The sequence below is a fragment of the Sinorhizobium sp. FG01 genome (assembly GCF_002531875.1).
GTDB lineage: Bacteria > Pseudomonadota > Alphaproteobacteria > Rhizobiales > Rhizobiaceae > Sinorhizobium > Sinorhizobium fredii_C.
Map to the genome: position 1 here is coordinate 1 of NZ_NWTB01000013.1, position 55185 is coordinate 55185.

Sequence of the window (55185 nt, forward strand, 5' to 3'; positions counted from 1 at the left end):
GGTCGGCGCCCATGGCGAGCGCGGTGCGCAGCGTCTCCTCGGCCTTGGCCGGGCCGATCGAGACGACGACGACTTCGCAAGCCTTGCCGGCCTCCTTGAGCCGCAGCGCCTCTTCGACCGAGATTTCGTCGAACGGGTTCATCGACATCTTCACATTGGCAAGCTCGACGCCCGAACCGTCCGCCTTCACCCGGATCTTGACGTTGAAGTCGACGACCCGCTTCACTGGGACCAGGATCTTCATGAAATACCTCTCTCCTTGGTGGTTATCCAAGCCGGCCATGTTCCGGCACATCCTTGACCTGTCTGAGATTCGCCCGCCGGTCGTCATGGTGGGTGGGCTCGCATTTGCCCGCGGGCATGAAGCGATTGGCAAAGCCTCGCAGTGCCAATGGCCGTCCGGTCGTCGGGTCTTCGATCAAGGCAGAGTGTTCCCCAGAGAACGCGAGGCGAGTGCCTCTTCGATCAGATGTTGAATGCTCTGTTTGGCGGCCGGTACATAGCGCTCGTAGTAGTGGGCATTGAAAGGCCCGACCCCATGTTCGGCGCTGAAGCTTCCCCCGTGAGCCGCGACGAGGTCGTAGACCGCTGTTCTGAGCCTTTCGACCCGTTCAGCGTCATACGGCACGCCGTCCGGCCAGATCATATTGAAATGGACACCACCGTCTCCCAGATGTCCGAAGTCAGCGATCAGCACGAAGTCAGCCAGACGCTTGACCTCCGCACAGGCCTCGTCGCGAAACTCAACGAAACGGTCGCGTGGAACGGACACATCGAGTGCGATGACCTTTCCTTTGAGCTTCAGGCTGTCCGAAATGTGGTGGCGGATTGACCAGAGATTTGCCGCATCTTGCGTGAAGGCATTCTCGATTTCGCCCGCTTCGAACGCTCGCTCAAGCTCCCGCTCAAGTGCTTCGTCGACGGCGAGGCTCGCCCCACCCTTGTTCCAGGTGCTCACTTCCACAAGCAAGGAATACAGCGGCAATTGCTCATTCAGAAACGGGTTGCGCAACTGAGGGACGCCATCCAGGACGGCGGCGAGGGCAGTTTTTGATATACCCTCGAATGAGGTCAGTTGCGGACCGAACTGTTCTTCCAGCTCAAGAAGGATATCGAGTGCACCCGCAGGCGAACTGGGCACGATCAGCGCAGTCGCCGTGTTTTGTGGAAGCGGGTGCACCTCCAGAACCGCCCGGGTCACGATACCGTACTGACCACTCGTGCCGATGAACAACTGCTTCGCATCGAGGCCGGTGTTGTCCTTCCGCACCTCATTCATGAAGTTCAGAATAGTCCCGTCGTACAGAACCACTTCCAGGCCGAGCACGTTGCGCCGGACATCGCCATAACGGATGAAGCGCGTCCCGCCCGTGTTAGTGGCTATCATGCCGCCGATTGTCGGGTCCGCGCCAAGGTCGATCGGAAACCAGAGACCGTAGCTTTCCAGAAAGTCGTTCAGCTTGGACAGGGATACGCCTGCAGAGACCTCAATTGAGCGGTTGATATGGTTCACTTTCAGGGTGGATGCCGCTCTTTCGAACGAAAGGATAGCCTGCCGACCGCTTTCGTCCGGCGTAGAGGCGCCCACGAGCCCTGTGTTTGCTCCCTGCGGCACAACAATGACGTGATGCTGCGCGCATATTTTCAGGGCGGCGGCTACTTCTGCAGTCGACGAGGGCCGCATGACGAAAGCGGCCCTCCCAGCCCCATATCGCGCTCCCGTCTCGTAGCGAGCGAGATCTTCTCGCTTCGTGTAGAGGCCGTTCTTACCCAGAACCACGGAAAGAGCAGAAATGCATCCGTCGAGATCAGGAAGGGGTGCTGGGCGCGCGTTCATTGGGCGGCGACTACCGGGTTGACAAGCGTGCCGACGCCGGTGACCTCAACCTCCACGGTATCGCCCGGCTTCATATAGAGTGGCGGGTCTCGCCGGTCTCCAACGCCGCCCGGAGTACCCGTGACTATAACGTCGCCAACCGACAGCTCGGTGAATGTCGAGATGTAGGCGATCAGTTCGGGGATCGAGAAGATCAGAAGGTCGAGGCCCGATTGCTGAACAACTTCGCCATTCAGACGCGTTGTCAGGATGAGCGTGTTCGGATCGGTGATCTCATCAACCACGAGCCATGGCCCGAAGCCGGCGCTCGCGACGAAGTTCTTGCCTGGAGTGAACTGGCTTGTGTGTTTCTGCCAGTCGCGGACTGAACCATCGTTATAGCAAGAGTATCCAATGACGTGCGACATTGCCTGGTCGGCGGGAATATGGCGTCCGCCTTTGCCGATCACGATGGCCATCTCGCCTTCATAGTCGAATCGAGACGATTCTCTTGGGCATACCAGCGCCTGACGATGCCCCACCTGCGTGTCGGGCCAACGAATGAAGAGCGTCGGGAAGGCTGTTTCGGGGCGCATGGTCTCGATGCGGTGCTCAAGATAGTTGAGGCCCACGCAAATGATTTTGCCCGGGTCAGTAATCGGCGGAAGCAGCTCGGCATCCGATACCTTTGCGGCCGGCACATCCCTGTACTTGATCGCCGCCGGCTCGGCCAAAGCCGACTTCACATCGGCGTGGCTCGCGATCTCGTGAATATGGTCGCCAAGCACGACGCCGGGTTGAGCGCTGCCATTATGGCGAAAAGTTACGAGACGCATCGTTCCCTCCAAACTGCTGTCGCTCTGGTCGCAGCCAAAGCCTTTCAGATCTCGCCACTTGTTGTATATGTGGGACACCGTCTCGTCAAGCAGGACAGACACGACTGTTTGTAGCTCTTCTGCGAATGGCCGATTTTGATTATACGGGACGACGTCCCTATTGACGGGACCCTGTCCCTGCTGATAGACCGGTAGCAACAGTGGTTCTTGTTAGAAGAGGTATTCATGGACAAGCTCATCATCACCGTGACCTGTGACAGCGACTCGGCATTTCCGGGCAACCCGCACAACCCGACCCCAAAGGGGATGGACACGGTTGTGAAGGAGTACCTGGGCGGCATCGATGCCGGAGCGGCCATCAGCCACATTCATGGACCAAGGAAGCTCGATGACGCCCCGCAGGCTGACGGCTCGCGCCTCTCCAGCCTTGAAATCCCGGGATGGGGGAGGATGCAGGACATGATCCTGTCCCAGCGCGACACCATCATTCAGTTCGGCATCGCCGGTGGCCGCTTCAACCAGCGCAAGGACCTGATCAGAACCTACGCACCGGACATGCTGTCTGTCGCGTTTGTCGCTCACGACGAGTGCTTCGACTACGATCCGAGCCGCGTGCCGAAGGAAATATACGGAATCCATTCACGCACCGAGCTTGAAGAATACTGCACCTTGTGCAACGAGCTCGGCATCAAGATCGAGGTCGAGGCATTCCACACGGGAGGTTTCTGGAACGCGCAACGCATGATAGACAAGGGCATTCTCCCGCAGCCCGTCTGGATCACCTGCTTCTTCGGCTGGAAGGGCGGGGCCTGGACGCCACCGACTGCCGACGCGGTCCTCTACATGAAGAGCCACCTGCCGAAGGGGGCGAATTGGAATGCAAGCACGATGGATCCTGCCGAGCACTGGAAAGTCCTTACTGCGGTGATCGCAGCCGGTGGACATGTGCGTGTCGGAATGGAAGATAACCCCTTCGTCAAACCCGGCGAGTATGCTCGTACCAATGCGGAACTCGTCGACAAAATAGTTAGGATATCTCGTGAACTCGGGCGCGAGATTGCGTCTCCGGACGAGGCGCGTGAGATCATTGGCATAAGGAAAAAGGCGGCGAACACTGATGGCGGAATCAAAAGATACGGCAATTCCTGAAGAAGCTCCGACGCAATCCATCGGCCTCGTAAACCTCGTCGTGGAGACGCTGTACGCTCTGGCCGCCCGGCCAGAGGGATCGAGTATCCGTGCTATTGCCCAGGAAACCGGCAACAGCCGGAGCTCCACTCATCGCATACTCCAATATCTTGCCCGAAGCGGATATGCGGAACAGACCGAAAATGGAGGCTACGTGGTCGGCTCCAGGCTTGTTTCGCTGTCCGCTCGCGTATTTGGTGTCGTCCCGGTCCTCCAGATCGCCCGATCCATCATGCGCAAGCTGGTCGATCAGGTCGGCGAAACCTGCTACTTGGCAACCTATCTCCCTGACGACGACTTCTGCACCTACATACATCGCGTCGAAAGCGATAACCTCGTCAGACACGTCCAGCCACTTGGCGTAAGACTGCCGCTCCACGCCGGCGCCGTCGGGAAAGCCATCCTCGCGTCCCTGCCCACTTTCGATTTCACGCTGCTCGATCTGGTTCCCTACACCGCGCACACTCTGACAACAGAGAGTGCATTGAAGGAGAGCCTGGAACTGGTGCGGGAGAAAGGCTACGCCATCAGCGTTGAGGAACGCGTGCTGGGAGTGGCGGGCGTTGCGAGCGTCGTCAAATCTGGAGAAAGCGTCGTCGGGGCGCTGACTGTGTCGGTGCCGCTTTCGCGGGTCGCGCCGACCAGCCTCGATCAGATTGGGGAACTGGTCAGGGCCCACGCTGAGGAACTATCTTCCGCCCTTACCGGGATCGGCGTCACACGCATCTAGAGCAATTCCACGAAAAGTGTGTAACGGTTTTTCGTCCGGAATTGCGTAAATTCAGAGAGTTGGATCATTTCACCGTTTCAATGAAACGATGAAATGATCTAGGCCCATCCGTGGATGATGAAAGCCCGGCGCGAGCGCCGGGCTTTCATTCGTCAGCGCGGAAGGATCTTCGCGTCCTGCATTCTCGTCAGCCAATAGAGGATGGCGTCCTCCGTATCGTAACAATCTGCGAAGCCTGCCTGCCGGAGCTTGATGGGGCTCATCAGGCGATCAAACAGCCGCTCTTTCCCGTAGCCCCATGTCAGGTCAGCAGTCTGCCATGACGATCCGACAATATCGCTCATCTTCAGTGGCTGCAGCCCGTGTTTTGCGACGATCGCGTCCCAGCATTCACCCAGCAGGGGCATCTCATCGCTGAGCTTCATCGGCTCGTCTCCGGCAACGGGCATGTTGAAATGCGCAGCGATCGAAGGCCACAGGTCCCGCCAATTCACTGCGTCGCCGTTGACGACGTTGTAGGTCTCGCCCGCAGCCTTTTCGTGGGCGAAGCAGAATTCAGCCGCACGGGCGATCAACCGGCTGTCGGCGCAAGCGGTGACATATTGTCCGCCACCGGGGAAGCTGAGGGGCCTTCCCAGTTCGCGCATTACGCTCGCATAAACGCCGAGCGCAGCGATAATGTTGATCGGGCTCGCCAGGGCATCGCCTAGGATGAGTTGCGGCCGAAGGATCGAGTAGCTCCAGCCGGCATCGGCCGAGCGGCTCTTCAGGTAGTCTTCCTGCTGCCAATAGAAGATGTGGTGGTCCATGCGCGGCCACCGTTCCTTGGCGGGGACGGGGACCCTTCCGAGATGAGATCCGTAAGCCTTGCCGCCTTGCAAAATAGCCAGATGTTTGAATTTCGGGTTCTCCGCGACATTTTCCACGACGTTTTGAAGCATCGTGAGATTGATGCCCGCCTGAGACATGCTCTTCCAGCCCTCCAGCAGATCCTCTTGCTCGTAGAGCGCGGCATACAGGACGTGGGTAACGGCTGGAGCTTCGGCGAAAGCCGCTTTGCAGGTATCGCTGTCCGTGAGGTCGACGGAGATATGATGGACTGGCTTGCCCCGGCGCGGGGGGCGCCGAGACAATGTTAGAACTTCCCATCCGGGTGAGCCCGAAAAGTGTTCCGTTGCCGCGGCGCCCACCAAGCCGGTCGCGCCAACGATCGCTATCCTGTTTGTCGTCGTCATTCGTTCTCCTCCCAGGGCAACGCGGCAGCTCTCAGAACCCTGAGCCCGTCTCTTCCTCGACGATCTTCACCAGGTCACGGAAACGCTCGGGAACGATGTTCGGATGGCCGACAACCACAACCGACTGGAACAGGACTTCGAGCACTTCGCGCGGCGACGCGCCCTGCTTGATTGCGGTTCTCATGTGGTGGCGCGTCTGAACGATCTCGCCAATGGCGAGGGTATTGCCGACCATGCAGAGCAGTCTGGTTTTGTGGTCGAGGATCTGGCGTCCATACATGTCGCTGTAGCCGAAGTCGTAGAATGCTTCCGCAAATCCTTCATCGAGGCCGCCGATGAAAGTGGCATTGTTCAGCGTGTGGCGCGGGCGCAGGACGAGGGCGATGCTGATGCCCGGCCAACCGTATTTGGCCATCAGTTCATCCGCACGCGGGTCGGCGGAATCCTCTGGGTGCCAGGTTGCGCGTTCGGCTTCCAAGCTGCGCTCGCTTTCGCGCTGGCCGGTACGCAGGCCACGTGCCGCGACCTCCTCGAACAGACCACGTGCCTTGAGCTCTTCCGTGAACATCGCGAGCGGCTCATCGACGATCGACTCACCACCATAGATCGAGCATTGGAGGATGACTTCCAACACTTCACGCAGATCGAGCTTTTGTTCGCAGGCTGCGATGATCGTCTCGCGAAGGCGCGAATGGCGGCGGCTCATCGTAAACTGTCCCGTCATGACGAGCAGTCGGGTGCGAACGTCCAGAGTGGGACGGCCGAACAAGCGAGCAGAATAACGGAGCGACGCCTCGGCGAAAGCTGCATCGGTCTGCCGCCGGCTCTCAAAACGCGTCCGAATACCGGGCTGCAGGCGTTCGACGATCGACAGCATTTCCTCGATGGAGCCTTCGCCGTCGAAGTTGAGAGTGTTGATGGGCATGATTTGATCCTTGTTCTGATAGTCGCATCGGCATCGATGACGGTTTCAAGAGAAATTATTGCGGGGCCTTCGGGGCGCTACTGACGGTGTCGGCCTACTTGATCGCGACCGCGTTGCAGGGCGATCCGACGCCGCCCACAAGGGTGATGGGCTTGGAGACGACCATGCACTCATAGACCTCGTCGGTTGCGCAGTCCTTCGCGAGCTCGTCGAGCTTCCACATCTCTCCCAGGCATATGCCGAGCAGCGCGATCAGATCGGGATGCATCATTCCGCGGACGTTTCTGTCAAAGGGAGACGTCGCCACCGTGGGCATGACCTCGACGGCCACAGTATCGCTGGCGACTACGGAGAAATGGTTGTCCCAGAGCCAAGCCAGCATCTCCTCGCTCTGGGCAAGTCCGCAGAAGGTCCGCTCCCCTATGAGATGCTGCTGTGTCTTGATGTCCAGTGCAACGAAGTGCGCCGCCCATCCAGTATGCAGCAAAAGCATGTCGGCCGTTCTGAGCGTGATTCCTTGCGACTTCACTGCGCCTTTTACGTCATCCAAGGTTATGGGGTCGCCTTGCATGAGGTCTATCGGGCGTCCGACGGCTTGCCGATAGCGCGCGACATCAACCAGAACGCCGCGTCCGACCATGCCGCGGCGCCCGATATGCTGGACGCCAAGGTCGGGGGTCCCTGAGCCGACGAGATACTCGTCGACATTATTATAGAAGCCGTGGACGCTGTGCTTATGGTGGCGGAGGCCGTCGATATGGGAGCCTGCCTGAGGGAAGAAGTCATTGACGTAGTCGTCATGCACTTGCCCGTCGAGCCGACAAACCTCGCAGTGGACGAGGGTTTTTCTGTAGGGCGAGACCGGGGGCGTGAAGGCGTTGAGGTCGTAGTCGAGGCCGAATGAGGCGCCTCTTCGAACCAAAGCCGCCGCCTGGACAGCGGCGTCTTCGGTGAGAAGGTTGACCGTTCCTATCTGGTCATCCGTGCCGAACAGGCCCCAGGCAGAACCCGCGGGTGCATCGCTCCGGGCCTTTAGCTCCGCGTAGGACGGCAAGCTTTCATTTTTCGAAGAGTCCCGACTCATTGATCCTCCTTCCCGCCAGAGATGGCCGTGTTGCGTACAAACCTTTTTAGCGGCTGCTGACGATCACCGTATATAGTCAGTATTGTCCCGCCTGTAAAGACGGCGTCCCGCAAATGCGACGACCAATTTTGCATGCGGCGGGACACTGTCTTGACAAACGGGACAAATAGGCTCAAATGGAGGCAGTTGTTTGGTTGGGAGGAGAGATCAAATGAAACCTGCAAATACGTTGAAAGCCATTTCTGCAGCCGTTGCCTTCGTGTCGCTGCTAGCGCACGGAGCGCACGCTCAAAGTCCCGCTGAACCGCTAAAGGTGATCTTCGCCGGAGCGGTGAACAACGTTCCAATGATGGTCGCTGCCGAAAACGGCTACTGGCGGGAACTGGGACTAGATGTATCCGTCCAGGTGCTGGATAGCGGCTCGCAGATTGCCCGCGCGCTCGTCAGCGGTGCGGCCGACATCGGAGCAGGGGCGGCGACCTCAACGGTCATTCTGTCGCGAGCAGCTGGAAACAGTCTCACATTGGTCGCCCCCTACCACAACAACCCGATGGTGGTGAACGGCGTCCAGCGAGTGGCCGTCATCGCCCGAAACGAGGCAGGCGTGACCGACAAGAACCCGGGCGATATCGTTGGAAAGACTGTCGGTGTCACAGCCGGAAGCACGGGCGAATCGTATCTGCGAAGCTACCTGTCCTCGATCGGCAAAACCCTCGAGGATATCAAGATGGTGAATCTGTCTCCGCCGGACATGTCCGTGGCATTGCGTCAGGGCACCGTTGACGTGGCCGTGCCGTGGGAGCCTTATGTCAGCGAGATCATCAGGACACAGGGCAATGATGTGAGCGTCGTCAGTCGCGGCGGTCCGTTCGGTGCCAGCGTTGTCGGGATCATGGTGACTGACGACTATCTGCAGAAGCACCGCGATATCATTGAAAAGTATGTTCTCGGTGCCTGGAAGGGTGTGAAATTTACGCGCGAGCATCCGGCAGAAGCTGCCGAACTCGCCCAGCGTTACATCCAAGGCGTGGACCCGCAGGATGCTGCATCCGCGATTGAGTTCATGAAGTCGGAGTTCGATCCTCGAATCTCGGTCTGCACGGAGGCGGCGATCCTCCAGGAGCAGAAGGCGCAGATCGCTGCAGGAAACATGAAAGTCGCCGAACCATTCCCATACGATCAGATCGTGCAAAAGGCGTTCATCGACGACCTCCTGCAGAAGCATCCTGACCTTACGAGTGGTCTCGCTCCATTGCCTCAATCCGTGGAGCAGTGCGGTGGTGGCACCAACTAAAATGGATACGCGACGTAAGCAGGAGCCGTCACAAATGATACAGCTGAACGAGCGAAAACCGATTCTGCAAGCAATCAACTTGCGCCACGAGTATGAAGCTCGCGGAGAGAAGATCGTAGCATTGCAGGACGTCAATCTCACGATCAATGCCGGTGATTTCGTGACGGTCGTTGGCCCTAGCGGCTGCGGTAAATCCACCCTGGCCAAGATCTTCGCCGGTCTTGATACTCCAACATCCGGGGAAGCTCTCTATGCGGACAAACCCATCAAGGGTGCCTCCAGCGAACGTGGCATGGTGTTCCAGGAATTGGCCGTGCTGCCGTGGCGAACCGTGGTCGGGAATATCGGCCACGGTCTCGAGATCGCCGGGATGCCAAAGGCGGAGCGGGAGCAGCGAGTAGCTGAACTCGTTCAGCTGATCGGCCTACAGGGCTTCGAGAAGAAGTACCCCGGCGAGCTCTCTGGTGGTATGCGGCAGCGAGTAGCGGTTGCCCGAACATGGGCAACCAGGCCGCCCGTGATTCTCATGGACGAACCCTTTGCTGCGGTAGATGCCATCACTCGGTTGACGCTGCAGGAGGAACTCATCCGTCTGGCACGTACGACGAAGCAGACGGTCGTCTTCATCACCCACAGCGTAGAGGAAGCCGTATTCCTTGGCGACTACATCGTCGCCATGTCCTCGCGCCCTGGCCGCGTTCTGGAAATCGTGCCGGTACCCGATATGGGAATCAATCGCACATGGGAGCAGATGATCCGCGACCCGCGCATCGAAGCTATCGTCTCGCGTGTTTTCGAGCTTGTTCGTGGCCGAGCCGTCGCCCCTTCAACGGAGCGCCATCATGCATGAATCTTCCTCGCTCTTGCACCTGCCGGCCTGGCTGGTGCAGGCCAGCTCAATCATCGGCCTGTTTCTGGTGTGGGCGGCGGTTTCGCACTTCGTCGCTGAGCCAACGATCTTGCCGTCGCCCGCAGCGTCGTTCCAGGCAATGGCCAACCTGATTGTCCGCGGCACCCTGACTGCCGCTGTTCAGGAAAGCCTTGTAACGCTGGTGATCGGCTGCGCCATCTGCATCGTCTGTGTCGTACCATTCGCGCTGTTGATTGCGCAGAGTCGGCAGTTGGCCATGATCCTCCAGCCGATGGTCCGGTTCATCAGCTGCGTTCCCGCTATTGCCCTGATCCCCCTGTTCATCGTCTGGTTCGGCTTCAGCACGAAGGCCGTCTACGCGACCCTTTTCTATACATCGGCGATACCGTTGCTTTATTCGGTTATCACCGGCGTGCAGAAGATTCCCCGTGTATATGCCGACGGTTTGCGGCCGCTTGGAGCAGGGAAGTTCCGCATCGTCCGCGACGTGTATCTTCCTGGCGCAATGCCAGGCATCGAGGTCGGCATTCGGCTGGCGCTCTCCTACGGCTGGCGTGCGGTGATCGCAGGTGAACTCATCATCGGAAGCAGCGGCCTGGGAAGAGTGCTCGCGCAGGCGCGCTCCGCCAACCAGGTAGACCAGATCATTGCGGTCATGATCGCTATCGCTGTGCTCTTCCTCATCATCGACAGACTCATTCTGTTTCCGTGGAACCAGCTGATCTCCAGTCGTTGGTCCAGTTTTTGAACGGTACCGCCATGACAACGCTTCGATTAACGTCTCCTTTTGTCGCATCGAGGGGCATCCCCGTCTCTTTGGTCGCGATTCTGCTTTTGGCCCTCATCTGGTGGGCGCTGACAAATGTATTTGCCGTTCCCGAGTACATCTTCCCGAGCCTCAGTTCCGTCGCTTCGGCGCTGTGGGAAGCCCTGTTGAGCGGTCGTCTCCTGGACGATACCAGGATCAGTATCATCCGGCTGTTGCTCGGTGCGGTCGTCGGGATCATCTCGGGTATTGCGCTGGGTTTCCTCGTGGGGCTGAGCAGAACCGCGCGTATCGCCGTCGAGCCTTTGATCAACGCCTTTTCCGGGATTGCAGGGATCGCATGGATTCCGCTGGCGCTGGCGTGGTTCGGTACGGGACTGGCGATGTCGACCTTCGTCATCTGGAACGGCATGTTCTTCGTCGTCTTTGCGAACACCATCCTCGGCGTTTCGAGGGTGCCGCCGACTTATGCTCAAGCAATTTTCACGCTGGGTGGAGATCGCCGGGAGGTGTTGCGGTCGGTCATACTGCCGGGGGCGCTTCCGGATATCCTGACCGGTGTCCGGGTGGGATTGGCGTTTGCCTGGCGCAGCCTGATCGCCGCTGAGTTGATGGGCTCTCCGATGGGGCTCGGACAATGGGTCAACGAGGCCGCCACCTACCAGCGGACTGACCGTATCCTGGCCGGATGCCTTACGATTGCGGTTCTTGGCGTGCTCCTGGAGACCCTGATGGTATCTTGGATTGCTCGTCGGACGGTCGTGCGATGGGGAACCGTCGCCGTTGCCGAGGAAAGGAAAGCACGATGACGTCTCGCGCAGCAGTGACCCGTATTGCAATCGGCTTCGCGCTTTTGGCGCTCGTCTACGTCGCCCCCTGGTTGATCGGCTACGTCTCAGCCGGATCACGCATGATGAACTGCCCAGGGCAGGAGACCGCACCGGTGGACGTCGTGGTCTCCCTGGACTTCCGCCCCGGACCCACGGAGCTTGAGGCTCTCCAACAATATGGTCGATACGGTGGTGGCGGCGGCGAGGCTACGAACGTAATCCTCCTCCGCACAACTCCCGAAAATCGAGCGCGTCTTGCGAGACTCTACTGGATCGAGGCAGTTAAACCTCTGAAGGGCTGTTCTTGAGGGAGGCACGCTCGCGGTCAAGGCCAGAAGAGGTGGGGGCTACCCATGGCAGTGTCGGACTCGTGCAGAGTCAACCCGTCCATCGGCATCAGGATCAAGGTCGGCTAAGGGCTCAATCGTCCCGTTCGTAGTGTCCCGCGGCAAGGGCCGCAACGGGTCGACAGCGGTCGTGAGCGCGGCGATGCAACGGCGGCTGCTCCTGGGGGCGAAGCAGAAATTCTCGCCGTAAAGCCACCCCGAGGCTTGGAAATTTACAAGTCTCCGTGGCTTCAGGCCCCGCCAAGCGCGGGCCTTTTTGCGTTCGCCTCCCCGCGCAACCCCCGCTGAAGGAGGAATTTTGTTTTGTCGGCCAGCGACTTGAACGCGCCCGCTGAACGCATGCGGACGTACTCCGCCGATTGCTGATCCCGCAATTCCCGTGAAACTTCACGCCAGGCTTCCTGCGCGGCCAGGATGGCTGCGAGGCGGCCATGGATGGTCAGCTCCGCCGATTTGCCGTCGGCGGATGGTGCGATGACCACTTTCTGAACCAGCTGGCGGGCGATCGATATCCAGCTCTCGTCGAATGCATCCTCTCGCGTCGACAGCATGGTTCTGACCGCCGGGATCGCGCTTCTGAGCAGGCCGCCATTGAGCGGCGGCGTCGCGACAGGCCCTGAAGTCGCCGGAAGGATATCCAATTGCCTGGCCAGCGTCAGGCGCTGCTGTTCCAGTTCATCGAGCATGTGGTCCAGGGCCGGGATGGCAGCCTGCCCGGTCATCAGACGTTCGGCGATCTTCTCGCCGATTGCTTTCTGCTTCGTCTCAATCGTGCTGATCTCGGTTCGCAGCCGTTCTGATTCCGCCGTCGCTCGTTGCTGACCGCGTGCAACCGCGGCCTTGTGTCGCGGTTGATCCGGTCGAGATTGTCAGCTCCGCGGAGATTGTCGGGCACGGCCGACACGACCCGTTCCTCGAGTTCGAAGCGGCTGATGGTCTTGCTATTCGTACAGACATTCCCGCCGAGGTGGTCGATCGGCAGCTTCTTCTGTCGATCGGTACAACCATATCGGTCCCTGGCCAGCTCAGCAGGTATTGCGGCCAGGGGCACGCTAAATCGGGCAGGTTATTAAGGCAAGTACGCTGGGGACCAGATCGCCCTGGCCCATCGCTATTGCTTTGTGTCCATGCTGACGAAGTCAATCCGGTTCATGCCCCTAAGGCGCGGGCCATGCTCCCACGCAGGCCGCTGTCGCCGCACTGCGCGTGCCGGCAGGCCCGCCCGTTTCGCTATCAAGGACCGACCAGCTACTGTTTTCGTTCTATTGGATTGTGCAACGCGGCGTTTCCGATCACTCTAGGCCGTCGCTTTCCGGCCTGCCTTTCGCTCGTCTGCGTTCGTCCAGCAGATTAAGCAAGTCAGTTAGATCGTCCGCATCGAAATAGTCGAGACCGGTCTGCGATATGCCTCGCCATCGAGCAGGCCAGCCGGTGAAGCGATCAATCACGCTCCACAAGCCGTTGCTGTCATCATGCAATTCGTATCGCTGGGTCATGCTGGCATTTTAGCGCGCCCTTAGACGCCGCGCTATCGCGCCACTAGAGTATCTGTGTGGCGGTTCGTTTAGCCGAATGTGACAACGCGAGGAATATCGGCTTCGTGGTCTTGCGGGCATGCCTCGGCCCGCTGCGCGGACCGGCTTGATCGCCTGGTGGCACGTGAGCTGTGGTGACAGTTGTTCCGACGTACCCGGCAATGTCACGCCGAGTATGTCGGTGCGGCGCAAAGGCGTGTTGATATTCTTGACCCGCGCGGTGTGCCCTGCGAGGGCAGCCCGGCTGGTGCTGTTCGACAGGTGCACGATCACGGCTAGCTTGGGGTATTGAGAATACGCAGCGCTCGCGCTGCATTTTTAGGGTTGAGCCCTTCCATCTTCCATGAGCCGATCTCTGCAGTCTCTCCGGTGAAGAGGTGATAGATCGTATACGTTCCGTCGCCATCGAAACGGCGGCCATACTCATCGCGCTGTCCGGATCGGTTCGGCGCGCGCCCTTCGGATTCCCATGTGCTGAGGGCGAGCGCGTGTTCTTCGTGTTTGCTTTTCATCTGCAGCTCTCCTCCCCGCAGTCGCCTGCGCGACGACTGAACGCTGATCAGTTATCCGATGTTCAGCCCGTCAATCGGCTCCAGACTATCTTCGTTGCTCACGCGCTCTTGGCCGAGTTCATTATTGCGCATGCGATACTGAGGCGAATTGTCTCTCAGAGGGAGTTTGGCGGTGATCTGATAGGTTTCCGCCGCACGAGGGGAAATATTTGCGCGATCCTTAAGCCGCACTGACAGACCGATCGGGAATAGATGATGGCGCATGGGTGTTGCCTATGGTGAAAGTGACGGGAAGATCGCGGCTTCGTTGCGATCGACTGCCGTCAGGCGTTCAAGCTCCTCAGGATCGATCGCTATCAGCCGCATTCGGTATTTGTTCTCGGCCGTGGCTGGTAGCTTGATAAAGGTCGCCACACGGCGATAGGCGAGCCAGGAGATGCCTTCGATCAATTCCTCGTCCTCATCGACCTCGTAGTCGCCAGCCGGGACCATTTCACCGAGGTCTGGCAACCAGAACGGTTGGTCAAAATGGACCGTTCGATGCGTCGTCCGGGCAAACATGCTGCCCTCCTGTTCCGTGGCTTCGTCGTCGTGAGATTAAACCGCCCGTTTGGCGCACTTGAGCGCGCACCGCTCCGCTCTGTACTGCCGCATTGGAGCAAGGCCGAAATTGGCGGCCCGGACTGTGGATATGCGGAGCGGTGACCTTGGTTTCGTGCCTCTGATGAAGCAAAAAAGGCAAGTAAGAAGCTCTATCCATTAATTGTGGCATTACCGTGTATTTTTGAGATGAAAGCAGTTTCCGCAGAAAATAAAATTCGAATTCTCTAAATACAGGCGTGCCAGACGCGGCGCTATTTTGCGTATGGATGCCAAAATTTTCTACGAACACCGGCTGAAACGTATTTGTTAATGAGGAGCTAAATTAGTTGTTTACTTTACCTATTTTATGGCGCACCGTAAAAAATCTGGATTGCCATTGGCTCCTGGTCCGAGCACGGGCCTGCAACGATCCCGATAATCAACCTGATTAAAGGGAATGAAATCATGACATTCGATCAAATCCTCGAGCGGACAAAGCCCTACGTGATCGGTCTGTTCGTCGGACTTTTCGCGGCGCCGATCATCGGCTTCAATGCTGGATGGATTACCACCACCACTGCCAGCACCCAAGCGGTCGAGGAGGCCAGAGTGGCTGCCCTTGCGGGCATCTGTTCAAGTGCGGCAGGGCGAATGGCATCTGCCAGCAGCACCGACCTCGCAACACTGAAGGGCTACGACAATCGTGCGAAGCGCGACGAACTCGTAGCAACCATTATGACCGATATCCAAGTTCCCGCGGACATCCTCGGCAGGGTCAGCACGAGTTGCAGTCGCACTTTATCTTGAAGCGCAGCGGACGCGGCGCTTTGGGTATTCCGACAAACGAAACTTAGGAAATGGCAATGAAAAATCTCATTCCCGCCCGCTTCTATACCTACGATTTCACGCGCCTGTTCGTATCGCTTGCCTTTACTCTGGCGATTGCCGTGATTGTCTATTCCGTCCTGTTCGGAGGCATCCTGTAGTCTTCTGATCATGCGCGCATCCGCACTACGAAGCTCCAAAAGTCTGGACGGACTTTGGGAGTGCCGCGCTGTCGAATGAACCTGGTAAGTTACCCCGACATTAGCTCCTTCAGGCGAGTAAAATGGACCTGACATTGGGAAGAGTTGGTCGGCATTTTATCCATGACACAGGCTCAGGGTTTCGCCTTCGCCATTCTGATCGGCCTAATGGTCGCTTTCATATGGGGACGGCTCCGTTACGACCTCATTGCGGTTCTCGCGTTGCTTGCCGCAGTTTTCACCGGCATCGTGCCGCATAAGGCAGCGTTCTCCGGCTTCGGGGATGACATTGTCATCATTGTTGCCAGCGCGCTCGTCGTCAGTGCCGCCATCGAGCGCAGTGGTGTCATAGAGGCGTTTCTCCATCGGGTGGCCCCGAGCGTCACCTCTGTACAGGGCCAGGTTGTTATTCTCGTGACGACCGTCTCGGTTCTGTCCGTCTTCATCAAGAACATCGGCGCGCTGGCGATGATGATCCCAGTCGCGTTCCAGATGGCGCGCCGGTCGAAAGCTTCCCCTTCGTCTTTTCTCATGCCGATGGCGTTCGGTTCCCTGCTTGGCGGGCTCACGACCCTCGTTGGGACATCACCGAATGTCGTCGTGTCCCGAATGCGCGAGGAGCTGACGGGCCGCCCCTTCAACATGTTCGATTTCACCCCTGTCGGCATAGGTCTCGCCGCGGCCGGAGTAGTCTTTCTGGCGTTTGGCTATCGGCTGCTCCCCGGGGAGCGTGAGGCGGTCCCGTCAATGGAGAAGGCGCTGAACATCAAGGACTACATGACCGAGGCTCGCATCACTGCCTCTTCCTCCGTCGTCGGCAAGTCGATCAGTCACCTGTCAGCCTTGTTGGACGACGAGGTCCTGGTCACAGGCCTTATTCGCAATCAGGTCGAACGTATGATTCCACTGCCGGATATTGTCCTTCGTCAGGACGATATCGTTCTGTTGGAAGGAGACCCTCAGGCGCTGGAGCGAGCCATCAGGCGCACGCGTCTGGAACTGGAGGGGCACGACCGTCCGACGGAAGCGAAGGGAGTAGATGAGGAGATTGCGGGAATTGAGGTGGTGATCGGCCCGAAATCGGCCTTGATCGGGCAAACCGCCAAGCGCTTGGCGCTGCATGATCGCTTCAACATCAATCTGCTCGCAGTGAGCCGAAGCAGCCAGCGCTTCACCGAGCGATTGCGCGACATCGCATTAAGACCAGGCGACGTTCTCGTTTTGAAGGGCGATCTCGTACTTCTCCCCACAAAACTGGTGGAACTCGGTCTTCTTCCCTTGGCCGAGCGTGAAATTCGCTTGGGAAATCCGCGAAAGGGCCTGGTTCCGGTGCTGGTGCTGGCTGGTGCCATGGTGCTAACCGCTCTGGGTCTGTTGCCTGTCGCAACGGCTTTCTTTACGGCTGCGGTCCTGACGGTACTTCTCGGGTCACTTTCGCTCCGGGAAGCTTACGAAGCCATCGACTGGCCGATCCTGATCATGCTCGGCGCTCTCGTTCCGGTCAGCGAGTCAATCCGGACGACCGGTGGTGCCGACCTAATCGCCGGCGGCCTCGCTCAACTTGCTAGCACTTTGTCCCTCTACGGCGCGCTTGCAATGATCATGGTGGTCGCAATGGCCGCAACGCCGTTTTTGAACAATGCAGCCACCGTTCTCGTCGTTGCCCCGATTGCTGTTACCCTTGCTCAGCGCCTTGGCTACAATCCGGACGCCTTTCTGATGGCAGTCGCGGTGGGTGCGGCCTGCGATTTTCTCACGCCTGTCGGACACCAGTGCAACACCTTGGTGCTGGGTCCGGGCGGTTATCGCTTCGGCGACTATTGGAGGTTGGGGCTGCCGCTCTCGTTCATTGTGCTCGTGCTGGGTGTGCCTTTGGTCCTGTGGTTTTGGCCGCCAGTTTAGGGCAAAGCACCGCTGCACCGCGCCTGTTGCGCGATTGAGGGCTGGCCGGTGCCGATCCAGACTAGCGATGTGGATCGGCATTTTACTGCGGCCCTGCTGGTCCTGATCATGACACCCTGCGACCGGTTGGAACGCAGGGTGGGGAGGCTCTACGCTATGGCGGCCGACGGAGCGATCTGGACTATCGCCTGCCAGGAGACGTCAGCCAGGTCAACGCCAGAAGACCGAGGGTTGCCGAGATGACGGAAGCGCCGAGAACACCAAGTTTGACGGAGTTCAGAAGCTGGGGCTCGAAAGCAAGTTCGGCAATGAACAGAGCCATGGTGAAGCCGATCCCGGTCAGCAAGCTACCGGCTGCCAATAGGCTCCAGGGTAGCTCGTCTGGACGAGTCGCGAGGCGCAGTTTCACGGCGAGGAAACTCAAGAGCACAATGCCAGCGGGCTTGCCGACCACGAAGGCGGCGAAAATTGCGATCGTGAGGGGAATGTCGAAGTTTGCGTCTCCTATCGGAACGCCCGCGTTAGAGAGGGCAAAAAACGGCATGATCACGAAGGCGACCCAGGGATGGAGAGCCATCTCGAGACGCTCGATCGGCGACAGTGCTTCGCGCGTCGCGACGCCTGCCCGATGAAGGTCGCTGCGTGCCGCCGTGTCGCGGCTCGAATGATCGCCGGGCGGATGGGCGCTCACCCGGTCGAGTATCGCATGGAGGCGGGCGTCGCTCACCCAACTCCGCGCCGGCGTCATCAATCCAAGAACAACTCCGGTGAGCGTCGCGTGAACGCCCGATGCGTCGAATGCCAGCCAGATGCCACCACCTATTGCGAAATAGACCGGAATGCTGCGGATGCCCAGACGCGCGATAGCTGCGACGACGGCAAGTCCGAGGCCGGCGGTACCAAGTGCGGCCCAATTCAAGGCGTCGCCATAGCCGATCGCCACGACCAGGATGGCGCCGACATCGTCGAAGATCGCGAGAGAGAGCAGGAAGAGCCGCAAGCTCCCTGGTATGCGCGAACCGAGCACGGCAAGGCACCCGATGACGAAGGCCGTATCGGTGGACATCACGGTGGTCCAGCCGCTCGCACCCGGCCCGCCGCCGACAAGCAGCGAGAACAGACCGGCCGGCACCGCCATCCCGCCGAAAGCAGCGGCGACTGGGAGAGCGGCCATACGCGGGTTGCGTAACTCCCCCAGCACCAGCTCGCGCTTTAGCTCAAGGGCGATGACGAAGAAAAAGAGCGTCATCAGACCGTCGTTGATCCAGTGCTTCAGCGAACGGGAGATCTGAATGTCGCCAACTCTGATGCCCGCAGGCATCTCCCACAAGGCGAGAAATGACGTCGACCACGCGGTGTTCGCAAGGCTGAGCGCCAAGAGCGTGCTGAGCAAGAGGACAATGCCCGCCGTAGCCTCGATGCGGAGGAATTGCATGAACGGCTTGGTAAGCCGATCTGCCGGTTCCTGGGGAAGCCGTGAGAGACTGTCGTTCATGCCGGGAATGGCTCCTGCGTTTCGATCCTGGCTGGCCCATGTTCCATGCCGCTATTGCAAGGCCGACACCTCATAAGTCCACACCCGGAACGACTTCAAGACGTGCGGCCCGAACGAGTTGATGAGGGGGACATCGGCCGCGTCACGGCCGCGCGCAACCACGATCCTGCCGACACGCGGCGTATTGTTGCGCGGATCAAACGTGTGCCATCCATCGTCCAGGAAGACCTCGATCCAGGCACTGAAATCCATCGGGTCGACGACCTGGACGCCGATATCGCCGAGATGACCGTTGATATAGCGTGCAGGAATGTTGAGGCAGCGGCAAAGTGTGACCGCAAGATGTGCGAAGTCGCGGCAGACACCAACGCGCTCATGAAAGACTTCGAAGGCCGTCCGCGTCGACCGGGCCTGCGTGTAGTCGAAGCGAATATGGTCATGCACGAAATCGCAGATAGCTTGCACACGCCCCCAACCGGGCGCGACCGCGCCGAACCTGTCCCAAGCGCTCTGGCTGAGACGGTCGGTCTCGCAATAGCGGCTGCCCATGAGATAGGCGAGGCAATCGTCCGGCAACTCCGGCACCGGGAGTTCCTGGGCGGCTGGCAGCACTTTGTCCGGTTTGCCGTCGTCCGAGATCGTGGCATCGCCCCATATCGTCAGGTCACCCGCCGGTGCGACAAGCCGCCGGCAGCGGTTGCCGAAGAGATCGCGATAGGTCGACGTCGGCACATCGGGAGCAGTGAATGTTGTTTCAGGAACCCGGATATCGGCCGCGCGATCCTCGTGGACCGACAGCAGGCATACCAACGCGGTCGGTTGCTGGAAGTTCAACGTGATCTCATAACCATAGCGGATCAGCATCTCGATCCATCCTTGCGGAAATCGGCGGCGGTCAGCGTGTAGGAATCAGGGCGGCCACTGAAATAGGCCGTGCGTGCGACATCGTAGATGGACAGCCGCAACGCATCAAAAGCAGAAAGGAGCTTCGATTCCGAGATTTCCGACCTGCCCAATTCAGCATCCGATATCACGAGCGCATCGGCCTCGACGAAAAACCGCACCTCGAACATACCGTCATGGCCGATGAATCGAACGGCGTTTCGCTTTTCATCGAGGCTGCGACTCGGATTCGGAAACAGAAGCGTCATCCTCAGCGTGCCTCTGTTCCACGCAAAGCTGCCGCGCGGGGGCGCGATAGGCTGAGCCGCTTTATCCGGCGCTCTATATTGCGAAGGTTGCCGTTGACAGGCGCCGGTGCGCCTGCGGACACGTGATAGATCGCCAAGGGGCGATGGGCTTCGATGCGGCGGCCGTATTGGTCATCCATTAGCTCGGGTGCTGAAGTCCCACCTTCATTTTCCCAGATGCTGATCGCAAGTGCATGCCCGGTTTCAATTTCAGTGCGGTGGGCGTTCATGGTGTTGGCCTTTCATCAAGACTTTCGATCGTGTCGAGCCTGCTTGAATGGATCGTGCTCCCATCACCGTCGGTGATGGTCATGACGTCCGGACGCTGCGGCATGTCGAGCGTCCTCAAAAGCTCCAGCGCAATCTCTATCGCCTCGTCGAGATCGGCAGCTTCCGCGGATTCGCGGCCGACGATCGCGTGCGCGTCGTCCACGTCCCGGATACGGTAGAACGCAATCACGATATTCATCGCCATCCTCTTGGTTCTACAGAAGCGTCATAACAGTCATTTTTTTTGCCCGTGTCCTGGGACGGACTGCCGTTCGCAGCGGGCTTGATCTGTTTGCCGAATGTCTTTTCGATGAGAGTAGGGCCTTCGTCGGCAGACGATATGCGCACCGGCTCGAGTCTGTCCTGCGTCGTCACCCGTTCATGATGTTCGTCGTCATTTCGAATGCGATATTGCGGCGACCGCCGCTCGGCGGGAGCGTACCGGTGATGTGATAGACCGGCACAGCCGATCTCCGATACCCGCCCTTCACCCGAACGGCTTGACCGACGTTCAAAGGATGTGTTTCTGCGTCGCGGAGGATCGGACGGCCATTGCGTTGCAGAATGTTTGTAGCGGTCACGATTGTTTGTAGTCCTTTTGGAGTGCGGCTTCGAGATCAGCCGGATGATCTACATCATGTATGCAATGCGGGCACGCCCCGCAGGCATATGCATGAATGCGCATAGACGTTGCCAGACACCGGGGAGGCGTCTGCTTGGTGCGGCTGGTCCTGGCGGCGCTCTGCGGGAACAGAGGCGGTCCCGAAGCCGACACGACCGTGGTCGGTGCTCGAATTCCGGTGCCAGAGTCGAACGAAGCGACACTACGGGTCCGTCGGCGTAGGCGTTCGTATTAAGTTTCGTGGTGAATGGCGGGGCCTTTGACGCCGCGCCGTTTTGGCTGGTCCAGCCAAATTAACGACTTTCTTATATGTGGGCCTCAAATCGGATTTAAACAAGGTGCTCGGCTTCGTTGTTTTCGGCTGATATAAGGGGAGGTCTCAATTATAAATTCGCCCTCAATTCGCGGTTTTGACTGCGAGAATGCCTCCCGTTCGCCGCCCAACTGATCCAACCTATGTCTGAAGGTCGGCAAGATCACAGATCGCGGCCAGTTCGCGAGCAACCAGGAACATCGAGACGCAGGCAGCGTTTAGATTGAGAGCCTTGATGGACTGGGAGGTGATGATGAGAAAGCACTCCCGCGAGATATCGCCTGAGGTGCGCGCGGCCATAAGCGCGTTTCTGAGCGTGTGTCAGAAGGAAGCCCGGCCGCTTGCGACTTCTGAGGCCCTCGGCGCACTGCGGCGTATTTTTCCTGATCTGGATATTTCAGATCCAGACCTGATGGATGCCATCATCAGCGAAGCATTCGTTGCGGGTTTCGACGTAGACAGCCCGGATCCTGCTTCCGTGGCGCGAATGAGGGATTCGCTGGAAGAATGGGATAATGAAGGCGGCGCAGTCGGCAAACCGGCGCGCAGCGAAACTCGCGGCGGGAGTGGCAATGACTCGGGGGGCACAAGGCGGCGGGCAAAAAGCGACCAAGGACCGGAATGAGTTGCTCTAACACGCCCGGGAGCGGCTCAGCAGGCTAACAATCGGCCCTTCCCCGAATTTTATTCAGGTGTTTTACGCAAGTGGATGCTGTGCTGTTGCCGCTGCCTATACGGATCCAAACGTTCCCTTCCGATTTCAAGTGCCGGCCGGACTGCGGCCCAGAGGAGGAGGAGCAGCCCAGAGCATTTCAGAATACCTCCAGATAGCTGAGCAACGAAACTACGCCGACGACTACAACGACGACGTGAGCCATCTGCTTCATTGTTGAGTCAATCGGAAGTTTTTGCACGAGGTACAGCACCAGGAAGGCAAGGCCTGTGATCAGGATGCTTATGATGATGCTGCTTATTATGGTCATACCCAGGCCCTTTGAGCGGAGTGCCTTTCGGCAGTGACGGGTAAATGCGTCTGAGTTCTACAACGGGAGGCATGTCACGCCGAAATGCATCCTACCGCTCGGCGATTGAGCTCGCGGCCATTGGCCCACTTCCATCGGGCGAACGGGCGTATTTAAGCTTGACGAACTGTTTGCGGTCCCCGGCAATCAGCATGTAGAGCCTCGAAGTCCAGGTTCCTTCCGGTTCTTCGGATAGTTTCTCCGCATTGGTACTGTCTGAAAATTCGTTCAGAAATGGCTCAATAGGCACCTTCATGAAGGCGACGGTGCAGGTCTCGACGGGCCTTCCGTCCCGTCGAGCCTTGGTGACGCCGATTACAACCGGTTCCGGAAGGGCCCGATCAGTGGCTATCCATCCACTTGAGGAATCAAGGTGCTCGAGAGGCGCGAGACGCTCGAAGTCGCCTTCTGGCAAAGGTTTCCATCCCTCTGCCGCGGCGGCGGATGCGATCGCGTCGAAGCTTGAACTTTGTGCAAGGCACGTCCGCTGGAATACTTCGACTGCCTCTGAAACGTCACCGGCAGGGAGCGCGATCGAACTCGGAGAAACAGCGGCCAGAAACGCTATGGGGTACCGCCAGCGCATCATAAGCTCCATTCGGTGTGGATCGAACTGCTGAGCTAAGAGGTTTGTTCCAACGGATGCCGTAGGCTGACCTGAAGAATAGATGAATCCGCTCCCCCGACAATCACGAGAAGCGTTAGCCGAGCTTCAGGGCACATAAATTGGTCGCCAGTAGGCAACAGAATACGAGGCCATGAAACCTCCCGCGGTTGTCAGGCAATTCTCCTATCGCTCTCGCCGACCGTGAAGCGAAGAATCTTGTAAGCGAACTCGGCGCCTGTCTAATCAGCGGACGCATTTTATTTTTTGATCTTCAGGAACATAACGCCTCAGGGCCGGTTACGCGATTGGGAACCAGGAAAGGCCTTACCGCGTCCCAAGCGATCAAATCTCCGTCCTGGTTGTCGATGACGAGTTTCTCCTCCGATACGATCTTGCGATGTTTCTGCGTGAGCAAGACTTTGAAGTTTATGAGGCTTCAACCGCGGATGAAGCCATCGACTTGCTCACCGGGCATCCAGGCCTCCGTGCGGTGTTGACCGATGTTTGTATGCCTGGATCGATGGACGGACTGGAACTGGCGGCGCGTGTTCATGACCGCTGGCCACCGATCAAGATTTTCGTCGTTTCGGGTCGCCGTAAGGTGACGCCGGAGGAACTGCCCGAAGGAAGTCGGTTCATCATGAAACCTCTCCTCCTTGCCCGCGTTGTGGCCCAGATCCGGACAGCCGTTCAGCCGAGGTGAAGGACTCCATCACACAACAAAAAAGCCGGGCTCACCCGATCTTGCTTGCAGCCATTGCCAGCCTTCCCTAACGTCCAGCCGAGCACCAGCAGATGGCCATGGGTCGCCTGTCGGGAAACTTTCACGAGCAGCGCTGTCCACTTCGGGGCCAACACCGGTAATTCCAAGGGCCGTGAATGAATGACCTCAAAGGGTCGATCTGTCCTGTTCAGATTACGTCGCCTTGGGGACAGCCGAAGCTCGGCTGCCCCGGCCCCGCTTGCGATCATTCTCTTTTCTGCCCAAGCAGCTTGCCTGGACCGCCATTGCAGCTCCATGGGACATTCGAGCTGAATTGTCTCAGCCGGCCCGGCGGTCGAATGAGCGGCTTTATATGGTCCTATTGTTCTCGATATCTAATATTCGTGTCGATATGTTTTCGGCGATGTCGCGGTCGTGGGTGACCAAAAGGACAGCGAGGCCGGTTTCCCTGACGATGTCCTGCAGGCACGTGATCACCTCTTTCTGGCTGACGGGATCGAGCCGTGACGTCGCCTCGTCCGCGAACAGAAATGCCGGGTCCAGCAGCAGGGCGCGCAGCAACGCAAAGCGCTGTAGCTCCCCGCCCGAGACCTCTTTGGGCAGACGATCGAGCAAATTCTTAGGCAGGCGCACGCGGTCCAGCAACCCCTCGACGGCTGTCCAATCCTTGGCATGGAGGCGCGCCAGATCGGTGAGCCCCTTGCGAATCGTCTGATGGGGCGCGAACGCGGCCGGTGGATCCTGATAGAGCTTCTGAAAGCGGAGCCGCGACACCCCCGACTTGCGCTCGACCACTCCGGCCTCAGGCCGGATCAGGCCAAGAAGGATATTGCCGACCGTCGTTTTGCCGCAGCCGCTCGGCCCGAAGATCGAGACGATCTCGCCGGCGGCGACCGTAATGTCCAGATCGGAAAACAGGGTCCTGCTACCATAACGCTTTGCCAGTCCGCGTCCGGCAAGGACGACCTCACCGGAAGCCGTTGACGCCTTCCGTTCCCACCCTGCCGGCTCGGCGGCGAGAAGCGCTCTCGTATAGGCGTGCTCGGGCGCTTGGAGCAGCTTTTCCGTGGGAGCGTATTCGACCAGCCGGCCATCGAGCATGACTCCGATCATGCCGCCGATTGCCCTCGCGACGGCGACGTCATGGGTGATGGTCAGCAGCAAGCGTCCCGCTTCGACCTCTCGTTTCAGGCGGGCCGTCACCGAGTCCCGCAGCGCCGTGTCGAGGCCCTTCGTCGGCTCGTCCGCGATCAGAAGCTCGCTGTCGGCGGCGTGCGCCATCGCGATCGCTGCCCGCTGTCCCATGCCGCCCGACATCTGGAAGGGGTAAAGCGCTTCCGCATTGGCGAGGGAAACCCCGGCGAGGTTCTCCCTTGCAAGCGCATCGCTTTGGGTGACATCCTTATCTTTGACGAAGCGGTGTATTTCTGCCACCTGCGGCAGGACGCGCATGGTCGGATCCAGCGCCAGCCACGGCTCCTGCGGCAGCAGGCAAATGTTCCGGCCCCAGCGGCGGCGTCGTTGGGCGGGCGTCTCCGCAAGAAGGTCCGTCCCGTTGAAGACCGCGCGCCCCGTCGCACGCAGCCCTGGCGGCAAATTGCCCATGATCGCCTGCGCCACGAGCGACTTGCCCGATCCGCTCTCGCCAAGGAGCGTTAGCGCTCGCCCCCGTCCGAGCGCAAGGGAGACATCGGATACGATCCGGCCAGCCGGGGAATCGATCGACAGGGCGGCGATCGAAAGATCCGGGGTTGCTTGAATGTTCATCGATGATCTCCCTGCGCGAGAGATTGAAGGCCAAGCACCAGCAGGAAGATCAGCGCTGCCGGCAGCAGCACATGCACAGGCGCCTCGGCGTAATACGGCAAGAGCTCCACGATCATGCTGCCGAGTTCAGGCGTGGGAGGCTGCAGGCCAACGCTGATGGCGCTTAATGTCGACACCGCGATGATGGCCGTCGCCATGGCAAAGGCCGAAAGCGTACCGATCATCGGTGCGATCACCGGCAGAACGAGATTGACGAGGATGTAGCGCGAGCCGAAGCCGAGCATGCGCGCCGCCTCAATATGCGGCTGCGCGAGGACGGTCTTCGTCGTCGCCTTTGTCACACGGTAGAACTCGACCCAAAGGGTGAGCGACATGCCCAGGAACAGCGGACCATAATTGCCGGGCGCGAAGGCTAGCAGCAGCAGCACCAGCATCAGACCGGGTAGTGCCAGCACAATTGTGGCCGTCAGTTCCAGAAACCGCTCCGTCCAGCCGCCTTTCCACGCGGCGGCAAGACCGAACAGAACGCCAGGGACCGCGGCCGCGAGCATGGTCAGGAAAGCGAGGCCGAAGGAAAGACGGGCGCCGTGGGCGAGGCGCGCGAGGAGGCTGCGGCCGTAATGATCGGCTCCAAGCAAGAAGTCGCCGCCGATCGGGGCGAGGCTGGCGCTAAAATCCTGCGCTGCAGGATCGGCAGGAATGAGGGCCGGTCCGATGATCGCAAAGCCACCGACCAAGCTTAGAATGCCGGCGCCGAACATGCGCCCCGTGGTCAGTCGCCCTTTCGGCCGAGCAAAGGACAGATCGCCGATCGTACTCATGCCGTTCTCCTCACGCGCGGATCGAGCCAATGCGTCAGAAGGTCGACAATGGCGGCGATGACGACGAACATCAGTCCCATCACCAGCGCCGTCCCCTGGACCATGGGAATGTCCCGTTCGACGACCGCGTGGACCAAGGCGTGGCCGATGCCCGGATAGGCAAAGAGCGATTCCACGACGACAACCCCTTCGACCAGGTAGACGGCCTGCAGTCCGATATAAGAGACGATGGGGATCGCGGCGTTCCGAAGTCCATGCCGGCGGACGACAACCGATTCCTGCAGTCCCTTGTATCGGGCGAAGGCGAAGTATGGTGCTTTTACGACCGCAGCGACCGAATTGCGCGTGATCCGGCTCGACATGGCGGCGAGCCCAAGAGCGAGCGTCAGTGCCGGCAGCAGGATCTCACGTGGCGAGCCAAAACCGGCTGGCGGCAACCAGCCGAGCTGCTTCGAAAAGATCAGCATCAGAACGAGGCCGAGCACAAACGGCGGAATGGCGCGGAAGATCACCGCACCTGCGAGGCCCAGACGGTCAATGGCGCTCCCCGGCTTCAACCCCGCGAAAGCCCCGACGACGGGTCCGATGAGAACCGACAGCGCCAGCGCCGATGCGGCAAGCCACACGGAAGCGCCGAGCTGCACCTGCAGCTCATGGACCACCGGCGAACCCGTAACGAGCGAATGTCCGAGGTCAAGGCGCAGAAGGTCGCCTAACCACTCGAGGAACTGGGCCGCCATCGGGCGGTCGAGGCCCAGCTCCAGCCTGACTTTTTCTGCCGCTTCGGCAATCCGCGCATCCGGCCCGTAGCGGCCGGCAGCAATGCGCATGGCGGCATCGCCCGGCAGCACCCGCATGAGGACGAAGCACAGAGCCCCAACCACGACGGCCACCAGCACCGCCTGGACGAGGCGCGGAAGAAGGAAGTTTCGCATCGCGCTCTCCCCGTTACTCCGCCCAACGGATGGCGGACAGGCCATAGTTCACTTCAAGCGGATCAACCGTGACGCCGGTGATCCTCTTGTTCGAGACAATGGCGAGCTCCGACCAGGTGATGGGGATGCTTGGCAGCTCTTGCTGCAGAATCTCCAGGGCCCGGCTCTGAAGCGGAGCGCGGGCCGCCGCATCGCTCGTCGCCGCTAGTTGTTCGACGACGCTCTGGATTTCCTTGTTGTCCCATCCCATCGAACCCCAGTCGCTGCCACCGGCACCATAATCCTGGAGCAGTGTGCCAACGGGGTCCGGCACGATGGAGTAGAGCCGGGAGATCAGTCCCATCTCCAATGTTCCATCCTGATGGCGCGCGGGAATTTCCGAGCTGTTACCCACGGATACCTTCACCTCTATTCCTACTTGTCGAAGCTGGGCCTGGAGTGCCGTGGCGATGGGCGGCAGTTCGGGCCAACTGGAATAGGTCAGCAGCGTCACGCTGAACCGCTTGCCATCCTTTTGCAGAACACCGTCGCTTCCGGCTTTCCAGCCCGCCGCGGCCAAGAGTTCCTTCGCCCGGTCGACGTCCCGCACGAGCGGCGGGATGTCGCGGGAATTCCAGCCCTTCATCGCAGGCGGGAAAAGCTGGGTTGCAGCAAGGTCGGCGTTGCGTAGGATCACCTTGGTGATTCCAACGCGGTCGATCGCTGCGCTGATCGCCTGCCGCTCCTCGACCTGGTCGAAGAAAGGCGATGCCGCGTTGACCTTGAGAACGCGCGTGCGGGGAATGGTGGCAATCTGCACATCGAGTTTCAGATTGGCTTTCAATCGATCAACCGAAACCGGCAGCATGGAAAACACCAGATCGGCTTCACCGCTTTCCGCCATCAGCGCTCGGGTCTCGCCTTGCCCCACTGCGAGATAGCTGACTTCCTCGATCGCGGGCTTGCCGCCCCACCACCCGCCGGAGGCCTGCAATTCCAGGCGTGCCGGAGCGGTAAGGCTCTTCACCTTGTAGGGTCCGGACCCGACGATCTGCGTGACTTTGCCGGCCGCATCGTATGAAGAGGGTGCCAGCACGATGGTGCTGAAATGCACGAGATAGGCGGGCAGGGCAGAGAATGGTTTCGTCAGCCGGATCACCACGTCACGCCCCTCACTGGTGATCTCGGCGAGCGGCGCTTGTGAGAGCACGCCGACACCCGCAAGAGCTCGCGTCAGGCTGGCGGCGGCCGTTTCCGCCGTCACGGGCGTGCCGTCATGAAAACGCGCGTTCTCGCGGAGCGTAAAGCGCCATGTCAGACCGTCGCCGCTGACGCTCCACCGATCCGCAAGCGCGGGCACGATCTTGCCATTGTGGTTGGCGGTCACAAGAGTTTCGGCGACTTGCAATCGGCTGAAGACATAGCCGGTCTGGGCCGGATCAATGCCGGTAATCTCCCATGGGCCGGCAACCTTGAGCACCTCGGCATGGGCCGGGTTGAGCGTCGCGGCGACGCCGAGTGCAACCGTAGTGAGCAGCACGAACAGTGTGCGCATTCAGACCTCCAAACATTTTTTCCGTGACGAAGATGGATGCAGAGTGCATGTGTCTCGCCCTCGATAGGTTACGTTATTACATTCGTCAAATGGAAAGTTACGTAATAACATTATAGATGCGTCACGAACGCGACACGCATAAGCCGGGAGGCAGCGGTGACTTCTCGCCGCGCTCCACGGCTCGGCAAAGAAGTCTGCGTGCCAGTACAGGACCTTCCATGTGTGATCGGCGGGCGACCGCTCTGGGTGTGCGCCGTGCCAAGGCGGCGCTTTCCAGTGGGTGCAAGTGCACCCGGCAACCGCTCCAGCCGGGAATCAATCGGAGCAGGCATGGAGGAGACGACATGTCTGAAGCCTTCGATTAGCGGGTCACGAAATTGGTGACCGCGCGAGTGTGCAGGCCGCAACGCGAGTGAACGCCGAGCAACCCTCGAAAAGGTCGATGTGCAGGCCGACCCGTCAACCCTTGCGGGGAAGGCTGATATGGATGGGTGAGTTTGAGCGACGTTTGAGCCCATCTGCTGCACCGGGGTAGTTGCGGCAGCATGTACACAAGGAAAGCGCACGCAACACGGGAAGCCCCAGGACGTGGTCAGGGATGACCAACCGGACGCCCGCGAGGGACAGGCCGGGCGGCCTGGGGTGGCGGAGAGGCTCGTAGTACCGGAGAAGCCGGGTAATGCCGGTGGAGGGAAGGGGCCTCAGTTCAAGACGAGCGCAACAAGTGGAGAGGGACCGGAGATTGGGAAACCTATCAACTCCGACAAGTGTTCAGAAACTGCAGACGGCGTTACACGCGAAAGCGAAGGCAGAAGCCGGCTACCGCTTCTACGCCCTGTACGACAAGATCAGCCGCGAGGATGTTCTGGCCCATGCCTATGCTCAGTGCCGCTCGAACAAGGGCGCACCGGGGGTAGACGGTCGCGACTTTGCGGACGTCGAAGCGTAAGGGCTAGAGCGGTGGCTTGGTGAACTGGCGCTTGCGCTCAGAAAGGAGACCTACCGACCGGAACCAATCAGACGCGTGTTCATACCGAAGGCCAACGGCAAACTCAGGCCGCTGGGCATCTCGACCGTGCGAGATCGGGTCTGCATGACGGCAGCGATGCTGGTGCTGGAACCGATCTTTGAGGCCGACCTTCCACCGGAACTCTATGCCTACCGTGTCGGGCGCAACGCCCAGCAGGCGGTGACCAAGGTGGAGGAGACGCTGTTCCGTGGTCATCCTGAAGTCGTCGACGCCGACCTCGCGGACTACTTCGGGAGCGTTCCGCATTCAGAACTGATGAAGTCGCTGGCGCGCCGGATCGTTGATCGGCGGGTGCTGCACTTGATCAAGATGTGTCTGGAATGTCCCGTCGAAGAAACCGATGATCGAGGCCGGAAGACGCGAACGACGGAGGCGCGGGATAAGCGGCGCGGCATTCCGCAGGGCTCACCCGTCTCACCCTTGCTGGCGAACCTCTAAATGCGTCGGTTCGTGCTGGGATGGAAGAAGCTCGGCTTGAGCAAAGCTTAGGCACGCGGCTCGTCACCTACGCCGACGACCTCGTGATCCTGTGCAGGAGGGGCAATGCGGAAGCGGCGCTCCAGTGCCTGCGCATGACCATGGACAAGCTGAAGCTGACGGTGAACGAGGACAAGACACGCATCTGCAAGGTGCCGGAGGGCGACTTCGACTTTCTGGGCTTCACGTTCGGACGGATGTACTCTCCGATAACCGGCCACGCTCGCCTGGGCTACCGGCCATCGAAGAAAAGCATCAGGCGCGCGGTCGAGACTGTCCACGCGCTGACCGACCGAAAGGGTACATGGCAAGAGACCACACTGCTGATAGCAAAGTTGAACCGCACGCTGCGCGGCTGGCGAACTACTTCTCGGTAGGGACCACCAGCAAGGCGTATCGGCTGCTCGACAGCTATACCGCAGTGCGGTTGCTCCGGTGGCTGCGCTCCAAGCATAAGACCAGACGGAAGAGAGGTGGGTCCTATCCAGACTCGCACCTTTACCAGCACTATGGGCTGGTACGTCTGACCCGACTTGGACGGGGCGTGCCGTGGGTGAAGGCGTGAGATCTTGTCCGAGAGCCGGATGCGGGAGACCTGCATGTCCGGTTCGATGAGCGGGGTGTGGAAACGGCAGTCACGGTCGAGCCACCAAGGCACCGCCAGACGAAAGGGGCGGACAGATAGGCTCGACCTACAGCCACCCGCGCCACACCTCGACTCTACCGATCTTTTGCCTTCAACAGGGCTCACGGGTTGGCACTTCGATGAGAAGTGCCGCCCTTGAGTACTAGAGTTCCACTTGCTCAGAAATTGCTAAGGCGTCGTCCACCTCTATTCCGAGGTATTGCACGGTGCTCTCCAGCTTCTTATGGCCGAGCAAGAGCTGGACGGCGCGCAAGTTGCCTGTCTTCTTGTAAATGTGCGCCGCCTTCGTCCGTCTCATCGAATGCGTGCCGTAACGTTCGGGATCAAGCCCGGTGCTCGACACCCAGCGCTCGACGATCCTGCCATATTGCCGCGTCGACAGGTGCGGCTTTGCTTGCACGCGGCTGGGAAACAGATAATCCCGTTCACCGAGCCTGCGACTTCCAATCCATGCAGCGATAGCCTCCCGCGTTTGATCGGTCAGTTCGAACTGCACTGGTCGGCCTGTTTTCCGTTGGATGATGATCGCGCGGTCGCGAACCCTTCCGGAAATCGCAACATCGGCAACTGAAATTGCGACGAGATCACAAGCTCGCAATTTGCTGTCGATCGCGAGATTGAACAGCGCAGGTTGCGTACCGCACCGGACATTTGGAGGCGGGTTCGGATGGCCCAGACCTCCTTCGGCTTCAACGGAGGCTTCTGACCAATAATGCGGCCCGAGTTCCAGCTAGACATAGCTTTTCTCCCCTCCACTGCCGCAGCGCTTACCCGTCAAGCCGCCCAATGATAATCCTCGTGGAAGTGACCTTTCGGGTGGTGAGCGGAAGTTCACTCGGGGGCGATGAACGTCTGCAGTCGCCCCAGAAGCGACCGCCAACGCATCGTGAACTTCATGCTTTTGCAGAGATGGCACTCAACTCTTCCAGGTCGAGATCCCGTTCAAGTTCCTGAAGCGTTTCATCGTCTATCTCGCCAGCGCGATGAAGGCGAATCAGTTCCCTCCGGCCGGTCGCGACAGCTTCCAGTACGACGTCGAAGTGGGCATGCAACGCGGGTCGGTAATGCTCAGTCCGCACGGCGTAGTCGACGATCGTCGTCGCGCGACGCTGGTATCGTTCCAGCAGTTGAGGGTGGATGAGGTTTCCTTCGGCGTCATATGCCAAGCTCTGGATGGTGGCAAGCTGGACTTGGGCCATCGCTGCTTCTGCCTGGCTCATTGTCAGAGGCGCCTTTTCGGAGTCCGGCTCAGCGAGTTGCGCCCAGGCGATCACGCGTCCGAGCGTCGTGCCCTGCACGAGCACCGTTCCAAATATCACGGCGAATGCCGTCACAAGGATGAAGTCGCGGCCGGGAAAATCTTCCGGCAAGCTGAGCGCGAGAGCGAGCGTGACCACGCCCCGTACGCCCGCCCAGCTCAGCACGGTTGCGCCGCCGGCGCCGAGAGGTTGCGTTCGAGCGAGACCAAGGGCATTGAGCAGCTTGATCACAAGCTCGGATCCGAAAACCCACGCGAAGCGCGCGATGACAAGCGTGGTGAGCACAGCGATGACCGGCAGTCCCATCGTCGCGACCACCGTGCCGAATCCACCGCTTCGCTCGACGACGTCCCGCAGCGATAGACCGATCAATACGAAGACCGCAGCTTCCATCAGGAATACGAAGACAGTCCAGAACGACGTCCCCCGCATGCGCGTAGCGGCCGACAGAACCGTGTGCTGATGCCAAGTCGCGATCAGACCCGTGGTGACGGTGGCGATGACGCCGGAGACATGCAGCATCTCTCCCAGGAGGTAGGAGATCCAGGCGAGCAATGTCGTTGCGGCGATGATAAGGTATTCGTCGCCCAGTCGCCTGACGAGCTTCACCCATGCCGTTCCGACGAGGGCGCCCACCGTGGCGCCGCCGACCGCCAGAAGAAGGAAGTTGCCCAACGCCGCTGGGGGGCTGAAGATCCCCGTTGCGGCGGCGGCGACGGCAAAACGGAAGAGCACGAGGCCGCTCGCGTCGTTCAGGAGACTCTCTCCTTCGAGCAGGATCTGGAGCCGCCGGGGCAGCTTCACACCCTCCAGGACGGCTCGTGCGGAAACTGCGTCGGGGGGTGACACGATCGCGCCGAGCGCCGCGCAGGCGGCCCAAGGAAGCGAGGGGAAGAGTAGATGAGTGACCACGGCCACGACGGCGCATGTGAAGAAGACGGCGCCGACGGCAAGCGACGCGATACCCATCATATGGTGTCGGATGCGGCCAACCGCGATTGACCAGGCGCCGTCGAGGAGGAGCGGCGGCAGGAAGATGACGAGCACGAGTTCAGGATCGATGGTGATCGCCGGCAGGCCCGGCAGGAACGCCAGGATCGCCCCACCCGCGAGCAATGCGACCGACGGTGGAAGGCCAAGCCTGTGGGCCGCATAATTGAGCGCTATGATCGCGAGGAACATCGCGATCCCGAGTTCGAAGAGGTGTGTTCCGTCCATGCGTCTCCCCGACATGGCGTAAATTGTGAAGCGCATCAAAGGACGGGTTCCGCCGAAACGCAACTATCGAAGCTCAAGGCGAGGATCGAAAAATTTCGATCTGGACCTTCGCGTTCTGGAGGTCGCGGGTCTGAAAGCCTTCAGACAAATGCCGGAGAGTCGGCTCCAAGTTCTCAAGCGCATCGGCAACGACGATCGAGGGCATTGAGACAGGGGATCAATTGGCGGTGGTGAATGCCGAAGGATTTCATGAGGGGGCAGGGATACATCTTCTCACGGCCGCTACCTGCGTCGGAAGGCTCCAAATTGATTGACGGACCGCTCGAAAGGGGCGGCGCACCACGCGTTTACGAACGTTTTGTGAACAGCCCGGAGAAATAGCAGCAGCATTTAGCCCTACACGTCTCAAGGCGTGTGTGGCACAATTTTGGTACTACCGCGCATTGATTGGCAACGGCGGGAACGCGTTCGCTGAGACGATCGTTAGTTGCAGGCCTAGGAGCGGGCCGAACTGAAGACCCGCAAGCATCAGACAACCGGCGAGGGAAGCGTAATGAATACCTCACGCGTCGCACTTATAGCCGATGACGATGAATTCTTCCGCATCGCGTTGGCGTTCATCTTGAAGAGCAAATTGCATTTCACGGGAATCATCGAAACCGGGTCGCTTGATGAAGCGATTGAAAGGCTCGCCGAGCACGAAGACATTTCGCTCGCCTTGTTCGACTTGGCGATGCCGGGCATGCAAAGTGCGGCGAGCCTTGCGGCCGTCCGTGACATCCATCCCGATCTGAAGGTCGCCGTCGTATCGGCGTCGTCGCGACGGTCGGACATCCTGTCTGCCCTGACTGCCGGCATAAACGGCTATGTGCCAAAGGGCCTCGGGGCGAGCGAACTGGCCGAAGCAATCGGCTCGATCCTCAACGGCGCTGTTTACGTCCCGCCCTCCATAGCGGGCCGTCCCGCCCCTCCCGAGGAAATAGAGTTGCCTCAGGTCACCCGCGGAAACCAGGACGAACGAAGTCATCGTACAATCGAGTTCCTGACGCCGAGGCAGCGCGAGGTCCTCCTGCTTCTCGTCGAGGGATTTTCGAACAAGGAGATCGCTCGCAAGCTGAAACTCGGCGAGGGTACGGTGAAGATCCACATGGCGGCACTCTTCCGCAGTTTGCGGGTGAGGAACCGTCAGGAGGCCGCTGCCGCAGGGGCGCGCCTCTTACCCATGACCGGGAGCCCGCATTAGGACGGCCGGATAGGCCGCCTTCTAGGCCATCCGGCCGAATAGCCCAAAAGCACGCGAGGACGTACTGACGACGGCAGAGCCACGAAGCTAGGGACGAAAATGCGCCAGCCGGTTTCCACAGCCAGCTCATCAAATAGCCCTCTTTGCGCCGCCGCGATTGAGGCAGGAGGCGTTCGGTGACCCGACACGCGCTTCCGGCCAATCTCGCCGGGGAGGTCGCCTGCAGGGTCGGCCTCAGCGTTCCCGCATCGCGGCAAGGCACCGTAGCCTCGGCGATCGCCCGGATCATGGCGCGGCGCGGCATCGACGACAGCAGCCTGCTTCTTCGCCGGCTTGGGCTGGATCAGGACTTGACCGACGACGTCATCGCAGCGGTCACCGTCGGTGAAACGCACTTCTTTCGCGGCCCCGAGCAGTTTCAGCTGATACGGCAGGAAATTCTTCCGGAACTAACGCGGCGGCCCGACGGCGCGCCTGCCCGGATCTGGAGTGTCGGCTGTGCAACGGGGGAGGAGCCTTACTCCCTTGCCATTCTCTGCGACGAGGAAGGTCTCTTGGAAGAAGTTCGCATATGTGCAGTCGACATTTCGCGACGGGCGCTCGGAACGGCCAGGGCCGCCGAGTATGGCGAATGGTCGTTGAGGAACACGGATCGCAGGCTGAAGGAGCGATACTTCACCGCATGTGACGATCGCTTTCGACTGAGCGAACGACTGCGCCCGCAGGTCGATTTCGCTGTCCTCAATCTTGGCGAAGCCGATCTTCCGGCGCCGGAACGGGGATTGGCGGACTTTCGCTTGATCCTTTGCCGCAATGTTCTCGTCTACCTCGACGCGAGTAAAGTGCCTCGGATTGCACGGCAGCTATTCGCCTGCCTTGCGGATCGAGGCTGGCTGTTGACCGCCCCGACCGATCCGCCCTTGTGGAAGTACGCCCCGTTCGAGACGTGCATCACGCCGGCAGGCGTTGTCTACCGGCGCATGATGGCTCGTGGGGACGCTCGCAAGAGCCCGATCTCAGGCGTCGTTTCCGCTCGAGGCAAGCCCAAGAATCCCGTCACCCGCATGGCGGCGGCTCAAGCATGCGACACGGCTGCGCCAAAAGCACCTGGCGACAAGCTCTCCAGGGCCATCGCCCAAATCCGAGCGCGTTACGGCGTGGGTGAAACCCGCGAAGCCGCGTGCCTCGCTGCGCAGGCGGTTGAAAGTCATCCGTTGTCACCGGAACTGCATTTCCTGCAGGGGCTCTCGCAGATGGCCGACGGTGAGATCGATGCGGCTGCGGCAGCCCTGCGACGAGTCGTCTACCTGGACAGCACTCTGGCCGCCGCGCAGTTCTTCCTCGGGGTCTGTCTCCGGCAGAGCGACCCTGAAGCGTCGTTGCGTGCCCTCGAAAACGTGCTGCAGTTTTGCCTCTCCCGTCCGCCACAGGAGCGCATCTCTCTGATGGCAGACGCGACGGCTGGAGATCTGGTGGAGCGTGCAAGGCGGGAGATGGGCAAGATCCGCCAAGCGCGGGGGAGCGAAAGCCGATGACAATGCTTTCCCGGCCCGCCGCTCGTCCGGTCGACTGGATCGCCGTCAGAAGACGGATCGAGGCAGCGATAGAACAGACCGAAGCGCTTTTGGAATCGGCACAGAAAGCGGCTCAATACGAGCAATCACGACAAGCGGCCGGCGATGCATTCGCGGGCAGCAGAGATGAGCAGACAGTCGGACTTGTGACCTTCATGCTATCGGATCGGCGGTTTGCCTTGGAGATCCGCTATGTTTGCGAGATCGTTTCGAAGGCACGCGTCAGTCCGCTTCCCGGGATGCCCCCGCACGCCTGTGGCGTCTATGATTTGCGCGGCGAACTGCTGCCCGTCTTTGACCTTAGCAGATTGTTCGATCTCCCGCGATCGGCCGGCAGCGCCGGCGAATGGGCAATTGTATGCGGGCGAACGCATTCCGAATTCCTGATCCTGTCCGATTCTGTTCCGGAGATAGTGGCGCTCCCACCGGAGGAATTCGCTGCGGCGAAGCCCGGTAAAAGTGGCGGATCCTTCGATTGCGCAAGAACGGAAGGCGTCATTGTCTTTCTGGACGGCCACCTTCTGTTGAACGATCGCCGTCTCTTTCTCGAGGACGAGCAGATCATCGCCACCGATGAGACGGAAAGGACCGAATTCCATGAGCCTGCGATTGACGAATAGTCTCTATGGCACCTTGGGCCTGGCCATGCTGCTGTTCGTGGCCGCTTCGGCGCTGCTCGTCGGGTCGAGCTCAGTTGCCCTGCAACAGGTGCGAGCCGATCTTGCCGCGACATCATCGCTGGGCAAGCAGCGCCTTGCCTATCAGTTGATGTACGCAACCACGCGCCTGGAAAGAGCGGAAGGCGCCGTGCGGATCGCCGCTGCCGATGAGCTGCGCGGCCTGATGGATCGCAATGAGCGACTGCTTGCCAGTCTGGCCGATGGCGACGAAAGACTCGGGCTTGAAGCAACGACGGATCCTGCCGCTCTCGCGCAGCTCGAGCAAGCCCGCCAACAATGGCGGGAGCAGGTGAGGCCCGCGCTCGAAAGCGCGATGGTCAACGCGCCGCTCGGTCCCGCTGCGCTGGATGAACTTGATCCAGGGATTAGAGACTTCGCTGCTCGCATGGACGAATTGATCAATCGGATCGAGCAGGCAGGAGTGGTCCGGCTCCAGCGCTCTCAATTGCTGCAACTGGGCTTTGCGGTCCTCGCCGTTCTTATGCTTCTCCACGTGCTGCGGGTCGCGCGTCGCCTCGTCCGCCGCACGCGCGCGCTCGTAGGCCAGGCGGAAAGGGTCAGCGCCGGTGACCTGACGCAGAAGGCGGCCGTAGAAGGCAGCGACGAACTCGCGGCCCTCGGCTTCTCCTTCAATGCAATGACCGCGAGGCTTGCCGGGATGATTGACAGTGAACGGAGCAGCAGGGAGCGGCTCGAAGAGCTGCTCGCCACGATCTCGGACACGGCGCAACATCTTTCGTCGTCTGCCGCCGAAATCCTTGCCGGGACTACGCAACAGGTCGAAGGCATGCGTGAACAATCATCGGCGGTAGCTCAGACGGTGACGAGCGTCGACGAGGTGCTGCAGACGTCGGAACAGGCGGCGCAGCGCGCTCAGCAGGTTGCCGGCTCCTATGACCAGGCCGTCAAGATCAGCAATGACGGCCGCAGGGCGCTCGATGATACCGTGCATGTGATGAACGCAGTGAGTGCCCGCACCGAAGCGATTGCCGGGGACATTCTATCGCTGGCGGAAAATAGCCTGGAAATTGGTGAGATCGTCACGGTTGTCGCCGAGATCGCCGACCAGACGAACCTGTTGGCGCTGAACGCGGCGATCGAGGCATCGCGTGCCGGCGAGCACGGCAGGGGCTTCAGTGTCGTTGCCAGTGAGATCAGGACACTTGCCGACCAGTCGAAGTCAGCGACCACCCGTGTGCGGCGGATTCTGATGGAGATCCAGAAAGCGACGAACGCGGCGGTCATTGGCGCTGAAGATGGCACAAAGAGTGTCAGCCGCGCCCTAGAGACGGTGAACGAAGCGGGCGAGACGATCCGGCAGCTTGAGGCGATCGTTGCCGATTCGGCGCGATCGGTCGCCCAGATCGCGGCTTCGGCGGGCCAGCAAAAAGCAGGCATGAAGCAGATTCACGACGCGATGCATTACATCGAGCAAGCGAGCAGCCAAAATTTCTCGGCGATCCGGCAAGCGGAAGAGGCCGCGAAAGATCTGAACGAGCTTGGCTCCAGGCTGAAGGAAATGCTTGCTGACCATGGCAACTGACATGACAGAACGCGACCAATTCGATCGAGAATTGCTGCAGATGTTCACCCAGGAAGTGCGCGAGCGTGCATCCGACATGGAGCAGACATTGCTCGCCATCGAGGACCCCGGCGGGGCCGACGAGAAACTCCGCCTGCAGGAGCAGCTACTAAGGACCGTGCATAGCCTCAAGGGCGCCGCCGGTTTGCTTCAAGTGCGAGGTGTGGAAGCGATTTGTCACTGGATGGAAGAGATAATCTCTATCACGGTAAATGAGCAGCTCGTGCTCGAGAAATCCAGGCTGGAACTGCTTCTGTCTGCCGCAGACGCAATCCAGGACGCGGCCCACCTCTTGGAAAGCGGGGAGACGCCTTCGCCCGCGCATGGGGAGAGCGTGGTCGATGCCCTGAAGTCTGCCGTGGCGACAGGGGAGGATGACCCCAGCGGCAAATCGAATCCACGGCCTCCGCAGATGGGGCAGGTGGCCGTTCGCAACAGCGATACCGACGGCTCCATGCGCGTCTCCGCCGATCGACTGGATGCTCTTCTATACAGGAGTGGCGAACTGCTCAGCTTTGGCGCGGTCATTCGGCGCCACGCCGAGGAGGCATCCCTGCTGCGGGAGCAGGCAATGAAACTGAGGGGCACGGTCCCCGAGTCTGCCGCGCTGGCGGCAGGTATCGAAAACGGGTTGCGTCAGCTTGCGACATCGCTGCGCCGGGAAATGAGACTGATGCACACTGTCGCGACAGCACTCGAAAACGAGGTACGGCACGCACGCACGCAACCGTTCGCGGAAGCCTGCAAGGGGCTCGATCGGGTCGTACGTGACATGGCGGCCGCGTCGGGGAAATCGGCGGAACTGAAAATCGGGGGTGGAGAGATCGAGATCGACCGTTCCATTCTTTCCGGTCTGCAGGACTCGCTTCGCCATCTCGTGCGCAATGCAGTCGCACATGGCATCGAGTCGCCCGAGGAACGCCGAAAGGCGGGAAAGCCGGAAAGGGGAAGAGTCGTCATTGCCGCCGCGATATCAGGAGATCGGATGCAGGTGCGCGTGGAGGATGATGGCCGTGGTGTGGATGTAGCCCGGCTCAGCAAGGCAGCCGGCGAACATCTGGAGGAGGTGAAAGACGAAGCGGAGCTCCTGAGGCGTGTCTTCGAGCCGGGCCTCTCGACATCCGCGACGGTTACCAGCCTGTCGGGGCGCGGCATAGGACTCGACATCGTCAAACGCAATGTCGAAACGCTGCGAGGTACAGCGGAGGTCTCGCAAGTGCCGACGGGAGGTGCGGCCTTTACCCTCACGCTCCCTCTGACTCTTGCGATGGTGCGTGTAGTGATGGTCATGGCAGGGGAGCATATGTTCACGATCGACACGGCATCGGTCCAGCGGGTGATGCGCGTTGATGCGCAAGACTTTGCAACGTCTGAGGGGACGGACATCCTCAGCACCCCGACCGGTCCGATGCCTTTCGTGGATCTCGCCGATTGGCTCGGGATGCGGTCGGCTAGCTCCGATACCCGGCATGCCGTGCCGGCGGTCGTGCTCGACGCTCCGGGCGGGCCGGTGGCGGTGCTTGTCGATTCTATTGCCGGGGAGCAGGACCTTCTCGCACGCCCGCTCGGCCCACGGCTTACGAAGGTTCGTCGCTATAGTGCTGGCATGGTCCTACCCGACGGGCGCATCGCCCTCCTCCTCAACGTTGCAGCACTCGCCGAGGCCGCCGCCCGGACACGGTCGACGGACGGCGCACGCATGCCCCGGCCACTTCAGGCCGCGCGGCGCAAGGTGCTCGTCGTCGATGATTCAAAATACGTCCGAACGCTGGTCAAGCTCATCCTCGAAGGCGCCGGGTACGATGTGAAAATGGCAAGCAATGGCCGGGAGGCTTGGCAGCAGCTTCTTGACGACGGCGCCGATATGGTCGTCGCGGACGTCGACATGCCGTCGATGAACGGCTTCGAACTCACCGAGGCTATTCGTCGATCGGACCGTTTCACCAACACTCCCGTCGTCCTCGTCACCGGTCGGGAGGCGCTTGAAGACAAGGTGCGGGGGCTGCGTGCCGGCGCAAATGCCTATCTGAGGAAGGACCAGTTCGATGCGCAGCACTTCCTGGAGACGATGCGTCGGGTCGTGTGAGGACGAGGATGACACGTATTCTTCTGGCGACATCGACGCCCGATCTCGAGAATCTCATCAAAAGGACGACTCTGGGCGACGCCTCCGTCGAGCTCATAGGCGTCGCAAAAAACGGCAAGGACGCGGTCAAGATGACCGGTAAGCTTTTGCCAGATATTGTTGCAGTGGAGCTGCGGGACGACGGCACCGCCGAAACCGTCAAGGAGATCATGATCACCGCACCGACGCCAGTCGTCATGGTAGCCTATCGAGACGGTTCGCACCTAGGGGCCATGGCCTCGCGTGCGCTCGATTCGGGGGCGCTCGCGGTCATCCCGGCGCCGACTGCATCCGGCACGTCGCTCGAGAAAGCAGCCATGGAGAGGTTCCTATCGACGATCAAGGCCATGGCGCAGGTGAAAGTCGTTCGTCAATGGCGCAAGAAAGGGCGCGGCGATCACCAGCGCAAGGAGACGCCCCAGCCTGCGGCCAACACCCAGCTCGCGATAGTGGGCATCGCTGCTTCCACGGGAGGACCGGCCGCGATCCGTTCGATATTGAAGGACCTGTCCGCCGATTTCCCCGCACCCATCCTCATCGTGCAGCATATGTCGAACGGCTTCATCGAAGGCGTTGCTGCATCCCTCGACGCCACGATTGCGCTCAGGGTAAAAGTTGGCGCGAATGGCGAACGCCTGCGGCCCGGCACTGTTTACCTCGCCCCTGACGGCCACCAGCTCGGCGTCTCCGGCAGATCACGCCTTCGCGTCGTGGACGAGGATCCCATCCAGGGCTTCAAGCCGTCCGGATCCTATCTATTCGGTTCAATCGCTCGCGCTTTCGGGGACGAGTCGCTTGCCGTCATCCTGACGGGGATGGGCGAAGACGGCACCGAGGGCCTTCGGGCACTGCATGTTGCGGGCGGGAAGGTGATTGCGCAGGATGAAGAAAGCTCCGTCGTCTTCGGAATGCCGAAATCGGCGATCTCGGCCGGTCTCGTCGATTTCGTGCTGCCCCTCGACGATATAGCCGGGAAGATCACCGCTCTTACGAGCGGAACACGAGAACGTTGAAAGAGAGTTGCGGCGCTAGGCGGCGATCTCGACACACAGCGCCGCGCTCGCCCACCCCAACTCAACTGCATGTGTCCTTAAATCGACTTACACACTCATGATCTGAATGGCCGCTGGTGTGACGATCACCGCGAACAGAACAGGCAGGAAGAACAGGATCATCGGCACGGTCAGCTTCGGGGGAAGTGCGGCGGCTCTCTTCTCCGCGTCGCTCATGCGCATGTCGCGGTTCTCCTGCGCCATCACCCGCAGCGCCTGACCCAGCGGCGTTCCATATTTCTCCGCCTGGATCAGGCTGGTCACCACGGCGCGCACCCCGTCGACGCCCGTCCGTTGCCCCAGGTTCTCGAAGGCCTGCCGCCGGTCCTGGAGATAGGAAAGTTCCGCCGTAGTGAGCAGGATCTCCTCCGCGACTTCGGGCGATTGCGCGCCAATCTCGTCGCCCACCTTGCGAAGGGCGCTTTCGATGCCCATGCCGGATTCGACGGTGATCAACAGCAGGTCAAGCGCCTCTGGCCACGAGCGGCGGATCGCTTGCTGGCGCTTGGTGATCCTGTTCCGGATGAAAATCGCCGGAGCGAAATAGCCGAGCGAACCCATCGCGCCGGCCACCGCGATGACGACAAGCAACGGCGCCTCGGGCCGAAGCGCGAGCAAGATATAGATGAGGCAAGCGGCGAAGAGCACGAATGGCGCTATCAGCCTGAAGGCAAGGAAGGTCGTCACCGGCGCGTCGCCGCGGTAGCCTGCCATGCTCAGCAGGCGAAGGATATTGCCATCCTCCGCCTGCTTGGCAAGGTTGAAGCGATCGACGATCGCCTGAAAGAAGCGCCTGGGCTCTGCGCGAAGGGAAACTTTGCTCTTCTCGGCATTCAGCCGAGTGCGCTCGCGCTGCCTGATGCGCTCGCGCTCGCCCTCCACCTTGCGCATCCGCTCGGCCAGCGTATCGCGAAAAACATAGGGCCAGGAAACCGCCACGACGGCGGAAAAGGCAGCAAGGCCAGCCAACATCGCGGACAGCTGGTCGGAATCGGGAAAGTGGGCGCCAAGGTTCATGTCTTTTCTCAGAAATCGAAGTTGATCATCTTGCGCATGATGAACGTGCCTATGCTCATCCACAGGGCTGAGCCGACAAGCACCATCTTTCCGGCGAAAGTGGTGAACAAGAGCGACATGTAGTCGGGGCTTGTCAGGTACACGGCGCCAGCCACGAAGAACGGCAAGGCGCCGATGATGCCGGCCGAGGATTTCGCCTCCGCGCTCATGGCCTTGATCTTCGCCTTCATCTTCTTGCGCTCGCGCAGCACCTTGGAAAGGTTGCCAAGTGCCTCCGAGAGGCTGCCACCCGTGCGGCTCTGAATTGCTATGACGATCGCGAAGAACCTGGCCTCGGGCAGGGGTATGCGATCGCACAGGCGCTCGACGGCTTCGTCGATCGGCAGCCCGAGCGTCTGGTCCTGCGCGATGGTGAGGAATTCGCCCTTGACCGGCTCCTGCGCTTCGGCCGCAATCACTCTCAGGCAATCGGTCATCGGCAGACCTGCCTTCAGCCCGCGGACGATCACGTCGACAGCATTCGGAAACTCGGCAGCGAAACGCTTCAGCCGCATATTGCGCTTCATGTTCACATAGAGGTGCGGCAGGAAAAGTCCGCCAGCTATGGCGAAGCCCAATGCCGCGAAGGCGCCGAGGCCCTGAAGCGTCACCAGAAAATAGGTGACAAGGCCCGACCCGGCGCAAGCGGACCAATAGGTGCGGATCGACCAGCCGAGACCGGCCTGGCGAAGCCTGACGTCGAGCTTCGGCTTGCCGCCCTTGCGCGCCTGTGCCTTCTGCTGCTCCTCTATTTCCCGCAGTGTCTTTTCCACGGAGCGGCGGCGGTCGCGGCGTTCCTCGTCTGTCGTCTCCGCTCGCTTGATTTCCGTGCGTCCGGCGACGTGCTCAAATCTCTGCCGATAGGCGCTGGCCTTGGCTGCGCGCGGATAAAACGCGGTGAGCATCAGGCCGCCGACCGAGGTCGACGCCAGGAAGAAGATGAGCACGGGAAACAGCGAAGCACTCAGCATGTCCGTATTAGCCTTTGTCAGATGCTCGGGGAATTCGACGAAGCGACCGTCAGGCGGCCGCCTTTATCTCGGCCGCGTCAAGGGCGGCGGCCAGGCGCGCTTCTTCACCATAATAGCGGGCGCGGTCCCAGAAGGCCGGTCGGCCGATGCCGGTGGAGCGGTGCCGTCCGATGATGTTGCCCTTCGCATCCTCTCCGAGGATGTCGTAGACGAAGAGATCCTGCGTCGTCACGACGTCGCCCTCCATGCCGAGGACTTCGGTGATGTGGGTGATGCGGCGGGAGCCGTCGCGCAGCCGCGCTGCCTGGACGATCACGTCCACCGATGAAACCAGCATTTCCCGGATCGCCTTGCCCGGCAGCGAATGGCCACCCATGGTGATCATCGCCTCGACGCGCGAGATCGCTTCGCGGGGAGAGTTGGCGTGGAGCGTCCCCATCGAACCGTCGTGGCCGGTGTTCATCGCCTGCAGCAGGTCGAAGGCTTCGGGTCCGCGCACTTCGCCGACGATGATCCGCTCCGGCCGCATGCGCAGGCAGTTCTTGACGAGGCTGCGCATTGTGATCTCACCCAGGCCTTCGATGTTCGGCGGGCGGGTCTCGAGCCGCACCACATGGGGCTGCTGCAGTTGCAGCTCGGCCGCATCCTCGCAGGTGATGATGCGTTCGCCATCGTCGATATAACCGGTAAGGCAATTCAGGAGCGTCGTCTTGCCGGAGCCCGTTCCACCGGAAATTAGCACATTGCAGCGGACGCGCCCGATGATCTTCAGGATCTCGGCACCCTCGGGCGAGATCGAGCCGAACCGCACCAGCTGGTCGAGATTCAGCTTCTCCTTCTTGAACTTGCGGATCGTCAGGCTCGGCCCGTCGATCGCGAGCGGCGGCGCGATGACGTTGACGCGCGAGCCGTCGGCCAGACGCGCGTCGCAGATCGGGCTTGCTTCGTCGACGCGACGGCCGACCTGGCTGACGATGCGTTGGCAGATGTTGAGGAGCTGTTCGTTGTCGCGGAAACGGATGCCCGTCTGCTGCACCCGACCACCGACCTCGATGAAGACCTGGTCGGCGCCATTCACCATGATGTCGGCGATATCGTCGCGTGCGAGCAGCGGTTCGAGAGGGCCGTAGCCCAGAATGTCGTTGCAGATGTCGCGGAGCAGCTCGTTCTGCTCGGCCATGGATATTCCGGCCTTTTTGGCCGCGACGATGTCGTTGACGATCGCGCCGATTTCCTCGCGCGCCTGTTCGCCGTCCATGCTCGACAGCGCCGCCACGTCGATGGTGGCGATCAGCGCGCTGAAGATTTCTTTTTTAAGGCTGTAGTATTGGTCGGCCTTTTCCGCCTTGGCGGCGGCCGGGACTTCGGCAAGCCGCGGCATTTCTCGCGGCGCGGCGGAATGCGCCTCGCGCGCCGCCTCATGCGCCTCCGTTTCGGTAATCTTTTGATCCGGAGTGGATTTTCTGCCGAACATCGTTGTCGCTTCACTCGTCGTTGAGATGTCTGTGCTCTTCAGATGCGACAGCGGAAGGCGATTGTGCCTTCCGCTTCGCTTGGCGACCGACGCAGTGACTCGGGTCGCCTTAGAGGGCCGTTGCGATGGCGTTGAATGCGGTGTTGACGTCGGTGCCGACGGTCCGTACGGCAGTGATGATGACGACGGCGATAAGGCCTGCGATCAGGCCGTATTCGATGGCCGTGGCGCCGGATTCGTTGCGGACGAAGCGGACGAGAAGATTTTTCATGAGACGATCCTTCGAGTGGGTTGGGGTTGCGCCGACGCCAAGTTCGGCATCACAGGCCGGGGCGGCTTCTGCTCGTTTCCCGCTTGCTGTGTGGCCTTGATATAGACTTTATTAACCCTTTTGATCCATTCAGCCTGATGGCCGATACCACTTCCGCAGTAAGGTCGGCTTGTTGGCCTAGTCCAATCGTTCGGCCGCACTATCCTCTTGCTTTTGCCAGCCTTCTTCGAACGGAAGGTGTGTCCGTTCACAGAGATCGGGAGCGAACAATGCGAGTGGTTCCAAGGCATGGCGGGGCCGGGTGGCTTATTCTCGCCCTGATGACCTGTACCGTCCTTAGCGCGGCGCAGGCGGCGGAAGAGAGCCCCCCGTCCACGGCCCTGGAGCCTAGCCGCCAGACCGAGGGCGTCGTCAGGGTCATTGTCGATTTTGCGAGGCCACTGATCCTCGCCCGACCGGCGAGCACGCTCATCATCGGCAATCCCGCCATCGCCCACGCGACGCTCAGCGACGACAAGACGGTCATCCTGACCGGCAAGACGCCCGGCTCGACGAACCTCATCGTGATGGACGCTGAAGGCGGCGAGGTTGCCAACATCGTTCTCGATGTAGTCGCAGCGGGCGGCCGTCTGGTCACCGTGCACGGCGGCGGCGGGCGATCAACCTATAGCTGCACGGAACATTGCGACCCGGTTCAGCCCAGCGATGAAACGACGGCGCCTCCTCCGCCTAACGCTCCGCCGCTCGACGAAGGGGGCGAACAATGACCCGGCCTGATCAAAACGCTCAGCCGATCGGAATTCGCCGCGAAAGTGCGAGGCTGAACGGAGTCTCGGCCAGCCCGGGGACGAAGAACCGGAACGGGTAGCGGATCGACAGGACGCGAAAATCGATGCCATTGACCGTTTGCTTGCTGACGGTAATTTGCAGCAGATCTGGATCACCGCTGCCGAACTTGTCGCGCACGGCGCTCGCCAGCTTCGACTGCGCCTCGCTATCGGGCGCATCGCTCGCGATCTGACCAATGAGCACCTGCCGGGCGGCAAAGTCGGCGGCATAGGATAGTTCGTTGCGCACATAGAAGGCGCGGCCGAACTCGACGACGCCAAGGACCAGCAGAAGCAGGGGAAAACAGACGATTGCGAACTCGACCGCCGTCGCGCCGGACTGGCTGCGCCAGGCGCGACGAAGGATATGGAACGACGAGGTCATCGGACCTGCACCTGCACCGAGGAGTCGAGCTGAAAGGGCGGTAGCGCCTCCGGCAGGGACATGGGCTGGTAACTCTTCGCCGCTTGGAGACGATAGAATACCAGCTGCTGCGCCGAATTCGCGCACGGTGTCGTCCCGCATTGCGGCGCGGCCTCCGGCTTGACGTCAGCGTTTTCCGGACAGGCGCAGTAACGCCGTACCGGCGCCAGGGCGACATTGGCCGGCGTCGTGCTTTGCGCAAGCGTCGACTGCAGCACCTTGTCGACCTGCGTCGCCCCTGGGTCGGCCATGGCGGCTTGCGCCCCGGCCCGAAGCACATGGTCGATCGTCATCCGCTCGTGGAGCGCCAGTGCCACATCGGCCATAGCGACGAGGCCGAGTGCCAGCACCGGTGCAAACAGCGCAAATTCCACCGCCGAGGCGCCGCCCTCTGACTTATTCAGCTCCTGCGCCTTCTTCCGGAGCCCCGCTGCTGCCTTCTCCTTTCGTAATTGCGTAAATCTCTGCACCAGCGCTGCGAAACCTTTCTTCCGCACCCGTCTCTCCCTTGTACCCCCGACCCTCCAGGCAAGCGATACCATGGCCTGCCCCGCCTTTGACTCGGGTGCCGATTCGATGACCAGCTGGCCGTTATTGGCGGCCTTGCCGAACAGCTGCGGATCGAAGGGAACGGATATGCTTTCCTGAAGCCCGACAGCGGCGGCGAAGTCCTTCGGCTTGATCTCGGCGAGCTTCGGCGTGTCCGTCCTGTTCAGCACGAGTCTCGGCGGCGGATCGTTGGGGCGCGCCTTCTTCAAGAGGTCGACCAGGTTCTTCACGTTGCGCATCGACGCCAGGTCGGGCGTTGCAGTGATCACGATTTCGTCGGCCTCAAGCAGGATCTTTCTGGTCCACTGCATCCAAATGTGCGGCAGATCGACGACGATTTGCCAGGCGCTGGACCGGGCGACATCGAGCAGGTGATCGACATGCTCCTCCTTGAGATAGAAGAACCTGTTGAGATCGGTAGTCGTCGGAAGCAGGTGCAGATGTTCCGTATAGGGAACCGCCAGGCGCCTCAGCAGGACGTCGTCCAGTCGCTCGGGGCTGCTGAGGACGTCGGTCATGCCCTGGACCGCTTCCACATCGAAATCCAGCCCGAGCGTGCCGAATTGGAGGTCGAGGTCGGCCAGCAGCACATCGGCATCGACGCGCTTCGACATTGCATAGGCGACGTTATGGGCGAGCGTCGACGATCCGGTTCCGCCCTTGGCGCCGATAAAGGCGACGATACGCCCGAGCTTCTCTTCGACAGAGTCGCGAAAGCAGCGATGCACCGCCGCCACGAAGTCGATCGGATCGAATGGCATGACCAGATAGTCGCTGACGCCCGCATCCACTAGTTTCTTGTAGCGTGCGACGTCGTTCGACGAGCCAACTACGATGACCTTGGTTCCGGTGACGCACTCAACCGCCAGGGCTTCGAGTGCACTCATGAGGCGGGCCTCGTCGTCGGTGTTCTCCACGACGACGAGGTTTGGCGAAGTGACACTCGCGTAATGCGCCGTCGCTTCCTTGAGGCCGCCTTCCTTAATCGTCACGGTGGCGCGAGCCATCCGGCGGTCCATGGCCGCCGCGTGGACCGTCTCCTTCAACGCCTCCGACCGGCAGAAGACCGCGATGTCCACCTTCGGGATCGACAAGAGCGGGGCGACCGGTTCCCGCGGGAAATCCTGAATTCTTGCGTCGAGCTGTTTCATCTGTCTGAAATTCCGTGAAAAACAATCAACTGCCACCGGAGCGGGACGGAACCTCGACCATCGACAGCCGCCCACCACTAACAATGCGCACGACCCCTGGTCGGTTTCCTTCCGTCTCGACAACCGGTGCTTCCAGGTTGTCGGCAACCGCCCGCAGCGCCAGCGACACGGTGCCGGAGGCTTCTGCAGCGGCGATGACGGCGATCTGCTCGGGGTCCGCCTCGAGTGTCGCGGTCTTGCCGACCACCGAGGTGCCGTCCGCACCTTGGGAAACGGTCTGGTCCACCGCGAGCACCCGTATGTTGGAAAGGATCGCCCGGCTGACCACCTTGCCGTCCTTTCCAGATGAATCCGGACGAGCGACGGTGTGGATGACGTCGACATGGTCGTTCGGCAGGATGAAGCCGCCGGCCGTGCTCTCCGCCGTGACGCGGACGGCTATCGCCCGCTTTCCCGAAGGCAGCATGCTGGAGAGGAAACCGCTGCCGCGCTGGGCAAGCTTATCCTCGCGGATCGGCTCTCCGGCGACGAAACCGCTCTGGGCGAGCAGCCCCTTGAGCGTCGCCATCGCGTCCGGTCGTGCGCTGCGGCTGATGAACACCGGCGGGATCTCTCCCTCCCACGCCTGCCAGCGCAGGTGCGACTCCTCGAGCGTCGTGCCGCGGGCCAGCTCTTGCGCGGCGACGAGCACCTCCTGGGAGGGAGACTGTTGAACTTCGGCTGCCTCGACCGTCGGCTGATCGGTGAAGCCGAGCGCCAACCAGGATGCGGCACCGCCGGAGGCGAGTGCGAAAAGGAGAATGACCAAGCGGATCATGGTAGGACCTGTGCGTTACGGACTAGAGCATCGGCCCGAAAATCGGAATCGATTTTCGGAAAGCACGATGCGTCGGATTCAAAGTGTTACAGCGTCCTTTGCGCGTCAGAAAAGACGCGCGGCGCTGTAGGGTGTCCTCAGAGAAGGGCGGAGAACCAGTGGCTTTCCGGGAGCAGGAGAAGTGCCGCAGGCGCCATCGCCGCACCGTACGGAATGCCCGATTGCGGCTGGTGCAACCGGCTCGACCAGGTGTGCTTCTTCAAGACGACCGGCAGCGGCACCCTGCGGAACTGCAGCAGGGTCAGCGTGAGAACCGCGCCGAGCACCGAGGCGTAGACGACGAAATCGAGGGCAAGCCCCGGGCCGAGCCAGAGTACCGCGACGGGCAGCAGTTTTGCGTCGCCGCCGCCGATCCAGCCGAGGGCAAAGAAGGCGAAGGTGCAGGCGAGCACCGCCGAGGCGACCAGGATGCTCGACCAGATCGTGGAAAGATCGAGGCCGGCGAGCGGCGCAAGCACCGCGAAGGCGACCAGCAGAAAACCGACGAGACGGTTCGAAATCGTCATCGTCGCCACGTCCTTTACGCCGGCATAAGTCATCGTTCCGGCAAAGACTAAGAATGCGAGCCAAGCGGCGGTGGTGGAGATCATCACAAGGGCGCCTTTCACGAGGGCCGGGAAGGCCGTTTCAGGTGCTGCGGAATATGCCGTCTCCATCCCGCGGTCGCCATTCGGCCTGATGGTCTAAGCGCAGGCGGCAAGGCGAATGGAGAGGACTAGTCCAACCGGCCGAATCGCAACCGCTTCAGGTGAGGGATATATCCTCGGCCGGATCAACAGCACTCCAGGACATTCGGATGCGCAAAGGAAACAACGTTAGCGAACCCAGGAAAACGTCGCCGCGCCCGCGGCGCCTTTCGTGCGCACTCCTGGAGGACGAGGTCGGCGCCGTCGCCGTCATCGCGGCGATCGTGTTTCCGGTGCTGGTTGGCGCCATGGGGCTGGGGGCGGAAAGCGGCTACTGGTATATGGAGAGCCGCAAACTGCAGCATGCGGCGGACGTCTCGGCTCATGCCGCAGCCATCCGCCATCGAGCGGGCGACCAGCAATCGGGCCTCGAGAGCACGGCGCTGAGGATCGCACGCGCCTCCGGCTACTCGCCCGGTACCCTGACCGTCGGCACGAAGCCGGGGCTGAGCGCCGGATCCAGCAAGATCACGGTCGAGCTGACGGAGACGCATGCGCGCCTGTTCTCGTCCGTCTTCATCGGCGCGCCCGTGACGATCTCGGCCCGTGCCGTCGCCGAGGTCAAGGGCGGCTCGAAGGCGTGCGTGCTTGCGCTGTCGAATTCGGCGTCCGGCGCGGTAACCGTTACCGGCTCGACCCAGGTGCAATTGTCGGGCTGCAGCGTGGTCTCCAATTCGAGCGCCGCCGATGCCTTTCTGATGAAGAACGGCAGCGCGGTGATGTCGACGGATTGTGTCTACACTGTTGGCGAAGCGGTAACGACGACGGGCCTGACGATGACCGGTTGCAGCGCGCCCGTCGAACGCGTCCCGCCGACGGCGGATCCTTTTGCCTCCGTCGCCGAACCCGACAAGCTGCATGTCGAGCAGCTTCCCTGTCGAACGCTCGCTTATATCTCGGATTCCGCCTACGCGTTCGACAAGCTTGCGAACGGGACACAGGCAATCCGGTTCTGCGGCGGACTGGAGATCAAGGGCACCATTACGCTGAAGCCTGGCCTCTATATCATAGACGGCGGCGACGTTACGGTTACTGCGGGGGCAAAGCTTTCCGGCGACGGTGTCACCCTGTACTTCACCAACGGAGCCGCCGCGAAACTGCTCGGTAACGGCGATATCGATCTCTCCGCTCCGACCACCGGGCCATTCGCCGGGCTGCTCTTCTTCGGCAGCCGGCGCGACACTGGTGTGGCCCATCAGGTGACGGGCAATTCCGAATCGAGCCTGGAAGGAAACCTCTACATTCCTACCGGCAGTATCGATTTCACCGGCAATTCAACCGTGTCCGGGGGATGCACACAGATCGTCGCGGACCAGATCACGTTCACGGGGAATTCGACGATGGAGACCTGCGCCTCGCCGACCGACGAGATCGTCGTGGGCCGAACGGTGTCGCTAATTGAGTAGGGATCTGCCGATGGGAGGGACGGCAAGCCCGAGGACTGTGCCGCGCCACATGGCCGCCAGTCATCGCAGGACCCTTGGTGTGGAGCGTCGAATAGCAGGCTCAAGCAAAGCCCGGCCGCTGAGCCATAACGGCGAGCGCGGCTGCGACCATGATGACGCCGTAGGGGATCTTTCGCGTCGTGCGGATCTCTTCCAGTCGCATCACCACGGAAAAGTGTGCCAGCTGCAGCGGCATCGGCAATTTGAGAATCAACAATGCCGCGATGCCGCCGATCAGCAGGAAGATCGCAAAGGGCAGCATACCGTGCCAACCTATGAAGAAGCCGATCGGCAGAAACAGCTTGGCGTCGCCGGCGCCGAAGAGCTTGAACGACCAGAGGCCAAAGCCAAGTGTGAAGAGCAGCATGCCGGCTCCGACATCGCCGGCAATGCCGGAGGCGGAGAAGAGTGAAGCGCCGAGATCATCGGCCATCAACTCCCCTAACGCTCCGCCGGACTGTTCGGCCATCAGAAGCTTCAGGGCGGCGCCGAGGGCGTAGACCGCTATCAGGGCGAGCACGACGCCGTTCGGGATCTTCCAGAACCGGAAATCGCTCCAGGCGGCATAAAGCAAAAGTAATACTGATGCCACAATTAAAATGTTGATACCGGAAATCATCTTTTTCGTACTCCATACGCAGGTAAAATTGATTATTTTTAAGAAAATTCCGAAGGGCTTCTAATCCTTTTGGGCTGTACAACACTGAGTATATAACTCGAACAGCGTCAATTCTATACCACTTTTTCCGCTGTAAAGCCAGAGATACTCGTTTGTTATCTTAACCATAAGCAACGTCCTCTGAAAATTGCTAAATATAATGATTGACGATGTAGTAGTTAACGTTCTATTAATCGACCCAGTCGGAGAGATGGTCTCGACGGCAGCGCGGCCCGGGGAATTTTGCGGCACGCGAAATATATTTGAAAAGGATTTCTCGATGAAAGCTTTTGTAGCTAAAGTATCCGCTTTCGCGCGGGAAGAAGACGGTGTTGCGCTGACCGAATATCTCATTCTGCTGGCGCTGCTTGTTGGAGGGGTTATCGGTACGGTGGGCCTTGCCGGGGAGAGCTTGAATGGAGCTTGGCAAACCTGGCAGAATTTCTGGGACTCCACTGGTTGCGAAGGCGACTACTGCGGCGCTGCCGCGTAATACGGTATAAAATACGCCAGCAGAGAGGGATTTTCTATCCCTCTCTATTATAAAGTAGCATTGATTTTAAACTATATTACTAAAAGTATTTTTATCATGTATGGAGTTGTCGGCGATGCGTACTTCGACGGTTGCTAGTCTTGCTGTCGCCATTTTACTTGCCTCTGCGGCGGTCTTCGGGACGCGTACTTATCTCGCGGAGCAGCAGGCCCGCCTTGCTGCCGCCAGCTCCAAAAAAGCTCCCGAAAAGACGCTTGTGGTTGCCGCCAAGCCCATGCGCTTCGGCGATCGGGTGTATCCGGAGAGCCTGAAAACGATCCCGTGGCCGACCGGCGAACAGCCGGAAGGTTCGTTTCAGACAATCGAGTCTGTCATCGGTGAAAAGGATGAGCCCCGCTATGCCATGGAAGCGATCGATCCCGGCGAGCCGGTGTTGTCTTCCAAGATTACCGGTGCCGGTGAGCGCGCCACGCTGTCGGCGGCGCTCGACCAGGGGATGAAGGCCGTTTCCATTCGCGTTAACGACGTGCTCGGCGTCGCTGGTTTCGTAAGACCTGCCGATCGCGTCGATGTTCTGCTGACCCGGATGGTCCGGCGACAGAACAACAGTGAGCAGACTTACGTCGATGTGCTGCTGCAGGGTGTTAAGGTGCTGGCGGTCGACCAGACTGCGGACGAGCGCAAGGACGAGCCCTCCGTCGTCAAGACCGTCACCTTCGAGGTAACGACCGACGAAGCGCAGCGTCTGACGCTCGGGGCGAGCATCGGCACGCTTTCATTGGCTTTGCGCAATATCGCCTCATCGAATGTCGAGCAGACGCGGCCGATTACGGTTGCCGATCTCGGCGGCGGGCTGATCTCGGCCGACCTCAGTGCAGATCTCGCGAAGGATGACGACGGGCGATTCGAGACGATCGAAAACCTGGTGCGCAAGGTCGGCGACGAGCTTGGAAGCCGGATCGACTCCGTCGAAGACAAAATGAAACAACCTGTTAAAGAAAAACAGGTACAGATTGCAGAGCGAAAAGCAGAACCACTCTTGCCCGTAGAGCCAAAATGGGCCACGGTCGGCGTCTGGAACTCGACGAAGCGCGAAGAGCACCGAGTCGGCATGGTCCAGTGAAGCGAGGGGAGCGGCTTTGTTGCCCGCAGGCGCTGTGGCTGAACGAGGAGCGGAGGCTGAAGCGGGAATGTCCAGGGGACTCATGAAGGGGGCGGCAAGAGCCGGAACCCTCGCGGCGGTAGCTGCAGCATTAATTGCCTATGGTGGTGGGGAACCCGGTGTTGTTGGTTCTGCCAAGGCCCAGGAAAAATTCATAAGCCTCACCGGCTCGGTCCAGCAGGTGACGCTGGCGCCAAACGACACGATAACCGTTAGGACCGGCAAGCCCTTCGGCGATCTGGTGATCGGCAGCGCCGAGATGATCGACGTGGTGCCCCTTTCCGACCAGTCGCTGTTCATTCGCGGCAAGCAGACGGGTGCTACTAATATCTCGGTCTATGACGACAATAAGGCGCTCGTCGGCGTCATCGACGTGCGGATCGCAGCCGACTTCACTGAAGTCGCATCGGCGATCCGCTCCACCGCCCCCTCGGCGCAAGTGCGGGTGTTCAACTCCAATGATCGCATTCGCCTGACGGGGACCGTTCGTGATGCGGTCGAACTGCAGCGGGTGGTTGAAATTGCTCAATCCTATTCCGCGGAACCGGTTCTGAACCAGCTGCGTGTCGCCGAATCGCAGCAGGTGATGCTCGAGGTCCGGGTGATCGAAGCCTCGCGCCAGACCGGCCGCGATCTCGGCATCGGTTGGTCCGGTCAGGGCAGGAACGGGATCGGCAAGGCGACGACCAGTCAAGGTATTACCGTAGATGATGATGGTAATCTTGCTCGCACGCTCGGGGACGCCGCGGGTGCGGCGACCGGCATGCAGCCCTTCGGCCAGTTGATTGCCAAGGTGCTGGAAATTTCCGGCGGCCAGATCGACATCGTCATCAACGCGCTCGAGCAGAAGGGCCTGGTGCGCCGGCTGGCGCAGCCGAACCTGATCGCCATGAGCGGTGAAACCGCAAGCTTCCATGCCGGCGGCGAAGTGCCGATCCAATCGACCGTTGCGAATGGTGCGACGCTTGCGACCGAGACCGATTACCGGCCTTTCGGCGTGCGGCTCACCTTTTCGCCGGTGGTGCTCGATGGCGGGTTGATCAGTCTCAAGATCGAACCCGAAGTTTCCGAAATCGACCCTTCGATCAGCGTCAACGGCAATCCCGGCTTCATCTCGCGCGCAGCAAGCACGACTGTCGCGCTGCGTGACGGCCAGAGCTTTGCGATGGCCGGTCTGCTGCAATCGGTCAATGCCAAAGACGTTCAGCAATTGCCGTGGCTCGGGCAGGTTCCGGTGATCGGCGCCCTGTTCCGCTCGACGAGCTTCTTGAAAAGGGAGTCGGACCTGGTCATCGTCGTCACCCCGCATATCGTGCGGCCGTCGAAGCCCGGTGAAGACCTCTATAGCCCGCTCGAGCAGACGCGCTCGTCCAACGACGTCGAGCTGTTCGCCCTCGGCATTCTCGAGGTGGACAAGGACATGCTGCGTCGCTTCCGCAATGGCGAAGGCGTCAAAGGTCCCTATGGCCACCGGCTC

56 protein-coding genes and 4 pseudogenes (2 of these 60 cut by a window edge) are annotated in these 55185 nt (G+C 60.6%); 26 read left to right on the forward strand and 34 right to left on the reverse strand.

What is annotated here, in order from left to right; genetic code table 11:
* The 3 genes and pseudogenes from CO656_RS21265 to CO656_RS21275 all read right to left on the reverse strand — a co-directional run.
* Positions 1-244 (reverse strand): annotated as a pseudogene (locus tag CO656_RS21265) (electron transfer flavoprotein subunit beta/FixA family protein); the annotation flags it as partial.
* Positions 245-418: 174 nt separating this feature from the next.
* The gene (locus tag CO656_RS21270; protein WP_097527040.1) at positions 419-1837 is read right to left on the reverse strand and encodes an FAD-binding oxidoreductase; all 1419 of its coding nucleotides are present in this window, start codon (positions 1835-1837) and stop codon (positions 419-421) included.
* The gene (locus tag CO656_RS21275; RefSeq protein ID WP_097527041.1) at positions 1834-2652 is read right to left on the reverse strand and encodes a fumarylacetoacetate hydrolase family protein; all 819 of its coding nucleotides are present in this window, start codon (positions 2650-2652) and stop codon (positions 1834-1836) included. The genes CO656_RS21270 and CO656_RS21275 overlap by 4 nt, the downstream gene beginning before the upstream one ends.
* A gap of 225 nt (positions 2653-2877) precedes the next feature.
* Here CO656_RS21275 and CO656_RS21280 point away from each other — a divergent pair, with 225 nt between their 5' ends.
* Together CO656_RS21280 and CO656_RS21285 are read left to right on the forward strand one after the other, a co-directional pair.
* The gene (locus CO656_RS21280) at positions 2878-3801 is read left to right on the forward strand and encodes a 3-keto-5-aminohexanoate cleavage protein (protein ID WP_097527042.1); all 924 of its coding nucleotides are present in this window, start codon (positions 2878-2880) and stop codon (positions 3799-3801) included.
* Complete coding sequence (locus tag CO656_RS21285; protein ID WP_097527043.1) at positions 3770-4570, forward strand: IclR family transcriptional regulator; 801 nt, start codon at positions 3770-3772, stop codon at positions 4568-4570. Before CO656_RS21280 ends, CO656_RS21285 begins: the two co-directional genes overlap by 32 nt.
* 152 nt (positions 4571-4722) lie before the next feature.
* Here the strand turns inward: CO656_RS21285 and CO656_RS21290 are convergent, their stop codons facing one another.
* The 3 genes from CO656_RS21290 to CO656_RS21300 form a co-directional block, all read right to left on the reverse strand.
* Positions 4723-5805, reverse strand: coding sequence for an SDR family oxidoreductase (locus tag CO656_RS21290; RefSeq protein WP_097527044.1), 1083 nt, complete (start codon positions 5803-5805; stop codon positions 4723-4725).
* A gap of 31 nt (positions 5806-5836) precedes the next feature.
* Positions 5837-6730, reverse strand: coding sequence for a carboxymuconolactone decarboxylase family protein (locus tag CO656_RS21295; protein WP_097527045.1), 894 nt, complete (start codon positions 6728-6730; stop codon positions 5837-5839).
* A gap of 94 nt (positions 6731-6824) precedes the next feature.
* Positions 6825-7784 carry a cyclase family protein gene (locus tag CO656_RS21300; protein ID WP_158255693.1) on the reverse strand — a complete coding sequence of 320 codons (960 nt, stop codon included), beginning with the start codon at positions 7782-7784 and terminating at the stop codon, positions 6825-6827.
* Positions 7785-8025: 241 nt separating this feature from the next.
* On the opposite strand from CO656_RS21300, the gene CO656_RS21305 reads away from it, so the two are divergent.
* From CO656_RS21305 to CO656_RS21320, 4 genes are read left to right on the forward strand one after another with little or no spacing between them, the layout of a single operon-like run.
* On the forward strand, positions 8026-9108 hold the full coding sequence (locus CO656_RS21305) for an ABC transporter substrate-binding protein (protein ID WP_097527047.1): 1083 nt from the start codon (positions 8026-8028) through the stop codon (positions 9106-9108).
* A 34-nt stretch (positions 9109-9142) separates the two neighbouring features.
* Complete coding sequence (locus CO656_RS21310) at positions 9143-9958, forward strand: ABC transporter ATP-binding protein (protein WP_234819543.1); 816 nt, start codon at positions 9143-9145, stop codon at positions 9956-9958.
* Positions 9951-10727 carry an ABC transporter permease gene (locus CO656_RS21315; protein ID WP_097527049.1) on the forward strand — a complete coding sequence of 259 codons (777 nt, stop codon included), beginning with the start codon at positions 9951-9953 and terminating at the stop codon, positions 10725-10727. The genes CO656_RS21310 and CO656_RS21315 overlap by 8 nt, the downstream gene beginning before the upstream one ends.
* A gap of 11 nt (positions 10728-10738) precedes the next feature.
* On the forward strand, positions 10739-11554 hold the full coding sequence (locus CO656_RS21320; protein ID WP_097527050.1) for an ABC transporter permease: 816 nt from the start codon (positions 10739-10741) through the stop codon (positions 11552-11554).
* 598 nt (positions 11555-12152) lie between these two features.
* Here CO656_RS21320 and CO656_RS21330 read toward each other — a convergent pair.
* The 5 genes from CO656_RS21330 to CO656_RS21350 form a co-directional block, all read right to left on the reverse strand.
* Positions 12153-12644, reverse strand: coding sequence for a hypothetical protein (locus CO656_RS21330; protein ID WP_144353229.1), 492 nt, complete (start codon positions 12642-12644; stop codon positions 12153-12155).
* A gap of 570 nt (positions 12645-13214) precedes the next feature.
* Positions 13215-13418, reverse strand: a complete 204-nt coding sequence (locus tag CO656_RS21335; protein ID WP_083854341.1) for a hypothetical protein — start codon at positions 13416-13418, stop codon at positions 13215-13217.
* 314 nt (positions 13419-13732) lie between these two features.
* The gene (locus tag CO656_RS21340) at positions 13733-13969 is read right to left on the reverse strand and encodes a hypothetical protein (RefSeq protein ID WP_097527053.1); all 237 of its coding nucleotides are present in this window, start codon (positions 13967-13969) and stop codon (positions 13733-13735) included.
* A 51-nt stretch (positions 13970-14020) separates the two neighbouring features.
* Positions 14021-14233, reverse strand: coding sequence for a hypothetical protein (locus tag CO656_RS21345; RefSeq protein WP_097527054.1), 213 nt, complete (start codon positions 14231-14233; stop codon positions 14021-14023).
* A gap of 9 nt (positions 14234-14242) precedes the next feature.
* Entirely contained in the window at positions 14243-14530 is a 288-nt protein-coding gene (locus CO656_RS21350) for a hypothetical protein (protein WP_097527055.1), read from the reverse strand.
* 486 nt (positions 14531-15016) lie between these two features.
* Between CO656_RS21350 and CO656_RS21355 the strand changes: the two genes are divergently transcribed.
* From CO656_RS21355 to CO656_RS21365, 3 genes are all read left to right on the forward strand, one after another.
* A complete protein-coding gene (locus CO656_RS21355) occupies positions 15017-15358 on the forward strand; it encodes a hypothetical protein (protein ID WP_176536701.1) in 342 nt (113 codons plus the stop codon).
* Between the two features lie 56 nt (positions 15359-15414).
* Positions 15415-15537, forward strand: a complete 123-nt coding sequence (locus tag CO656_RS31290; protein ID WP_014761927.1) for a hypothetical protein — start codon at positions 15415-15417, stop codon at positions 15535-15537.
* Between the two features lie 162 nt (positions 15538-15699).
* Complete coding sequence (locus CO656_RS21365; RefSeq protein ID WP_097527057.1) at positions 15700-17478, forward strand: SLC13 family permease; 1779 nt, start codon at positions 15700-15702, stop codon at positions 17476-17478.
* Between the two features lie 181 nt (positions 17479-17659).
* Here the strand turns inward: CO656_RS21365 and nhaA are convergent, their stop codons facing one another.
* From nhaA to CO656_RS31410, 6 genes and pseudogenes are all read right to left on the reverse strand, one after another.
* On the reverse strand, positions 17660-18973 hold the full coding sequence (nhaA, locus tag CO656_RS21370) for a Na+/H+ antiporter NhaA (RefSeq protein WP_097527058.1): 1314 nt from the start codon (positions 18971-18973) through the stop codon (positions 17660-17662).
* A 51-nt stretch (positions 18974-19024) separates the two neighbouring features.
* Positions 19025-19837: a transglutaminase family protein gene (locus CO656_RS21375; protein ID WP_097527059.1), complete on the reverse strand. Its 813-nt coding sequence runs from the start codon at positions 19835-19837 to the stop codon at positions 19025-19027.
* Positions 19831-20124: a DUF1488 domain-containing protein gene (locus CO656_RS21380; RefSeq protein ID WP_097527060.1), complete on the reverse strand. Its 294-nt coding sequence runs from the start codon at positions 20122-20124 to the stop codon at positions 19831-19833. Before CO656_RS21380 ends, CO656_RS21375 begins: the two co-directional genes overlap by 7 nt.
* Before the next feature lie 2 nt (positions 20125-20126).
* Positions 20127-20393, reverse strand: a complete 267-nt coding sequence (locus CO656_RS29805; RefSeq protein WP_083854339.1) for a hypothetical protein — start codon at positions 20391-20393, stop codon at positions 20127-20129.
* The gene (locus CO656_RS21385) at positions 20390-20638 is read right to left on the reverse strand and encodes a hypothetical protein (RefSeq protein WP_337441761.1); all 249 of its coding nucleotides are present in this window, start codon (positions 20636-20638) and stop codon (positions 20390-20392) included. The genes CO656_RS29805 and CO656_RS21385 overlap by 4 nt, the downstream gene beginning before the upstream one ends.
* Positions 20639-20724: 86 nt before the next feature.
* Positions 20725-21014: pseudogene (locus tag CO656_RS31410) on the reverse strand (hypothetical protein); the annotation flags it as partial.
* A gap of 589 nt (positions 21015-21603) precedes the next feature.
* Here CO656_RS31410 and CO656_RS21395 point away from each other — a divergent pair.
* Positions 21604-22003: pseudogene (locus CO656_RS21395) on the forward strand (hypothetical protein).
* Between the two features lie 177 nt (positions 22004-22180).
* Here the strand turns inward: CO656_RS21395 and CO656_RS31415 are convergent.
* Positions 22181-22351, reverse strand: coding sequence for a Thivi_2564 family membrane protein (locus CO656_RS31415; protein ID WP_097527061.1), 171 nt, complete (start codon positions 22349-22351; stop codon positions 22181-22183).
* A gap of 91 nt (positions 22352-22442) precedes the next feature.
* On the reverse strand, positions 22443-22976 hold the full coding sequence (locus tag CO656_RS21405; RefSeq protein ID WP_103452574.1) for a hypothetical protein: 534 nt from the start codon (positions 22974-22976) through the stop codon (positions 22443-22445).
* A gap of 376 nt (positions 22977-23352) precedes the next feature.
* On the opposite strand from CO656_RS21405, the gene CO656_RS21410 reads away from it, so the two are divergent.
* On the forward strand, positions 23353-23700 hold the full coding sequence (locus CO656_RS21410; RefSeq protein WP_337441762.1) for a response regulator: 348 nt from the start codon (positions 23353-23355) through the stop codon (positions 23698-23700).
* Between the two features lie 369 nt (positions 23701-24069).
* Here CO656_RS21410 and CO656_RS21415 read toward each other — a convergent pair whose 3' ends face one another.
* Genes CO656_RS21415 through CO656_RS21430 form a run of 4 tightly spaced genes read right to left on the reverse strand, consistent with a single transcriptional unit; the run spans position 24070 to position 28778 of the window.
* Positions 24070-25488 (reverse strand): ATP-binding cassette domain-containing protein, encoded by a 1419-nt coding sequence (locus CO656_RS21415; protein ID WP_097527064.1) that lies wholly within the window; start codon positions 25486-25488, stop codon positions 24070-24072.
* Positions 25485-26309 (reverse strand): ABC transporter permease, encoded by an 825-nt coding sequence (locus tag CO656_RS21420; RefSeq protein ID WP_097527065.1) that lies wholly within the window; start codon positions 26307-26309, stop codon positions 25485-25487. Before CO656_RS21420 ends, CO656_RS21415 begins: the two co-directional genes overlap by 4 nt.
* Positions 26306-27244 (reverse strand): ABC transporter permease, encoded by a 939-nt coding sequence (locus CO656_RS21425; protein WP_097527066.1) that lies wholly within the window; start codon positions 27242-27244, stop codon positions 26306-26308. Before CO656_RS21425 ends, CO656_RS21420 begins: the two co-directional genes overlap by 4 nt.
* Before the next feature lie 13 nt (positions 27245-27257).
* Positions 27258-28778 carry an ABC transporter substrate-binding protein gene (locus tag CO656_RS21430; protein ID WP_097527067.1) on the reverse strand — a complete coding sequence of 507 codons (1521 nt, stop codon included), beginning with the start codon at positions 28776-28778 and terminating at the stop codon, positions 27258-27260.
* Between the two features lie 742 nt (positions 28779-29520).
* Between CO656_RS21430 and CO656_RS30525 the strand changes: the two genes are divergently transcribed.
* The 3 genes from CO656_RS30525 (at position 29521) to CO656_RS31300 (ending at position 30662) form a co-directional block, all read left to right on the forward strand.
* Positions 29521-29727, forward strand: coding sequence for a hypothetical protein (locus CO656_RS30525; RefSeq protein ID WP_199773300.1), 207 nt, complete (start codon positions 29521-29523; stop codon positions 29725-29727).
* Positions 29728-29802: 75 nt separating this feature from the next.
* The gene (locus CO656_RS31295) at positions 29803-30246 is read left to right on the forward strand and encodes a reverse transcriptase domain-containing protein (protein WP_199773299.1); all 444 of its coding nucleotides are present in this window, start codon (positions 29803-29805) and stop codon (positions 30244-30246) included.
* A 20-nt stretch (positions 30247-30266) separates the two neighbouring features.
* On the forward strand, positions 30267-30662 hold the full coding sequence (locus CO656_RS31300) for a reverse transcriptase domain-containing protein (RefSeq protein ID WP_202862272.1): 396 nt from the start codon (positions 30267-30269) through the stop codon (positions 30660-30662).
* 411 nt (positions 30663-31073) lie between these two features.
* Here the strand turns inward: CO656_RS31300 and CO656_RS21440 are convergent.
* Both CO656_RS21440 and CO656_RS21445 read right to left on the reverse strand, forming a co-directional pair.
* Positions 31074-31669 (reverse strand): annotated as a pseudogene (locus tag CO656_RS21440) (tyrosine-type recombinase/integrase).
* A gap of 155 nt (positions 31670-31824) precedes the next feature.
* Positions 31825-33408 carry a Na+/H+ antiporter gene (locus CO656_RS21445; RefSeq protein ID WP_097527069.1) on the reverse strand — a complete coding sequence of 528 codons (1584 nt, stop codon included), beginning with the start codon at positions 33406-33408 and terminating at the stop codon, positions 31825-31827.
* A 553-nt stretch (positions 33409-33961) separates the two neighbouring features.
* Here CO656_RS21445 and CO656_RS21455 point away from each other — a divergent pair.
* The 6 genes from CO656_RS21455 (at position 33962) to CO656_RS21480 (ending at position 41625) form a co-directional block, all read left to right on the forward strand.
* The gene (locus tag CO656_RS21455) at positions 33962-34651 is read left to right on the forward strand and encodes a response regulator transcription factor (protein ID WP_037426269.1); all 690 of its coding nucleotides are present in this window, start codon (positions 33962-33964) and stop codon (positions 34649-34651) included.
* 176 nt (positions 34652-34827) lie between these two features.
* The gene (locus CO656_RS21460) at positions 34828-36186 is read left to right on the forward strand and encodes a protein-glutamate O-methyltransferase CheR (RefSeq protein WP_097527070.1); all 1359 of its coding nucleotides are present in this window, start codon (positions 34828-34830) and stop codon (positions 36184-36186) included.
* On the forward strand, positions 36183-36845 hold the full coding sequence (locus CO656_RS21465; RefSeq protein WP_097527071.1) for a chemotaxis protein CheW: 663 nt from the start codon (positions 36183-36185) through the stop codon (positions 36843-36845). Before CO656_RS21460 ends, CO656_RS21465 begins: the two co-directional genes overlap by 4 nt.
* On the forward strand, positions 36823-38448 hold the full coding sequence (locus tag CO656_RS21470) for a methyl-accepting chemotaxis protein (RefSeq protein ID WP_037426259.1): 1626 nt from the start codon (positions 36823-36825) through the stop codon (positions 38446-38448). The genes CO656_RS21465 and CO656_RS21470 overlap by 23 nt, the downstream gene beginning before the upstream one ends.
* A 1-nt stretch (position 38449) precedes the next feature.
* Positions 38450-40573, forward strand: coding sequence for a response regulator (locus CO656_RS21475; protein WP_097527151.1), 2124 nt, complete (start codon positions 38450-38452; stop codon positions 40571-40573).
* An 8-nt stretch (positions 40574-40581) separates the two neighbouring features.
* Positions 40582-41625 carry a chemotaxis protein CheB gene (locus CO656_RS21480; RefSeq protein WP_097527072.1) on the forward strand — a complete coding sequence of 348 codons (1044 nt, stop codon included), beginning with the start codon at positions 40582-40584 and terminating at the stop codon, positions 41623-41625.
* Positions 41626-41712: 87 nt separating this feature from the next.
* On the opposite strand, the gene CO656_RS21485 is transcribed toward CO656_RS21480, so the two are convergent.
* The 4 genes from CO656_RS21485 to CO656_RS21500 all read right to left on the reverse strand — a co-directional run bounded on the left by CO656_RS21485 (position 41713) and on the right by CO656_RS21500 (position 45436).
* Positions 41713-42681: a type II secretion system F family protein gene (locus tag CO656_RS21485; RefSeq protein WP_097527073.1), complete on the reverse strand. Its 969-nt coding sequence runs from the start codon at positions 42679-42681 to the stop codon at positions 41713-41715.
* 8 nt (positions 42682-42689) lie between these two features.
* Entirely contained in the window at positions 42690-43691 is a 1002-nt protein-coding gene (locus CO656_RS21490; RefSeq protein WP_097527074.1) for a type II secretion system F family protein, read from the reverse strand.
* A 49-nt stretch (positions 43692-43740) separates the two neighbouring features.
* Positions 43741-45165 carry a CpaF family protein gene (locus tag CO656_RS21495; protein WP_097527075.1) on the reverse strand — a complete coding sequence of 475 codons (1425 nt, stop codon included), beginning with the start codon at positions 45163-45165 and terminating at the stop codon, positions 43741-43743.
* A gap of 109 nt (positions 45166-45274) precedes the next feature.
* Positions 45275-45436 (reverse strand): Flp family type IVb pilin, encoded by a 162-nt coding sequence (locus CO656_RS21500; RefSeq protein WP_097527076.1) that lies wholly within the window; start codon positions 45434-45436, stop codon positions 45275-45277.
* 269 nt (positions 45437-45705) lie between these two features.
* On the opposite strand from CO656_RS21500, the gene CO656_RS21505 reads away from it, so the two are divergent.
* Complete coding sequence (locus CO656_RS21505) at positions 45706-46203, forward strand: pilus assembly protein N-terminal domain-containing protein (RefSeq protein WP_097527077.1); 498 nt, start codon at positions 45706-45708, stop codon at positions 46201-46203.
* Between the two features lie 19 nt (positions 46204-46222).
* On the opposite strand, the gene CO656_RS21510 is transcribed toward CO656_RS21505, so the two are convergent.
* From CO656_RS21510 to CO656_RS21525, 4 genes are all read right to left on the reverse strand, one after another.
* A complete protein-coding gene (locus tag CO656_RS21510) occupies positions 46223-46648 on the reverse strand; it encodes a TadE/TadG family type IV pilus assembly protein (RefSeq protein WP_097527078.1) in 426 nt (141 codons plus the stop codon).
* Positions 46645-48387, reverse strand: coding sequence for an AAA family ATPase (locus tag CO656_RS21515; protein ID WP_097527079.1), 1743 nt, complete (start codon positions 48385-48387; stop codon positions 46645-46647). The genes CO656_RS21510 and CO656_RS21515 overlap by 4 nt, the downstream gene beginning before the upstream one ends.
* Before the next feature lie 25 nt (positions 48388-48412).
* Positions 48413-49204 carry a Flp pilus assembly protein CpaB gene (gene cpaB, locus CO656_RS21520; protein WP_097527080.1) on the reverse strand — a complete coding sequence of 264 codons (792 nt, stop codon included), beginning with the start codon at positions 49202-49204 and terminating at the stop codon, positions 48413-48415.
* A 137-nt stretch (positions 49205-49341) separates the two neighbouring features.
* Positions 49342-49854, reverse strand: a complete 513-nt coding sequence (locus CO656_RS21525) for a prepilin peptidase (RefSeq protein WP_037426286.1) — start codon at positions 49852-49854, stop codon at positions 49342-49344.
* 206 nt (positions 49855-50060) lie between these two features.
* Between CO656_RS21525 and CO656_RS21530 the strand changes: the two genes are divergently transcribed.
* Positions 50061-51356 carry a pilus assembly protein TadG-related protein gene (locus tag CO656_RS21530; protein ID WP_097527081.1) on the forward strand — a complete coding sequence of 432 codons (1296 nt, stop codon included), beginning with the start codon at positions 50061-50063 and terminating at the stop codon, positions 51354-51356.
* Positions 51357-51456: 100 nt separating this feature from the next.
* Here CO656_RS21530 and CO656_RS21535 read toward each other — a convergent pair whose 3' ends face one another.
* Positions 51457-52014, reverse strand: a complete 558-nt coding sequence (locus tag CO656_RS21535; protein WP_097527082.1) for a prepilin peptidase — start codon at positions 52012-52014, stop codon at positions 51457-51459.
* 319 nt (positions 52015-52333) lie between these two features.
* Between CO656_RS21535 and CO656_RS21540 the strand changes: the two genes are divergently transcribed.
* Positions 52334-52546 carry a hypothetical protein gene (locus tag CO656_RS21540; protein WP_097527152.1) on the forward strand — a complete coding sequence of 71 codons (213 nt, stop codon included), beginning with the start codon at positions 52334-52336 and terminating at the stop codon, positions 52544-52546.
* 115 nt (positions 52547-52661) lie between these two features.
* Positions 52662-53669 carry a Flp pilus assembly protein CpaB gene (gene cpaB, locus CO656_RS21545; protein ID WP_179864814.1) on the forward strand — a complete coding sequence of 336 codons (1008 nt, stop codon included), beginning with the start codon at positions 52662-52664 and terminating at the stop codon, positions 53667-53669.
* A gap of 67 nt (positions 53670-53736) precedes the next feature.
* Positions 53737-55185 carry the 5' portion of a type II and III secretion system protein family protein gene (locus tag CO656_RS21550; protein WP_097527084.1) on the forward strand. It continues 42 nt past the right edge of the window, so the window shows 1449 of its 1491 coding nt (coding positions 1-1449); it begins with the start codon at positions 53737-53739; the stop codon falls past the right edge of the window.
* A protein-coding gene (locus CO656_RS21555; protein ID WP_179864815.1) for a pilus assembly protein crosses the window boundary here: on the forward strand, positions 55172-55185 show its 5' end (the start). The gene runs 331 nt beyond the window's last position; 14 of the gene's 345 nt are visible here — the first part of the coding sequence; its start codon is at positions 55172-55174; the stop codon falls past the right edge of the window. The genes CO656_RS21550 and CO656_RS21555 overlap by 56 nt, the downstream gene beginning before the upstream one ends.

What these genes read in the sequence shown, in the direction of transcription:
- CO656_RS21270 (WP_097527040.1), bottom strand. Translation starts at nt 1,837, where the DNA reads ATGAACGCGCGCCCAGCACCCCTTCCTGATCTCGACGGATGCATTTCT.
- CO656_RS21275 (WP_097527041.1), bottom strand. Translation starts at nt 2,652, where the DNA reads ATGCGTCTCGTAACTTTTCGCCATAATGGCAGCGCTCAACCCGGCGTC.
- CO656_RS21280 (WP_097527042.1), top strand. Translation starts at nt 2,878, where the DNA reads ATGGACAAGCTCATCATCACCGTGACCTGTGACAGCGACTCGGCATTT.
- CO656_RS21285 (WP_097527043.1), top strand. Translation starts at nt 3,770, where the DNA reads ATGGCGGAATCAAAAGATACGGCAATTCCTGAAGAAGCTCCGACGCAA.
- CO656_RS21290 (WP_097527044.1), bottom strand. Translation starts at nt 5,805, where the DNA reads ATGACGACGACAAACAGGATAGCGATCGTTGGCGCGACCGGCTTGGTG.
- CO656_RS21295 (WP_097527045.1), bottom strand. Translation starts at nt 6,730, where the DNA reads ATGCCCATCAACACTCTCAACTTCGACGGCGAAGGCTCCATCGAGGAA.
- CO656_RS21305 (WP_097527047.1), top strand. Translation starts at nt 8,026, where the DNA reads ATGAAACCTGCAAATACGTTGAAAGCCATTTCTGCAGCCGTTGCCTTC.
- CO656_RS21310 (WP_234819543.1), top strand. Translation starts at nt 9,143, where the DNA reads ATGATACAGCTGAACGAGCGAAAACCGATTCTGCAAGCAATCAACTTG.
- CO656_RS21315 (WP_097527049.1), top strand. Translation starts at nt 9,951, where the DNA reads ATGCATGAATCTTCCTCGCTCTTGCACCTGCCGGCCTGGCTGGTGCAG.
- CO656_RS21320 (WP_097527050.1), top strand. Translation starts at nt 10,739, where the DNA reads ATGACAACGCTTCGATTAACGTCTCCTTTTGTCGCATCGAGGGGCATC.
- CO656_RS21330 (WP_144353229.1), bottom strand. Translation starts at nt 12,644, where the DNA reads ATGACCGGGCAGGCTGCCATCCCGGCCCTGGACCACATGCTCGATGAA.
- CO656_RS21335 (WP_083854341.1), bottom strand. Translation starts at nt 13,418, where the DNA reads ATGACCCAGCGATACGAATTGCATGATGACAGCAACGGCTTGTGGAGC.
- CO656_RS21340 (WP_097527053.1), bottom strand. Translation starts at nt 13,969, where the DNA reads ATGAAAAGCAAACACGAAGAACACGCGCTCGCCCTCAGCACATGGGAA.
- CO656_RS21345 (WP_097527054.1), bottom strand. Translation starts at nt 14,233, where the DNA reads ATGCGCCATCATCTATTCCCGATCGGTCTGTCAGTGCGGCTTAAGGAT.
- CO656_RS21350 (WP_097527055.1), bottom strand. Translation starts at nt 14,530, where the DNA reads ATGTTTGCCCGGACGACGCATCGAACGGTCCATTTTGACCAACCGTTC.
- CO656_RS21355 (WP_176536701.1), top strand. Translation starts at nt 15,017, where the DNA reads ATGACATTCGATCAAATCCTCGAGCGGACAAAGCCCTACGTGATCGGT.
- CO656_RS31290 (WP_014761927.1), top strand. Translation starts at nt 15,415, where the DNA reads ATGAAAAATCTCATTCCCGCCCGCTTCTATACCTACGATTTCACGCGC.
- CO656_RS21365 (WP_097527057.1), top strand. Translation starts at nt 15,700, where the DNA reads ATGACACAGGCTCAGGGTTTCGCCTTCGCCATTCTGATCGGCCTAATG.
- nhaA (WP_097527058.1), bottom strand. Translation starts at nt 18,973, where the DNA reads ATGAACGACAGTCTCTCACGGCTTCCCCAGGAACCGGCAGATCGGCTT.
- CO656_RS21375 (WP_097527059.1), bottom strand. Translation starts at nt 19,837, where the DNA reads ATGCTGATCCGCTATGGTTATGAGATCACGTTGAACTTCCAGCAACCG.
- CO656_RS21380 (WP_097527060.1), bottom strand. Translation starts at nt 20,124, where the DNA reads ATGACGCTTCTGTTTCCGAATCCGAGTCGCAGCCTCGATGAAAAGCGA.
- CO656_RS29805 (WP_083854339.1), bottom strand. Translation starts at nt 20,393, where the DNA reads ATGAACGCCCACCGCACTGAAATTGAAACCGGGCATGCACTTGCGATC.
- CO656_RS21385 (WP_337441761.1), bottom strand. Translation starts at nt 20,638, where the DNA reads ATGGCGATGAATATCGTGATTGCGTTCTACCGTATCCGGGACGTGGAC.
- CO656_RS31415 (WP_097527061.1), bottom strand. Translation starts at nt 22,351, where the DNA reads ATGACCATAATAAGCAGCATCATCATAAGCATCCTGATCACAGGCCTT.
- CO656_RS21405 (WP_103452574.1), bottom strand. Translation starts at nt 22,976, where the DNA reads ATGCGCTGGCGGTACCCCATAGCGTTTCTGGCCGCTGTTTCTCCGAGT.
- CO656_RS21415 (WP_097527064.1), bottom strand. Translation starts at nt 25,488, where the DNA reads ATGAACATTCAAGCAACCCCGGATCTTTCGATCGCCGCCCTGTCGATC.
- CO656_RS21420 (WP_097527065.1), bottom strand. Translation starts at nt 26,309, where the DNA reads ATGAGTACGATCGGCGATCTGTCCTTTGCTCGGCCGAAAGGGCGACTG.
- CO656_RS21425 (WP_097527066.1), bottom strand. Translation starts at nt 27,244, where the DNA reads ATGCGAAACTTCCTTCTTCCGCGCCTCGTCCAGGCGGTGCTGGTGGCC.
- CO656_RS21430 (WP_097527067.1), bottom strand. Translation starts at nt 28,778, where the DNA reads ATGCGCACACTGTTCGTGCTGCTCACTACGGTTGCACTCGGCGTCGCC.
- CO656_RS31300 (WP_202862272.1), top strand. Translation starts at nt 30,267, where the DNA reads ATGGAAGAAGCTCGGCTTGAGCAAAGCTTAGGCACGCGGCTCGTCACC.
- CO656_RS21445 (WP_097527069.1), bottom strand. Translation starts at nt 33,408, where the DNA reads ATGGACGGAACACACCTCTTCGAACTCGGGATCGCGATGTTCCTCGCG.
- CO656_RS21455 (WP_037426269.1), top strand. Translation starts at nt 33,962, where the DNA reads ATGAATACCTCACGCGTCGCACTTATAGCCGATGACGATGAATTCTTC.
- CO656_RS21465 (WP_097527071.1), top strand. Translation starts at nt 36,183, where the DNA reads ATGACAATGCTTTCCCGGCCCGCCGCTCGTCCGGTCGACTGGATCGCC.
- CO656_RS21470 (WP_037426259.1), top strand. Translation starts at nt 36,823, where the DNA reads ATGAGCCTGCGATTGACGAATAGTCTCTATGGCACCTTGGGCCTGGCC.
- CO656_RS21475 (WP_097527151.1), top strand. Translation starts at nt 38,450, where the DNA reads ATGACAGAACGCGACCAATTCGATCGAGAATTGCTGCAGATGTTCACC.
- CO656_RS21480 (WP_097527072.1), top strand. Translation starts at nt 40,582, where the DNA reads ATGACACGTATTCTTCTGGCGACATCGACGCCCGATCTCGAGAATCTC.
- CO656_RS21485 (WP_097527073.1), bottom strand. Translation starts at nt 42,681, where the DNA reads ATGAACCTTGGCGCCCACTTTCCCGATTCCGACCAGCTGTCCGCGATG.
- CO656_RS21490 (WP_097527074.1), bottom strand. Translation starts at nt 43,691, where the DNA reads ATGCTGAGTGCTTCGCTGTTTCCCGTGCTCATCTTCTTCCTGGCGTCG.
- CO656_RS21495 (WP_097527075.1), bottom strand. Translation starts at nt 45,165, where the DNA reads ATGTTCGGCAGAAAATCCACTCCGGATCAAAAGATTACCGAAACGGAG.
- CO656_RS21500 (WP_097527076.1), bottom strand. Translation starts at nt 45,436, where the DNA reads ATGAAAAATCTTCTCGTCCGCTTCGTCCGCAACGAATCCGGCGCCACG.
- CO656_RS21505 (WP_097527077.1), top strand. Translation starts at nt 45,706, where the DNA reads ATGCGAGTGGTTCCAAGGCATGGCGGGGCCGGGTGGCTTATTCTCGCC.
- CO656_RS21510 (WP_097527078.1), bottom strand. Translation starts at nt 46,648, where the DNA reads ATGACCTCGTCGTTCCATATCCTTCGTCGCGCCTGGCGCAGCCAGTCC.
- CO656_RS21515 (WP_097527079.1), bottom strand. Translation starts at nt 48,387, where the DNA reads ATGAAACAGCTCGACGCAAGAATTCAGGATTTCCCGCGGGAACCGGTC.
- cpaB (WP_097527080.1), bottom strand. Translation starts at nt 49,204, where the DNA reads ATGATCCGCTTGGTCATTCTCCTTTTCGCACTCGCCTCCGGCGGTGCC.
- CO656_RS21525 (WP_037426286.1), bottom strand. Translation starts at nt 49,854, where the DNA reads ATGATCTCCACCACCGCCGCTTGGCTCGCATTCTTAGTCTTTGCCGGA.
- CO656_RS21530 (WP_097527081.1), top strand. Translation starts at nt 50,061, where the DNA reads ATGCGCAAAGGAAACAACGTTAGCGAACCCAGGAAAACGTCGCCGCGC.
- CO656_RS21535 (WP_097527082.1), bottom strand. Translation starts at nt 52,014, where the DNA reads ATGATTTCCGGTATCAACATTTTAATTGTGGCATCAGTATTACTTTTG.
- CO656_RS21540 (WP_097527152.1), top strand. Translation starts at nt 52,334, where the DNA reads ATGAAAGCTTTTGTAGCTAAAGTATCCGCTTTCGCGCGGGAAGAAGAC.
- cpaB (WP_179864814.1), top strand. Translation starts at nt 52,662, where the DNA reads ATGCGTACTTCGACGGTTGCTAGTCTTGCTGTCGCCATTTTACTTGCC.